55 protein-coding genes (1 of these 55 only partly in view) are annotated in these 57,671 nt (G+C 34.6%); 35 read left to right on the forward strand and 20 right to left on the reverse strand.

Annotated elements, in window-relative coordinates:
- Positions 1-20: 20 nt before the first annotated feature.
- On the reverse strand, positions 21-1,397 hold the full coding sequence (locus C4S35_RS02565) for a serine hydrolase domain-containing protein (RefSeq protein ID WP_103998653.1): 1,377 nt from the start codon (positions 1,395-1,397) through the stop codon (positions 21-23).
- Positions 1,398-1,632: 235 nt separating this feature from the next.
- On the opposite strand from C4S35_RS02565, the gene C4S35_RS02570 reads away from it, so the two are divergent.
- The 7 genes from C4S35_RS02570 (at position 1,633) to C4S35_RS02600 (ending at position 7,120) form a co-directional block, all read left to right on the forward strand.
- On the forward strand, positions 1,633-2,847 hold the full coding sequence (locus C4S35_RS02570; RefSeq protein WP_103998654.1) for an aminotransferase class V-fold PLP-dependent enzyme: 1,215 nt from the start codon (positions 1,633-1,635) through the stop codon (positions 2,845-2,847).
- A 12-nt stretch (positions 2,848-2,859) separates the two neighbouring features.
- Complete coding sequence (locus C4S35_RS02575; protein ID WP_103998655.1) at positions 2,860-3,294, forward strand: hypothetical protein; 435 nt, start codon at positions 2,860-2,862, stop codon at positions 3,292-3,294.
- A gap of 23 nt (positions 3,295-3,317) precedes the next feature.
- Positions 3,318-3,737: a SufE family protein gene (locus C4S35_RS02580; protein WP_103998656.1), complete on the forward strand. Its 420-nt coding sequence runs from the start codon at positions 3,318-3,320 to the stop codon at positions 3,735-3,737.
- 81 nt (positions 3,738-3,818) lie between these two features.
- Positions 3,819-4,232 (forward strand): GxxExxY protein, encoded by a 414-nt coding sequence (locus tag C4S35_RS02585; protein ID WP_103998657.1) that lies wholly within the window; start codon positions 3,819-3,821, stop codon positions 4,230-4,232.
- Positions 4,233-4,437: 205 nt separating this feature from the next.
- Entirely contained in the window at positions 4,438-4,761 is a 324-nt protein-coding gene (locus tag C4S35_RS02590) for an SUF system Fe-S cluster assembly protein (protein WP_103998658.1), read from the forward strand.
- A 1-nt stretch (position 4,762) separates the two neighbouring features.
- Positions 4,763-6,595, forward strand: coding sequence for an ABC transporter ATP-binding protein (locus C4S35_RS02595; protein WP_103998659.1), 1,833 nt, complete (start codon positions 4,763-4,765; stop codon positions 6,593-6,595).
- Between the two features lie 9 nt (positions 6,596-6,604).
- Positions 6,605-7,120, forward strand: a complete 516-nt coding sequence (locus tag C4S35_RS02600; protein WP_103998660.1) for a DUF2480 family protein — start codon at positions 6,605-6,607, stop codon at positions 7,118-7,120.
- 172 nt (positions 7,121-7,292) lie between these two features.
- On the opposite strand, the gene C4S35_RS02605 is transcribed toward C4S35_RS02600, so the two are convergent.
- The 4 genes from C4S35_RS02605 to C4S35_RS02620 form a co-directional block, all read right to left on the reverse strand.
- On the reverse strand, positions 7,293-7,442 hold the full coding sequence (locus C4S35_RS02605) for a transposase (RefSeq protein ID WP_103998661.1): 150 nt from the start codon (positions 7,440-7,442) through the stop codon (positions 7,293-7,295).
- Positions 7,443-7,734: 292 nt separating this feature from the next.
- Positions 7,735-8,874, reverse strand: coding sequence for an ATP-binding protein (locus C4S35_RS02610; RefSeq protein ID WP_103998662.1), 1,140 nt, complete (start codon positions 8,872-8,874; stop codon positions 7,735-7,737).
- Between the two features lie 85 nt (positions 8,875-8,959).
- Positions 8,960-9,715 carry an SDR family NAD(P)-dependent oxidoreductase gene (locus C4S35_RS02615; RefSeq protein ID WP_103998785.1) on the reverse strand — a complete coding sequence of 252 codons (756 nt, stop codon included), beginning with the start codon at positions 9,713-9,715 and terminating at the stop codon, positions 8,960-8,962.
- Positions 9,716-9,828: 113 nt separating this feature from the next.
- Positions 9,829-10,701, reverse strand: coding sequence for an aldo/keto reductase (locus C4S35_RS02620; RefSeq protein WP_103998663.1), 873 nt, complete (start codon positions 10,699-10,701; stop codon positions 9,829-9,831).
- Positions 10,702-10,913: 212 nt separating this feature from the next.
- On the opposite strand from C4S35_RS02620, the gene C4S35_RS02625 reads away from it, so the two are divergent.
- The 8 genes from C4S35_RS02625 (at position 10,914) to C4S35_RS02660 (ending at position 20,028) form a co-directional block, all read left to right on the forward strand.
- Positions 10,914-11,918: an AAA family ATPase gene (locus C4S35_RS02625; protein WP_103998664.1), complete on the forward strand. Its 1,005-nt coding sequence runs from the start codon at positions 10,914-10,916 to the stop codon at positions 11,916-11,918.
- A gap of 72 nt (positions 11,919-11,990) precedes the next feature.
- Positions 11,991-12,854: a DUF58 domain-containing protein gene (locus C4S35_RS02630; RefSeq protein ID WP_103998665.1), complete on the forward strand. Its 864-nt coding sequence runs from the start codon at positions 11,991-11,993 to the stop codon at positions 12,852-12,854.
- 55 nt (positions 12,855-12,909) lie between these two features.
- Positions 12,910-14,541, forward strand: a complete 1,632-nt coding sequence (locus C4S35_RS02635; protein WP_103998666.1) for a hypothetical protein — start codon at positions 12,910-12,912, stop codon at positions 14,539-14,541.
- Entirely contained in the window at positions 14,541-15,542 is a 1,002-nt protein-coding gene (locus tag C4S35_RS02640; protein ID WP_103998667.1) for a vWA domain-containing protein, read from the forward strand. The genes C4S35_RS02635 and C4S35_RS02640 overlap by 1 nt, the downstream gene beginning before the upstream one ends.
- Positions 15,543-15,582: 40 nt before the next feature.
- Positions 15,583-16,617 carry a vWA domain-containing protein gene (locus C4S35_RS02645; RefSeq protein ID WP_103998668.1) on the forward strand — a complete coding sequence of 345 codons (1,035 nt, stop codon included), beginning with the start codon at positions 15,583-15,585 and terminating at the stop codon, positions 16,615-16,617.
- Positions 16,618-16,694: 77 nt separating this feature from the next.
- The gene (locus C4S35_RS02650) at positions 16,695-17,438 is read left to right on the forward strand and encodes a tetratricopeptide repeat protein (RefSeq protein WP_103998669.1); all 744 of its coding nucleotides are present in this window, start codon (positions 16,695-16,697) and stop codon (positions 17,436-17,438) included.
- 21 nt (positions 17,439-17,459) lie between these two features.
- The gene (locus C4S35_RS02655; RefSeq protein ID WP_103998670.1) at positions 17,460-19,205 is read left to right on the forward strand and encodes a BatD family protein; all 1,746 of its coding nucleotides are present in this window, start codon (positions 17,460-17,462) and stop codon (positions 19,203-19,205) included.
- A 79-nt stretch (positions 19,206-19,284) separates the two neighbouring features.
- Positions 19,285-20,028: a tetratricopeptide repeat protein gene (locus C4S35_RS02660; protein ID WP_103998671.1), complete on the forward strand. Its 744-nt coding sequence runs from the start codon at positions 19,285-19,287 to the stop codon at positions 20,026-20,028.
- Positions 20,029-20,068: 40 nt separating this feature from the next.
- Here the strand turns inward: C4S35_RS02660 and C4S35_RS02665 are convergent, their stop codons facing one another.
- Positions 20,069-20,572, reverse strand: coding sequence for a CvpA family protein (locus C4S35_RS02665; RefSeq protein ID WP_103998672.1), 504 nt, complete (start codon positions 20,570-20,572; stop codon positions 20,069-20,071).
- Between the two features lie 151 nt (positions 20,573-20,723).
- Between C4S35_RS02665 and C4S35_RS02670 the strand changes: the two genes are divergently transcribed.
- The 3 genes from C4S35_RS02670 (at position 20,724) to C4S35_RS02680 (ending at position 22,964) form a co-directional block, all read left to right on the forward strand.
- Positions 20,724-21,080 (forward strand): hypothetical protein, encoded by a 357-nt coding sequence (locus C4S35_RS02670; RefSeq protein WP_103998673.1) that lies wholly within the window; start codon positions 20,724-20,726, stop codon positions 21,078-21,080.
- Between the two features lie 226 nt (positions 21,081-21,306).
- The gene (gene pheS, locus C4S35_RS02675) at positions 21,307-22,326 is read left to right on the forward strand and encodes a phenylalanine--tRNA ligase subunit alpha (RefSeq protein ID WP_103998674.1); all 1,020 of its coding nucleotides are present in this window, start codon (positions 21,307-21,309) and stop codon (positions 22,324-22,326) included.
- Between the two features lie 230 nt (positions 22,327-22,556).
- The gene (locus C4S35_RS02680) at positions 22,557-22,964 is read left to right on the forward strand and encodes a hypothetical protein (RefSeq protein ID WP_103998675.1); all 408 of its coding nucleotides are present in this window, start codon (positions 22,557-22,559) and stop codon (positions 22,962-22,964) included.
- Between the two features lie 112 nt (positions 22,965-23,076).
- Here the strand turns inward: C4S35_RS02680 and C4S35_RS02685 are convergent, their stop codons facing one another.
- From C4S35_RS02685 to C4S35_RS02695, 3 genes are all read right to left on the reverse strand, one after another.
- Positions 23,077-24,072, reverse strand: a complete 996-nt coding sequence (locus C4S35_RS02685; RefSeq protein WP_103998676.1) for an NAD(P)H-dependent glycerol-3-phosphate dehydrogenase — start codon at positions 24,070-24,072, stop codon at positions 23,077-23,079.
- A gap of 326 nt (positions 24,073-24,398) precedes the next feature.
- Complete coding sequence (locus tag C4S35_RS02690; protein ID WP_103998677.1) at positions 24,399-25,562, reverse strand: iron-containing alcohol dehydrogenase; 1,164 nt, start codon at positions 25,560-25,562, stop codon at positions 24,399-24,401.
- A 4-nt stretch (positions 25,563-25,566) separates the two neighbouring features.
- Entirely contained in the window at positions 25,567-26,337 is a 771-nt protein-coding gene (locus C4S35_RS02695) for a type 1 glutamine amidotransferase domain-containing protein (protein ID WP_167386502.1), read from the reverse strand.
- Positions 26,338-26,423: 86 nt separating this feature from the next.
- Here C4S35_RS02695 and C4S35_RS02700 point away from each other — a divergent pair, with 86 nt between their 5' ends.
- Positions 26,424-27,320, forward strand: a complete 897-nt coding sequence (locus C4S35_RS02700) for a LysR family transcriptional regulator (RefSeq protein ID WP_103998678.1) — start codon at positions 26,424-26,426, stop codon at positions 27,318-27,320.
- On the opposite strand, the gene nadD is transcribed toward C4S35_RS02700, so the two are convergent.
- From nadD to C4S35_RS02725, 5 genes are all read right to left on the reverse strand, one after another.
- Positions 27,321-27,902 carry a nicotinate (nicotinamide) nucleotide adenylyltransferase gene (gene nadD, locus C4S35_RS02705; RefSeq protein WP_103998679.1) on the reverse strand — a complete coding sequence of 194 codons (582 nt, stop codon included), beginning with the start codon at positions 27,900-27,902 and terminating at the stop codon, positions 27,321-27,323.
- A gap of 85 nt (positions 27,903-27,987) precedes the next feature.
- A complete protein-coding gene (gene gmk / locus C4S35_RS02710) occupies positions 27,988-28,563 on the reverse strand; it encodes a guanylate kinase (RefSeq protein ID WP_103998680.1) in 576 nt (191 codons plus the stop codon).
- A gap of 82 nt (positions 28,564-28,645) precedes the next feature.
- A complete protein-coding gene (locus C4S35_RS02715) occupies positions 28,646-29,506 on the reverse strand; it encodes a YicC/YloC family endoribonuclease (RefSeq protein ID WP_103998681.1) in 861 nt (286 codons plus the stop codon).
- 61 nt (positions 29,507-29,567) lie between these two features.
- Positions 29,568-30,464, reverse strand: coding sequence for a DMT family transporter (locus tag C4S35_RS02720; RefSeq protein ID WP_103998682.1), 897 nt, complete (start codon positions 30,462-30,464; stop codon positions 29,568-29,570).
- Entirely contained in the window at positions 30,457-30,813 is a 357-nt protein-coding gene (locus C4S35_RS02725) for an arsenate reductase family protein (RefSeq protein WP_103998683.1), read from the reverse strand. The genes C4S35_RS02720 and C4S35_RS02725 overlap by 8 nt, the downstream gene beginning before the upstream one ends.
- 77 nt (positions 30,814-30,890) lie before the next feature.
- On the opposite strand from C4S35_RS02725, the gene C4S35_RS02730 reads away from it, so the two are divergent.
- The gene (locus C4S35_RS02730) at positions 30,891-31,349 is read left to right on the forward strand and encodes a DinB family protein (RefSeq protein WP_103998787.1); all 459 of its coding nucleotides are present in this window, start codon (positions 30,891-30,893) and stop codon (positions 31,347-31,349) included.
- A gap of 164 nt (positions 31,350-31,513) precedes the next feature.
- Here the strand turns inward: C4S35_RS02730 and C4S35_RS02735 are convergent, their stop codons facing one another.
- Positions 31,514-32,257, reverse strand: coding sequence for a DUF3298 and DUF4163 domain-containing protein (locus tag C4S35_RS02735; RefSeq protein ID WP_103998684.1), 744 nt, complete (start codon positions 32,255-32,257; stop codon positions 31,514-31,516).
- A gap of 104 nt (positions 32,258-32,361) precedes the next feature.
- Here C4S35_RS02735 and C4S35_RS02740 point away from each other — a divergent pair, with 104 nt between their 5' ends.
- Positions 32,362-33,507, forward strand: coding sequence for a cystathionine gamma-synthase (locus tag C4S35_RS02740; protein ID WP_103998685.1), 1,146 nt, complete (start codon positions 32,362-32,364; stop codon positions 33,505-33,507).
- Between the two features lie 110 nt (positions 33,508-33,617).
- Here C4S35_RS02740 and C4S35_RS02745 read toward each other — a convergent pair whose 3' ends face one another.
- On the reverse strand, positions 33,618-34,418 hold the full coding sequence (locus C4S35_RS02745) for a THC0290_0291 family protein (RefSeq protein WP_103998686.1): 801 nt from the start codon (positions 34,416-34,418) through the stop codon (positions 33,618-33,620).
- 278 nt (positions 34,419-34,696) lie between these two features.
- On the opposite strand from C4S35_RS02745, the gene gdhA reads away from it, so the two are divergent.
- The 7 genes from gdhA (at position 34,697) to C4S35_RS02780 (ending at position 45,447) form a co-directional block, all read left to right on the forward strand.
- A complete protein-coding gene (gene gdhA / locus C4S35_RS02750; RefSeq protein WP_103998687.1) occupies positions 34,697-36,040 on the forward strand; it encodes an NADP-specific glutamate dehydrogenase in 1,344 nt (447 codons plus the stop codon).
- Between the two features lie 193 nt (positions 36,041-36,233).
- Positions 36,234-38,522, forward strand: coding sequence for a type IX secretion system anionic LPS delivery protein PorZ (gene porZ, locus C4S35_RS02755; RefSeq protein WP_103998688.1), 2,289 nt, complete (start codon positions 36,234-36,236; stop codon positions 38,520-38,522).
- Positions 38,523-38,594: 72 nt separating this feature from the next.
- Positions 38,595-39,308: a DNA repair protein RecO gene (recO, locus tag C4S35_RS02760; protein ID WP_103998689.1), complete on the forward strand. Its 714-nt coding sequence runs from the start codon at positions 38,595-38,597 to the stop codon at positions 39,306-39,308.
- Between the two features lie 334 nt (positions 39,309-39,642).
- Positions 39,643-40,680: an alpha/beta hydrolase gene (locus tag C4S35_RS02765; RefSeq protein WP_103998690.1), complete on the forward strand. Its 1,038-nt coding sequence runs from the start codon at positions 39,643-39,645 to the stop codon at positions 40,678-40,680.
- A 236-nt stretch (positions 40,681-40,916) separates the two neighbouring features.
- Positions 40,917-44,375 carry an isoleucine--tRNA ligase gene (ileS, locus tag C4S35_RS02770; protein WP_103998691.1) on the forward strand — a complete coding sequence of 1,153 codons (3,459 nt, stop codon included), beginning with the start codon at positions 40,917-40,919 and terminating at the stop codon, positions 44,373-44,375.
- A gap of 6 nt (positions 44,376-44,381) precedes the next feature.
- Positions 44,382-44,762, forward strand: coding sequence for a TraR/DksA family transcriptional regulator (locus C4S35_RS02775; RefSeq protein WP_103998692.1), 381 nt, complete (start codon positions 44,382-44,384; stop codon positions 44,760-44,762).
- A gap of 85 nt (positions 44,763-44,847) precedes the next feature.
- Entirely contained in the window at positions 44,848-45,447 is a 600-nt protein-coding gene (locus tag C4S35_RS02780) for a lipoprotein signal peptidase (RefSeq protein WP_103998693.1), read from the forward strand.
- Between the two features lie 64 nt (positions 45,448-45,511).
- Here the strand turns inward: C4S35_RS02780 and C4S35_RS02785 are convergent, their stop codons facing one another.
- The 4 genes from C4S35_RS02785 to C4S35_RS02800 all read right to left on the reverse strand — a co-directional run bounded on the left by C4S35_RS02785 (position 45,512) and on the right by C4S35_RS02800 (position 48,649).
- Positions 45,512-45,709 carry a hypothetical protein gene (locus C4S35_RS02785; RefSeq protein ID WP_103998694.1) on the reverse strand — a complete coding sequence of 66 codons (198 nt, stop codon included), beginning with the start codon at positions 45,707-45,709 and terminating at the stop codon, positions 45,512-45,514.
- Between the two features lie 43 nt (positions 45,710-45,752).
- The gene (locus C4S35_RS02790; protein WP_103998695.1) at positions 45,753-46,316 is read right to left on the reverse strand and encodes a 5-formyltetrahydrofolate cyclo-ligase; all 564 of its coding nucleotides are present in this window, start codon (positions 46,314-46,316) and stop codon (positions 45,753-45,755) included.
- Complete coding sequence (locus C4S35_RS02795) at positions 46,261-47,547, reverse strand: pyridoxal phosphate-dependent decarboxylase family protein (RefSeq protein WP_103998696.1); 1,287 nt, start codon at positions 47,545-47,547, stop codon at positions 46,261-46,263. Before C4S35_RS02795 ends, C4S35_RS02790 begins: the two co-directional genes overlap by 56 nt.
- 118 nt (positions 47,548-47,665) lie before the next feature.
- On the reverse strand, positions 47,666-48,649 hold the full coding sequence (locus tag C4S35_RS02800; protein ID WP_103998697.1) for a succinylglutamate desuccinylase/aspartoacylase family protein: 984 nt from the start codon (positions 48,647-48,649) through the stop codon (positions 47,666-47,668).
- A gap of 127 nt (positions 48,650-48,776) precedes the next feature.
- On the opposite strand from C4S35_RS02800, the gene uvrC reads away from it, so the two are divergent.
- The 7 genes from uvrC to C4S35_RS02835 form a co-directional block, all read left to right on the forward strand.
- Entirely contained in the window at positions 48,777-50,576 is a 1,800-nt protein-coding gene (uvrC, locus tag C4S35_RS02805) for an excinuclease ABC subunit UvrC (RefSeq protein WP_103998698.1), read from the forward strand.
- Between the two features lie 40 nt (positions 50,577-50,616).
- Complete coding sequence (locus C4S35_RS02810) at positions 50,617-52,818, forward strand: patatin-like phospholipase family protein (protein WP_103998699.1); 2,202 nt, start codon at positions 50,617-50,619, stop codon at positions 52,816-52,818.
- 218 nt (positions 52,819-53,036) lie between these two features.
- Entirely contained in the window at positions 53,037-54,194 is a 1,158-nt protein-coding gene (locus C4S35_RS02815; RefSeq protein WP_103998700.1) for a homogentisate 1,2-dioxygenase, read from the forward strand.
- Between the two features lie 189 nt (positions 54,195-54,383).
- Entirely contained in the window at positions 54,384-55,544 is a 1,161-nt protein-coding gene (gene hppD / locus C4S35_RS02820; protein ID WP_103998701.1) for a 4-hydroxyphenylpyruvate dioxygenase, read from the forward strand.
- Between the two features lie 293 nt (positions 55,545-55,837).
- Entirely contained in the window at positions 55,838-56,608 is a 771-nt protein-coding gene (locus C4S35_RS02825; protein ID WP_103998788.1) for a DUF3108 domain-containing protein, read from the forward strand.
- Positions 56,608-57,543, forward strand: a complete 936-nt coding sequence (locus C4S35_RS02830; RefSeq protein WP_103998702.1) for a tryptophan 2,3-dioxygenase family protein — start codon at positions 56,608-56,610, stop codon at positions 57,541-57,543. Before C4S35_RS02825 ends, C4S35_RS02830 begins: the two co-directional genes overlap by 1 nt.
- A gap of 13 nt (positions 57,544-57,556) precedes the next feature.
- Positions 57,557-57,671: the 5' end (the start) of a M23 family metallopeptidase gene (locus C4S35_RS02835; RefSeq protein ID WP_425269132.1), read on the forward strand. 1,118 nt of this gene lie beyond the right edge of the window; 115 of the gene's 1,233 nt are visible here — the first part of the coding sequence; the start codon lies at positions 57,557-57,559; its stop codon lies beyond the right edge, outside the window.

The raw sequence follows: 57,671 nt of genomic DNA on the forward strand, positions 1-57,671 counted from the left end.
GACAGGGTTTTTTAATACGATTACTTCTGTAAACTCCCAATAATCCCACTTAACATTCCATTAAAATCAAATTCAGGATCTTCTTTCAAGCCCATTCTTACAATCACTAAATCAAGTGACGGAATAATCGCCACCATTTGTCCTTGAAAACCGCTGCAATAATACATATCTCTTGGAACATCGGGGTAATGTCCGCTGGCGTTAAGCCAAAAGTGCGCACCGTATCTTCCGTTAGACGTATTCGTTGGGGTTGCGGTATATTTCACCCAACTTTCGTCTAAAATTTGTTCTCCGTTCCAGTTGCCTTTGTGCAAATACAACAACCCAAATTTTGACCAGTCTCTAGTCGTTGCCCAACCATAAGAGGAACCTACGTAATTCCCCGCCATATCCGTTTCGATTACCATAGAGTTCATTCCTATTTTATCAATTAAAGCCGAATACCAAAAATCCAAATATTCCTGATGCGTTTTGAATTGTTGTCGTAAAATCCCCGAAAGCAAATTCGTTGTTCCAGACGAATAATTCCAATGCTTATTCGGATTGAAAGCTGCTGGTTTTTCTAATTGAACGCGACACATATTTTCAGCCTGAAAAAGCATTTTGGTGGCATCACAAATTTTATCGTATTTCTCTTCCCATTCCAAACCGGAATTCATGTGAAGCAAATCATTTGTGGTGATCTTTTTACGTTCATCATTTTGCCATTCTGCAATCGGAGCGGGATGGTAGATGTCGTATTTACCTTGTTTTTGAAGAATTCCAAACATGGCGCTGGTAATACTTTTGGTCATAGACCAACCCAATATTTTACTATTTTTATCAAAACCGACATCGTACTTTTCGGCAATGATTTTGTCTTTATAAATTACCAAAAGGGAACGTGTTCTTTTTTGGATTTGCTTCGCTGGTTCGCCTTTTAGGCTCGAGTCACCGTTTTTATCAAAAGCATTGGCGACAGCCGCATTCAATTTAGTATAATCAACGTTACTAAAAATGGTGTCTTTGGGTTTCTTATTTCCATACGGAAAAGGTAAATTATTGTTCAATTTTGTTCTTTTGGGTACCTCATACGGTTTTGAAACATCAAAATCATCGCTGATTAAAGTGGCTCCCAAACCTTCGCGGTAAATCGCTTTTCGTTCTTTCAAACCATAAACCGAAGCAGCGGCAAATTTTCCCATGTCTTCAATTTTGTTTCTGGCCAAATCAATCATATTGATATCGTTGTCCCCTTTCTCTATCATTTCTTGGGAACGATTATCAATAAAATGCCCCGAAGCCATACTTTTGGCTGAAAAGCCAGAAATTAAATCCAGTTTTGGATAGGTGGTGAATCCAAAATAAAAGATTCCGATAAAAAAGGCAAAACCAACGAACTTAAAGAATTTTTTCATAGAGAATTAATTTGAAGCAATTTAATAAAAAAGAAGCACATTTTTTAAACCAATACACGATTGAGAAAATCAACTTTTATTAACAACTGTTTGCCAAAAATTAATTCCAATTTCACTACTTTTGTATTTAGAAAAATTCTAAATAATGAAAGGCTAATTTCAAATTAGTATATCTAAAAAAATGTTTAGTATTGGCGTTCTTTCGGACCAATAAAACATTAAAAAAAGCAGACACATGTTAGACATTAATAAAATTAGAGCCGACTTCCCAATTCTTTCACAGAAAGTAAACGGGAAACCACTGGTTTATTTCGACAACGGAGCTACTTCGCAAAAACCCCAAGTGGTGATTGATGCAATTTCAAAATATTATCAGGAGATTAATGCCAATATTCATCGCGGCGTTCATACTTTGAGTCAATTAGCAACTGATGCCTACGAAAATTCCCGAGGGAAAATTCAAAATCATATAAATGCCAAATTCGCTCACGAAGTGCTTTTTACTTCGGGCACAACGCATGGAATTAATTTAGTAACTAACGGATTTGCTTCGATTTTAAAACCAGGCGATGAAGTTTTAGTTTCGGCATTGGAACACCACAGTAATATTGTGCCTTGGCAAATGTTGTGTGAGAAAACAGGTGCGACTTTGCGCGTAATTCCAATGAATGAAGATGGCGAATTGATTATGTCCGAATATGACAAATTACTATCGGACAAAACTAAAATTGTAACCGTAAATCATATTTCGAATGCACTTGGAACAGTCAATCCTATAAAATACATGATTGACAAAGCACATGAAGTAGGAGCAGCTATTTTGATTGATGGAGCGCAGGCCGTTCCGCATTTGAAACCAGATGTACAAGAATTAGATTGTGATTTTTATGCATTTTCAGGACATAAAATTTGTGGCCCCACAGGAACTGGCATTTTATATGGGAAAGAAGCGTGGTTGAATAAATTACCGCCGTATCAAGGTGGAGGCGAAATGATCAAGGAAGTAACTTTCGAGAAAACAACTTATGCGGAACTGCCTCATAAATTTGAAGCGGGAACACCAAATATTGCGGGAGGAATTGTTCTGGGAACCGCCATTGATTATATGAATGAAGTTGGTTTTGACAACATTCAACAGCAAGAAAAGGAATTATTGGAATATGGAACCCAAAGATTACTGGAAATTGAAGGTTTGAAAATTTATGGCACAGCCAAAGAAAAAACTTCCGTAATTTCGTTTAATATTGAAGGAATTCATCCCTATGATATTGGTACAATAATTGACAAATTAGGAATAGCCGTAAGAACGGGTCACCATTGCGCCCAACCAATCATGAATTTCTTTCGTATTCCAGGAACAATAAGAGCATCATTTGCTTTTTACAATACCAAAGAAGAAATTGATGCGATGGTTGCAGCAGTGAAAAAAGCACAACTCATGTTATCTTAAAAAAATAAAATTATGAAAATACTTTCTTTATTATTCTTAACCATCTTTCTTGGAAAAGGATGCGATAGCGCCAAAGCTCAAGATATTCAATCTGCTGTTATTGAATATACCGCCAATACGAGAGGCTTTTATCAAAAAATAACCGTCAAAAATCAAATGGTGACTGTTTCAAAAGACAGAAATGGAACTGACAAACCGGTCGCTACAAAAATATCAAATGCCGATTGGAAAGAATTAGTAAGTTGTCTTAAAACAGTGGAATTAGATAGTTTGGCAAAATTAAAAGCACCGACTCAAAAACGTTTTTATGATGGTGCCGCCATTGCCAACGTGAAAATCACTTTTAAAGATAAAACATATGAATCTGCTAGTTTTGATAATGGCTTCCCACCAAAAGAAATTAAGAAATTTGTAAACAAAATAACAGCATTAGTAAAAAAAGAATAATACTGAACTAAATTCAGCACGCTATGAAAATTAAAGACATACAAGAAGAAATAGTTGATGAATTTTCGATGTTTGATGACTGGATGGAACGCTATGAATACATCATCGAACTAGGAAAAAAACTCCCTTTAATCAAAGAAGAATTTAAAACCGAAAACAACATTATCAAAGGTTGCCAATCGAAAGTTTGGCTGCAAGGGGAGAAAAAAGACGATACAATTGTTTTCACCGCCGATAGCGATGCCATTTTGACCAAAGGAATTATTGCGATATTAATTCGTACTTTTTCCAATCAAAAAGCGTCTGATATTCTGGAAGCCGATCTGAATTTTATTGACGAAATAGGTTTAAAAGAACACTTATCTCCAACACGCGCAAACGGATTGGTATCGATGATAAAAAATATAAAAATGTATGCTTTGGCATTCAGCACGCAGAATTAATTTTAAACATATAAGTCATATTAGTTTTTTTTAATTCAAATAAACATATACTTATTTTATCAATATTAAAAGCTGATTGCTATGAACATAACAAGGAGTTATCTCAAAGATTTAGTTTATCAGGTTAATGGCGCAGCAATTGAAGTTCATAAAAGTATAGGTCCGGGTCTATTGGAAAGTGTTTATCATCAATGCCTAAAAAAAGAATTAGAGTTACGAAAAATAAATTATTCTTGTGAATTATTGGTCCCTTTAAAATATAAGGGACATGAGTTAGAATCTAAATTAAGATGTGATTTATTTATAGAAAATGTTCTTGTTGTTGAATTAAAATCGGTAAATGAAATAAACCCAATTTATGAAGCACAATTGCTTACTTATATGAATTTATTAAATGCGCCAATTGGTTTGTTGATTAACTTCAATGTGAAAAATATTTTCTACGAAGGTCAAAAAACAATGGTAAATGAATTATATAGTCGACTTGAAGACTAAAAAAACAAATTGTTTTAAACAAATTAGCATACTAGATTAAAAAACATGAATAAATATTAAAAAGTCAACATATAAGTGATACCAGCAAATTAGATGAAGACACATATATTAAAAATTAAAACAGAATAAAAACTTACATATACTTACATTTTACTTTAAATAAAGAAACTTATATGACTTATATGTTTAAAAAACAGAAAAAATTATGACACAAGAAATAGACACAACTGAATTAGGAGAATCAATCGTAAAAATATTAAAAACTATTTACGATCCGGAGATTCCTGTCGATATTTACGAATTAGGATTGATTTATGACGTGATGGTTAATACGGATTTTGAAGTAAAAATCCTGATGACTCTTACATCGCCAAACTGCCCGGTTGCAGAAAGTTTACCACGAGAAGTGGAAGAAAAAGTAAAATCATTAGAGAATGTAAAAGACGCTGAAGTAGAAATTACTTTTGATCCGCCTTGGAGCAAAGATTTAATGAGTGAAGAAGCAAAATTAGAATTGGGAATGCTTTAAAATGGCGCGGACTCAACCCAAATCTTTAAACGATCAAAAAATTGGATTAAAATCTTCTTTGGATTCGCTTTTTTTTATACCCCGCTTTTTCAAAGAAATTTGGCGTACTAACAAAACGTTATTCTTGACATCAGCTTTTTGCAGAATCGTTGCGGCTTTGTTGCCCGTTGCAATTTTATGGGTTGGAAAACTCATTTTTGATGCCATCATCCAAATTACAACACATGGCCAAAAGGATTATTCTACGCTTTGGCATTATGTGGCAATAGAATTTATGCTTGTAGTTTCATCTGATTTGGTAGGTCGTGCAATCTCACTTACCGATGGAATTCTTGGAGATCAGTACAATATCAATAGTTCGATTAAAATCATCAAAAAGACTAATGAAATCGATATTAGTCTGCTTGAAAATTCTGAATTTTACGACAAGCTTGACCGAGCAAGAACGCAAACGGCAGGTCGTGTTGATTTAATGTCGAATGTTTTAGGTCAGGCGCAAACTACTATTTCTATCTTTTCGCTTGTGATAGGGTTGATTTATTTTGAACCTTATTTAATTGTCCTATTAATTTTAAGCATTTTTCCGTCTTTTATCAATGAAGTCCGTTTCAGCCAACAACAATATTCGTTGGCTAGAAGCTGGACTTCCGAAAGAAGGGAATTGGATTACCTTAGATTTATTGGCGCCAATGATAAAACGGCAAAGGAAATTAAGCTTTTTGGATTAACTAGCTTTCTGGTCGAAAGATTTGAAACCCTTGCAACGCGCTATTTTAAATTAAATAAATCGCTCGTTGTAAAACGTTCCAGTTATGGGTTTTTATTCAATGTTTTAGGATCAATAAGCTATTATGCAGCGTATGTCTTTATAATTTACAGAGTGCTTTCGGGCGGAATTACACTTGGTGAATTAACTTTTTTATCCGGGAGTTTCAATCGTTTAATGAGTAGTCTGCGAGATTTTTTTTCGAAATTTACTCGGATATCCGAAAGCTCTTTATATCTGAAAGATTATTTTGATTTTCTTGACATTCCATCCGAAAATAAAAATATAAAGGAGGTTCCGTTGCCAGAAAAAATCAAAATCGGATTTGAATTCAAAAACGTCTATTTTGCTTATCCGGAATCTGATAATCAAATATTAAAAGACATTAGTTTTGATATAAAAGCAGGAGAAAAAATAGCATTTGTTGGGCAGAATGGTGCCGGAAAAACAACACTTACTAAATTACTGCTTCGGTTTTATGAGCCAACATCGGGTGAAATTTTACTTGACGGCATCAATATAAACCGATATAATAAGGCCGATTATCAGGAATATTTCGGAGTCCTTTTTCAGGATTTTTTCAAGTATGAATTTTCAGTGAAAGAAAATATTGCCATCGGAAAAATTGATGAAATTAATGATTACGAACGAATACAAAAAGCGGCTGAATTGAGTTTGGCTAACGAAGTTGTTTCTGAATTAAAGTATGGCTACGATCAACAACTGGGAAAACGATTTGCCAAGGGTCAGGAACTATCTGGTGGACAATGGCAAAAAATCGCATTGGCACGGGCTTACATGAAAAACGCTGAGGTTATGATTTTAGACGAGCCCACATCGGCACTAGATGCCAAAGCCGAAAGCGAAGTTTTTGAACGGTTTATAGGATTAATAAAAGATAAAACCAGTGTAATAATTTCTCATAGATTTAGCACTGTGAGACAGGCAGACCGCATTTTAGTCTTACAAGAAGGTAAGATCTTAGAATCAGGAACGCATAATGAGTTAATGGAAAACAATAAATTATACGCCCAACTGTTCACACTGCAGGCTGAAGGCTATCAATAAAAAAATGGTATGGAAGATGAAATTATAAATAAAGTTGCCAATAGTATTTTGGTAGTTTTTGATCTTGAAGATTATTATCCACAAGGCATTCGTACGCAAATCGACATTTCACAATGGCTTTTAGAAGGATTTTTATTAAAAGAAAAAGACTTTAGAGCGGAATTAAAAAATCACGATTGGTCACAATACCAAGATCAATATGTGGCAATAAATTGCAGTACTGATGCTATTGTTCCGGCTTGGGCTTCTATTTTGGTTGCAATTCAATTAGCACCATTTGCCAAGAAAATCATCAATGGAACTTTAGAAGATCTGGACGCTACTCTTTATGAGGAATTGTTGCCGAAAATAGATTATTCCATTTACGAAAATAAGCCTGTTATTATAAAAGGATGTTCAAAAAAACCTGTTCCTATGCGGGCTTACTTAGTAGCTGCGCATTACTTACAGCCTTTTGCCAAAAGCATCATGTACGGAGAGGCTTGTTCTGCGGTTCCTTTGTACAAAGCGCCTAAAAAACATTAATTTACCTTTTTATTTATTACCTTTAATTAAGACTCTTGGAAAAAATGCCTATTGTTTTTTTTAATATATCACGCTCTGGTTCAGTATCTTTGAGTTTTTCTTCTAACTCACTTATCGTTTTTTGATCTGGGGTTTGCTTTAAAATTCCTTTGCCAGGAAAACTTCCAGCACCCTATTTTTCATAATCTTTGCGCCATTTGTAAAGCATTGTAACTCGAATACCTAACTCTCTTGCTAGTTCTGTAATGTTAGATCTTTTATCACTAAGTTCAACGGCTTTTTCTTTAAAAGCCGTATCGTAAATTTTACGGAGTGTTTTCATATGTTAAAATTAAGCTTTTCTCTTAACTTTATCTCCCAGCTAAATTAGTATATCCATTTTAAAATAGATACGAAAGGCGGTTATGCCATTATGGGATTTATACCAGTATTTGCTATATCATTTATCTTTATTGCCAATAAAAATAGAGATAAAGTTTTTAAGGAGCGAAATAAAGGAGAATAGAATTAATCAATAGTTGAAATTCTAAATGACGATTATTCTTCTAAAGTTAGATTTTTAAACAATGAAGAACCTATTATTACGTACTTACAGGTGGAATAGAAAGAGTTTTTCACTGCACATCATATTTCATTTTTCTCAAAATCCTTAATGCTTCTTTAAAGGACAAATAGACTTGGTTGAACGGCTTCAAAAGTGGTTTGGCATCAATTAGTTTTTGCCTGGCATCTTCAAAACCGTTGAGGTAACAAATCATAAATGTTGAAGGTAAGTTTTCTAAATCTTTTTGTTCCCGCTCAGATAATGAAAATCCTTTTTGAAGTTTTTTTAGCAAAGAAATATTAGAATTGTAAATATGGAATAACATTTTTTTGTTGAATTCTGGAGGCTGAAAAAGCATCTCTCGCTCAATTTTGTAATAACCATTATCTTGAAAATGAATGGTTTGTTTCTCTAAAGGGTAATAACTTGTTTTATCATTTAAACCTAAAGGGACATATTCTATAATCGTGAAAGTATCTTCGTCATAAATAATTTCGACCACGTCCTGAGCCGAATAAAACAGCTTGATTTGTTCGTTTATCAGTTCGATATCAACGCGGGATAAATACGTTTTGTCACGGGATTTTTTGGCAATTCCCGCCCAACAAATCACAAATAATTCCTTGAACACCTTGTATTTTGGCGACATGTCTTTATGCCGAAAATTCATAAAATCGATTACTCCATCGAGCGTATATTCGATGCTGTTCCTGGAATTATTTTCGATGCCGATAACGGTTTCCGTGTTTTGGTAATTCTTTTCAATCTCTCCTTCCACCGGCATTGTGTTACTGCCTCGTCGTATAAAAACGGAATGGGCAGGAATAGTATGAATTCCTTTTTTGAAGTAAGAGGTTTTACTTTTTGGTTTTATAGTTACTAGCCCTATGACTTTATCTTTCGACAAGTTTGGGAAAGGCACATTTTCGTATTGAATTGTGGGAGGATTTTCCAGAAATGCATTCACTAGATTCTGAATCCGACTATCGTCAAAAAAATCGTCGCCTACAATGGCATTGTCATGATCTTCTACCCCGACAACAATGTAGGAATTATTCGCTGGATTCGAATTTGACAAGGCACAAATATGTTTCAAAAACTTGGCTTTTCCTTCTCGAGTATGCAAATTCAACTGACGCTTTTTATCATAAAAACTGCTCTCATCATTGTGAGCGAGAAGATTTTTGATAAGAATACGTTTGTTGATCATTGCTATTAGATTTTTAGACTTCTTAGATTATTGGATTTTTAGATTATTTTGACAATCTAAAAATCCAATAATCTAAAAATCAATTTTAAATATCTCTTTTTAAAATAGTCGCCGATGCCTGTGCTGTGGGATATACAATCAAATCAGCAATATTTACATGATACGGTCGCGACACTACAAAGTGAATGATATCAGCGATATCTTCTGGTTGTAAAGCCTCGATCCCGTTGTAAACATTAGCAGCTCTCTCAATATCACCTTTAAAACGCACTTCGCTAAACTCCGTTTCAACCATTCCTGGATGAATAGCACCAACCCTGATTCCATACTGATTCAAGTCCATTCGCATGGCTTGGTTTAGGGCATCAACTGCATGTTTTGAAGCACAATATACGTTTCCGTTTGGATAGACTTCTTTTCCGGCAATGGAACCAATGTTAACAATATGACCGGATTTTTGTTCAATCATTTTTGGAATTATTGCTTTCGAAACATATAAAAGTCCTTTTACATTGATATCAATCATCGCATCCCAATCGTCTAAATCTCCATTTTGTATCGAGTCTAAACCATGAGCATTTCCGGCATTATTAATCAAAACATCAATTTTAGAAAATGCTTCAGGCAAAGAACTGATACTTTCAAAAACGGCCTTTTTATCCCGAACATCAAAGGACAAAGTACAAACTTCCGTAAATTCAGATAGTTCTTTTTTTAGTTCTGCCAATCGGTCTTCCCGACGCCCGCAAAGAATAATTTGATAATTATTTTTGGCTAATATTCTTGCTGTTGCTTGACCAATTCCGCTGGTTGCACCAGTTATTAAGGCTGTTTTATTCATGGGTATAATTTCTATTTTGAAATCGTAAAATTTTCGTTTTTTTTTGGGAATATGTTTCAATAAACCCTTTTCTCTATTGTTGAATTTACAATCGCTGAACTGAATACTAATTTTTAAGGCACATTTTTACCCATACTTTCGGTCCAAATGGCAAACCAGTCTTCTTTTTCCAGTTCTAATTCGACTGCTTTCATCAACGACTGTATTCTTGCGACATTTACGGTTCCAGCGATAGGGATAACTTTTGCAGGATGCATTAAAACCCAAGAAAGTAAAATCGTATCAGAACCTAAATGGTATTTTGAGACCAATGTCGCCAATAATTTTTTTAATCGGTGAGTTTGCGGAATATCTTCTCTAAAAACGCATCCTAACGGATTCCAACTCATCGGACGAATATTATGTAATTGCATATAATCAAAACTTCCGTTAAGCATAGGTTCAAAATTGGTCGCCGAAAACTGCACCTGATTGTAGCTTATTTCTGTTTTTTGGCGAATTAATTCTGTTTGGGAAGTAGTGAAATTAGAAAGGCCAAAATCAATAATTTTGCCGTCCGATTTTAGTTTTAATACGGCTTCAGCAATTTCGTCTGCTTGCATTAAAGGACTTGGTCTGTGCAATAAAAACACATCCAAATAATCAGTCTGTAAATTCTTTAGGGAGTTTTCAACGGACCAGATAATGTAATCTTTGGAATACTCGTAATGTTTTATGGTGTTTTTACGGTTTCCCTTCACCATTTGAATCCCGCATTTAGAAATTAGCTGCATTTTTTCTCTGGCTATTTTGCTGGAAGCAAACGCTTTTCCAAAATCAGATTCGGTGGTATAATCACCATATATGTCGGCATGATCGAAAGTAGTGATTTTGTTTTCTAAACAGACATTAATCATATTTTCCATTTCTTTGGTCTGGAGATTTTTATCCCAAATTCCCCAATTCATAACGCCGGCCATAATAGGTGATAATTTTGTTTTGCTCATTGTTTTTATTTTTTATTGAAATTCTTAAATCTTCGATTTCAAAGTATATTTTTCAAAGTTCTTAAAAATAGGTAAATTCTATCACAATTCATCCTTAAAATTAGGGTATTGATCGAAGTTTTAACCATTTTTTAACATCTTACTTCTAAAAAAAAATTCAATTTGCACCATCAAAATGGAGGCATTAAATTCAAGGTTTTAAAAACAATAAAATGGAAGAAAATACAGCGACTTTAGACATTAGAGCAATCAATGAAAAAATTGAAAGAGAAAGTGCTTTTATAGACCTTCTCACCATGGAAATGAATAAAGTTATTGTGGGTCAAAAGCACATGGTAGAACGTTTATTAATCGGACTTTTGGGTCAAGGACATATTTTGTTAGAAGGAGTTCCCGGATTAGCAAAAACATTGGCGATAAATACGCTTTCGCAAGCTGTTCATGGATCTTTCAGTAGAATACAGTTTACGCCTGATTTATTGCCTGCCGATGTTGTGGGAACCATGATTTACAACATTAAACAAAATGAATTTTCGATTAAAAAAGGACCTATTTTTGCCAATTTCGTTTTGGCGGATGAGATTAATCGTGCGCCAGCCAAGGTGCAATCAGCACTTTTAGAAGCGATGCAGGAAAAGCAAGTTACTATTGGTGACACAACTTTCAAACTAGACCGACCATTTTTAGTTTTGGCAACCCAAAATCCAATTGAGCAAGAAGGAACCTACCAATTGCCTGAAGCACAAGTCGATCGTTTTATGTTGAAAACGGTTATTGACTATCCAAAAATGGAAGATGAACGTCTGGTAATTCGTCAAAATCTAAAAGGAAGCTATGAAAAAGTAAATCCAGTAGTTTCAGTTGAACAGATTTTGCGAGCGCAAGAAGCAGTTCGTGAAGTTTACATGGATGAAAAAATAGAGAAATATATTCTGGATATTATTTTTGCGACACGTTACCCGGAGAAATATAAATTAGCCGACTTGAAACCGTTAATCAGTTTTGGAGCTTCACCACGTGGAAGTATCAATTTAGCGAATGCCGCAAAATGTTACGCCTTTATCAAACGTCGTGGTTATGTAATTCCGGAAGATGTTCGTGCCGTGGTTCATGATGTATTGCGTCACAGAATTGGAATTACGTATGAAGCGGAAGCAGAAAACATTACTTCAGTTGATATTATAAACAAAATCGTAAACGAGATCGAAGTACCTTAAAACAGTTTGCAGTAATCAGAATTCAGTTTGCAGTAACTGAACACTGAACACTAAACACTGAACACTGAACTTATGGATACAAAAGAGCTTTTAAAAAAAGTACGAAAAATAGAAATTAAAACCCGAAGATTGAGCGATCATATCTTTTCAGGGGAATATCATACCTCTTTCAAAGGACGCGGAATGACATTTAGCGAAGTGCGTCAATATCAGTACGGTGATGATATTCGTGCTATTGACTGGAATGTGACCGCAAGATATAATGAAGCCCATGTAAAAGTTTTTGAAGAAGAGCGTGAATTGACCATGATGTTGATGGTGGATATTTCAGGATCTGAAAGTTTTGGTTCTAAAAACCAATTCAAGAAAAACATAGTTACGGAGATCGCAGCCACAATGGCATTTTCAGCCACGCAAAATAACGATAAAATAGGGTTGATTTTATTTTCGGATGAAATCGAATTGTATATTCCACCTAAAAAAGGAAGATCACATGTATTACGTATCATTCGGGAATTAATTGAATTTCAGCCAAAAAGCCAAAAAACAGATGTTGCTCAAGCCTTAAAGTTTTTATCGGGAACCCAAAAAAAGAAAGCTATCGTATTTATTATTTCTGATTTCATGTCAGAAGAGTACGAACAAACTTTAAAAATTGCTTCTAAGAAACACGATATAACGGGTATTCGCGTATATGACATTCGAGAAGAAAAAATGCCAAATTTAGGGATGGTTTCGATGCTCGATGCCGAAACCGGTGAGATACAAGTGGTGAACACAGGTTCTAAATCAGTGCGAATGAATTATGAAAAATTGTATCAGGAAAAAGTGAACTATTTTAAGGAAACATTCAGTAAATCAGGTTCGGGTGTTGTAAATACTAGAGTTGATGAAAGTTATGTCACTAAATTATTAAGCTATTTTAAATCGAGATAATATCATTTACAACCTTTTCAGAGTTCAAAACTCTGAAAGGGTTCAATAATAAAAGATGAAAAAACAATTATACCTATTTTTTTTACTGGTTACAACGTTTGTTTTTGCACAGCAAAAACAAGTGGTTACAAGTATTGACACGATTAAAAATAAAATTGGTGCCGAATTTAAGCTATCCATAAAAACGACTGTTGACAGTTCGTCTAAAGTGATTTTTCCAAAATTAAAAAACTTTGGAGCCCTGGAAGTAATTCAGTCGTATCCTATTGATACTGTCAAAACGGACGGCCGTTATGAATTAATAAAAAAATATGGTTTAACCCAATTTGATTCCGGTAGGTATGTTATTCCGAGCATAAAGATTTTTATCGACAGTAAACCGTTTATGACGGATTCACTTTTGGTTGAAGTTGCGAATGTTAAAGTCGATACTTTAAAACAAAAAATGTTCGATATCAAGGACATTGCTCCTGCGGACAATTCAATAGGAAATTGGTGGAAATACCTGCTGATTTTAGCATTAATTATTGGTATTGGAGCATTGATTTATTGGTATATAAAAAAACACCAAAAGAAAAAAATAGAGGAAGAAATTTTCAAAACACCAATTGAGAAAGCGACCAGTTTGCTGAATAATCTGGAAAAGAAAGAACTTTGGCAAAAAGGAGAAGTCAAAGCCTATTACAGCGAATTGACGGATATTGCCAGAAATTATATCGAGGAAGCAATTGAAATTCCCGCAATGGAAAGTACGACTTCTGAATTGATTCAGGGACTTAAAGCGGCTTCTGTCAAAAAGAAAATGACGGTTTCGCAGGAAACAATCGAAAATCTGGAACGGGTGTTGAAACAGGCCGATTTAGTAAAATTTGCTAAATCAAAACCGTTGGATTTTGAAATCACCGAAGATCGAAATAAGATTCAAAAAGCAATTTTAACGTTAGACAGTTCTATTCCAGTTGAAGTTCCGGTAGAAGAAGATACATTGTTAAATGAAGCACAAAGGCAAAAGCAGATACAAATTCAATTGCGAAAAAAGAAAAAGAAACGTATCGTCCTTACGGTTTCATCGGTTGCTTTTATAGTAGTAGCGACAACCACTTTTTTTATCGTTCTCAAGGGGTTTGATTATGTAAAAGACAATATCATTGGAAATCCTACAAAAGAATTACTGGAAGGGGAGTGGATAAAAAGTGAGTACGGAAATCCGGGAATTATTATAGAAACGCCTAAAGTGCTTAAGAGAGTAGATTTGATCAAGACATTGCCTAAAGACGGAATGGCTTTGATTAAAGAAATGCAATCTTTTGCTTATGGAGATATTCATGACAATTTCTACATTATGATTTCTACCTTAAAATACAAAAAAGAAGGTGAAATTGATTTGGCAAAATCGATGGATGGTGCTTTGCAATCGTTAGAATCTCAAGGAGCTCAAAACATGATTGTCAAGCAAGAAGATTTTGAAACAAAAGAAGGAATTAAAGGACTCAAAGCGTACGGAACATTTTCGAAAATAAACAGTGTTACTCAAAGCAGTGCAAAGTTATATTATGAAGCGTTGTTGTTTAGCCAAGACGGAGGATTACAGCAAATTATATTTTTCCATGAAGAAGGCGATGATTATGCGAATCAAATATCAGAACGAGTTTTGAGCTCAGTTGAATTAAAACAATTAAGTAAATAATGGATAAGATAACTTTTTTAAACCCAGAATTTTTTTGGTTGTTTCTTCTGATTCCAGTTGCTGTTGTTTGGTTATTTTGGAAAAAAAACCAAACAACAGCAACTTTAAAGATTAGTTCTATTCAAGGATTTAAGAATTCCAAATCTTTATTAGTAAAGTTGAAACCAATTTTGAATGTGTTTCGAGTATTGGCTTTATCTTCCTTAATTGTAGCCATGGCAAGGCCAAGAACGGTTGATGTGAGCAATAGAACAAAAACCACGAAAGGAATTGACATTGTTATGGCAGTCGATGTTTCCGGAAGTATGCTTGCCAAAGATTTGAAACCAAATAGAATGGAAGCACTAAAGAGAGTAGCGGCTGATTTTGTTGAAGAAAGACCAAACGATAGGATTGGACTTGTGGTTTATGCTTCCGAAGCCTATACAAAAACTCCGGTAACGAGTGATAAGGCGGTTATTTTAGATGCAATTAATGGGATTAAATATGATAATGTTCTGCAAGACGGAACGGGAATTGGAATGGGATTGGCTACTGCTGTAAACCGACTAAAAGACAGTAAAGCTAAAAGTAAAATAGTTATCCTTTTGACAGATGGTGTAAATAACGCAGGTTTTATTGAACCAGAAACAGCATCAGGTATTGCGAAACAATACGGGATTAAAGTTTACACCATAGGAATTGGTTCAAACGGAATGGCCATGTTTCCTTATGCGGTTGCACCAAATGGGCAGTTTTTATTCCAAATGATGAAAGTGGAAATTGATGAACAATTATTGAAAAGTATCGCCAGAAAAACAGATGGTAAATATTTTAGAGCAACCAGTAATAGTAAATTGGCCGAGATTTATGCTTCAATCAATAAACTGGAAACTACAGAAATTGAAGAATTAAAATTCTATGATTATGATGAAAAATTCAGGCCGTTTGTGTGGTTTGCGGGTTTTTTATTGTTGCTTGAAATAGGATTGCGAAAAACAGTTTTTAAGAGCTTTATATAATGAAAGTTGCAAACTAAAAACTGTGACTAAAAGATAAAAAATGGAATTAGACGAAAAAAAATATTTATACTTACTTTTTATACTACCCATTGTGGTGTTGGTTTTTCTAATTAATTTATATTGGAAAAGAAGAAAACAACGCGAATTTGGAGATTTGGAATTGGTTAAAAAATTAAGCCCTGAAAGTTCTGTTTTTAAACCTGTTTTGAAGTTGGTATTGCTGCTTCTGGCGTTAGTTGGAATTATTTTTGGATTAGTGAATCCAAAAATAGGAACTAAAATGGAAACCGTAAAACGAGAAGGAATTGATATCGTTTTTGCTATGGATGTCTCCAAAAGTATGTTGGCCGAGGACGTTGCGCCTAACAGATTGGAAAAAAGCAAGCAGATCGTTTCCCAGATAATTAACCAATTAGGAAGTGATAGAATAGGAATTGTGGCTTATGCCGGAAGTGCTTTTCCCGTATTGCCCATCACAACAGATTACAGTGTTGCCAAAATGTTTTTGCAAAGTATGAATACCGAAATGGTTTCTTCGCAAGGAACATCGCTCGATGAGGCTATAAAATTATCTTCGACTTATTTTGACGATAAAAGCAAAACGAGCAAGTTGCTGATTTTAATTTCGGACGGGGAAGATCATTCCGAGGGAGCTGAATCAGCAGCGGAAGAGGCAAATAAGTTGGGAATGAAAATCATTACAATAGGTATTGGAACTGAAAAAGGAGGTACAATTCCATTGAAAAGAAATGGGATTGTAGAAAGTTTTCAAAGGGACAACAATAATCAAGTTGTGATAACTAAATTGAATCAGGCTGGTTTGATCGCCATCGCAAAAGCAACAAAAGGAGGGTACATAAATGGTAATAGTACCAAGGAAGTACTGGAATATATCAAGAATACTTTGGATAAAATTCAAAAAACAGAATTTGAAGCCACAGAAATGGCTGATTTTCAATCACAATTTCAATGGTTTTTGGGGTTTGCTTTTATTTTGTTATTCGTGGATATTTTCCTTTTGGAAAGAAAAACAAGTTGGGTGAACAAATTGAATTTATTTAACGAGAATAAATAAAATATAAAGAGTAAAGTATTGGAACACCTTCCATTATTAGAATGAAAAATACTTGACTCTTACATTTAAAAAATAAAATGAAGAACTTAATCTTACATCTTTTATTGCTTCTTACTTTTGTTGCAAACGCACAACAAAAGGATAAAATATTGCCCAAAGCAAACGAGGAATATGCCGAAAATAATTTTGTTGATGCAGAAGCGGATTATAGAATTTCTAATTCGAAATTCCCGAATAGAACTGTTGCAACCTATAATTTAGGAAATGCTATTTATAAGCAAAACCAGGTATCAGAAGCAAAATTTGCTTACGCCAAAGCATTGAAAAGTGCCAAATCAAGACCAGAAAAACACCAAGTATTCCATAATTTAGGAAATGTTTTCATGAAAGAAAAGGATTATACCCAAGCAGTGGAAGCCTATAAAAATGCATTGCGAAACAATCCTTCGGATGAAGAAACACGTTACAATTATGCGTTAGCCAAAAAAATGCTAAAAGAAAATCCTCCAAAGGATGATAAGAAAGACGACAAGAAAGATAAGAAAGACGATAAAAAGGACGACAAGAAAGATAAAGACAAGAAGGACGATAAAAAAGATAAGGATAAAGAGAAGAAAGACGATAAAGGAGACAAGGATAAAGACAAAAAAGATCCAAAACCGAATGAAAAAGGAGAGCCAAAACCCATGCCTGGAGGAATGTCTAAAGAACGTTTAGAAAATCTTTTGGACGCAGTAAATAAGGAAGAGAGGAAAGTCCAGGATAAAGTAAACGCTAACAAAGTAAAAGGAAAACCAGTAAAAACCGAGAAGGATTGGTAATTCAATTAAGATAATTTGACAATGAAAAGATTTTTAGCAGCGATTGTTTTTATGGTATGCAGCTCACTTAGCGCTCAAGTTCAATTTGAAACGAGGGTAAGTAAAACCACGCTAGGTCTAAACGAAAGACTTCGGATCGATTTTATGATGAATGTGGATGGGGATAATTTTAGCCAACCTTCTTTTGATGGTTTTAGAATTATTGCCGGACCAAGCCAGCAAGTGAGTCAATCATGGGTAAACGGAAGGAGTTCCTTTGAGAAAGTGTATTCTTATTTTCTTCTGCCAAATAGAAAAGGAGCTTTAACGATCAAGCAGGCAGCCATTGAATACAATGGGCAAATTTATAAAACTTCGCCTGTTAAAATAAACGTTACTGCGGCAACAGAGCAACCAAGAGATCCGAACGATACTCAGATTTCTGCGGATGATAACCTCTATCTCGTAGCCGATGTTTCTAAAACAAATCCGTACATTAACGAACCCATTACGGTAGTTTATAAATTGTATTTTAGTTATAACATTGGGATTACCAATTGGAGAGAATTAAACAAACCTAAATACAATGATTTCTGGAGTCAAAATATTGATATAAAACAATTGGTTGCGCAGGAAGGCATGTTCAAGGGAGAAAAATACCGTTTTGTGGTATTGAGAAAAACGGTATTGTATCCTCAAAAATCGGGGAAGTTAGCAATTGAACCTTTGTCGTTAGACATTGATGTGCAGTTGCCTACTAATCAAAGAAATATGTATGGTCAGGTTGTAGTAAAAGAAGGCAGTAAAAGAGTTTCCGCAGGATCAAAAATAATTACTGTCAAAGCACTTCCCGAATTGGGAAAACCAGAAGATTTCTCTGGCGCTGTTGGAAATTTTGATTTTAAAGTAACGCCCACAAAAACGGATTTAAAAAATGGCGAAAGCCTTAATTTGGTCGTCAGCGTGACTGGAAAAGGTAACATGAAATTATTCAGTTTACCAAAACCAATTGTGCCCAATGCACTGGAATTGTATGATGCCGTTCACAACGAAAAAGTAGACACCCCACTATCAGGAATGGTTGGAAAGGTGTCAGACAGTTATACTATTATTCCCCAGTATAAAGGAAATTATCCTATAAAGCCACTGCGTTTTTCTTATTTTGATTTGGGTTCAGGAAAATATAAAACGCTAAGTTCCCCTGAAATAATGATTAATGTTCTAGACGGTCCTACGGTTGCCGTAGCATCTAATTCTTCCGATAAAAATAGAATATCGAACGTAGAGCAATTCAAATACATTAAATTCAAAACAAAGCTTTTGACCATAGACAAGGAAGATTTCTTTGGGTCTAATTTATATTTAGGGTTGATGCTTTTGCCGTTTTTAATACTTCCAGTGATTGTACTGGTTAAAAAGAAGAAAGAAGCAATTGATGGAGATGTTACCGGAAACCGAATAAGAATGAATAATAAGTTGGCCAAAAAATATTTATCTGAAGCCAAAAAACAAATCAATAATAAAGAATTGTTTTACATCGCGCTTGAAAAAGCGATGCATAATTTCCTGAAAGCCAAATTACATATCGAAACTTCTGAAATGAGTAAAGATAATATTCAGGAACTTTTGTTGTCTAAAAATGCCAATCCGGAAGCAGTGAATGATTTTATTGCGCTAACTGAAAACTGTGAAGTGGCAAGATATGCGCCATCGTCAAGTGTTGCTATACAACAGGATTTTGATAAAGCCGTTTTGATTATTTCAGACTTAGAAAAACAGATCGTTTAACTACCGATGTCATTGTGAGGAACGAAGCGATCTCACGTAGATTTGCGAGAATGGCTAATCGACAACTTATAAAATTAAAATGAAAAATATACTGTATATATTATTGTTGACAACCCAAGTTTTCTTTGCCCAAAGTGGTTTTGAAAAGGGGAATGAATTGTATAAAAATGGGAAATACGAACAGGCGGCGGAAGCGTATGAAAATATATTGAAAGATAATAAGCAATCAGCAGAATTGTATTTTAATCTGGGAAATAGCTATTATAAATTGAATAAAGTTGCGCCATCGATTTATAACTATGAAAAAGCGTTAGTGCTTAATCCAAACGATAGCGAAAGCGCAAACAACTTAAAATTTGCTCAAAAAAGAACTATCGATGAAATCAAAGTAGTACCAAAAGTAGGTTTTGGAAAGTTACTCCGCGATTTCACAGGAATCTACCATTATAACACTTGGGGATGGATTTCAGTACTATTGGCTACTTCTTTTCTATTGTTTTTTATAGGCTATTATTTTTCAGAAAGTACGGTGTCAAAAAGAATTTTCTTTTTAGGAATGTTTGTTCTTGTTTTTCTAATTCTTATTAGTGTTTCATCAGGTATTTTTGAAAAGAGCCATTTTGATAATGAAAAGCCAGCCATTGTTTTTGCTGAAATGACCGACGTAAGAGCCGAGCCACAAAGGGCGAGTGCTGCGGTTATTGTGCTGCATGAAGGGACAAAAGTCTATGTGCAGGAAAAAGTAGACAATTGGAAAAAAGTACAATTAACAGACGGTACTGAAGGCTGGATTGAAAGTAGCGCTATTCATGAAGTGAAGTAGTTCAGGTATCTGAAAACTGCCTACTGTGATTAAATAATGCTTAATTCTTCTTCCATTCGTGATACCAATTCTTAATTGACGGAAAAATGTAACCGGCTGTTTTTTGAATCGGATTATAAAACAAGGAATTATCTAAGGTTTCTTTCTTGGCTAAAAAATTATGGTAGTTTATTTTTTCGAAAACAGTAAAAACGATACTCACTATCAAAACTGTTTTCAGTACTCGAAACAATCCACCTCCCAATTTGTTGAGCCATCCTAGGAAAGCCAAATCATTTACTTGTGTAAGGATTTTTGCAAATATCGATATTCCAATCACGACTAACATAAAAGTAAGGACAAAAGCAACAACCTGAATCGTATTGGGATTCCAATGAACAAATCCGGAGAGCACGCCCTTCATAAATGAAGAGAATTTTATTGCAACGTAAATGCCAACGATTAGTGAAATCAATGATGCTAATTCGATGAAAAGTCCGTTTTTAATTCCTTTATAGAAAGCAAATGCCAATATAACACCCAAAATAATATCCAAAAGTCCCATAATAATTCAATATTAATAAAAAGAACAAATATAAAAGAATTGTTGATTAGCAATTGCCAATTTTCAAGTTCTTATCTTTACAAAAAAATAATTCGATTACAATTTTCGAAAATCTACAATTAAAATCCTTAATCTACTATTAGCAATCAATATGTCAAGAGACACACAACTTAAAGAACGCTGGGAACAGCTTGTAACCATACTTTCCGATCAATTTTCTCAAGGAGAAGATTTAGATTTAGACGCCATTATTTACTTAATCGGCGTGCAAGAACTCGGGAAAGTGCACAAAGAATTTAAAAAAGACGAGAAACTTAACCTGATGCACATCGCAATTTGCAGATTATTGGAGCCTTATGGATTCTATGAATTCGAATTTTTTGACGAGGAAGGTTGGCCACACTATAAAGTGAAAGAAGAATTGCCGCCACTAAAAGCTGGTGAGCAATCAGTTTTAATGAAAGAAGCAATTGTTAATTATTTCCTTGAAAGAGAAGTAATAGATTAAACAAGATGAGAAATATAAGAAAACTGAAATTCTTATAATAGAACGGTTAATTATATAAGTTCGCTGAAATGCAGTTATATTTCTTATCTGATTAAAAAAAAGGATATTTTAGTTTTAGTTGTTCTTTTAAGGAAGAAATCTAACAATTTAAAATGGAAACTTTAAACTTTAAACCCAAAACCTGAAACAAATTTTGTAATTTTGCACTCTTAATTATGGAATGAAAATGATAGATAAGATAAAAGAATATATCGGCGAAGCACAGGCTTTTTCAACGCAAAACAAAGCAGAATTAGAGGTATTTAGAATTAAATTCTTAGGAAGTAAAGGACTTCTGAAAGAGCTTTTTGCGGAGTTCAAAAATGTTCCCAACGACCAGAAAAAAGAATTTGGACAGGTAATTAATCTGCTGAAAACTTCCGCCGAAGAAAAAGTGAAAACCATACAGGAATCTTTAGAAAGTAAAGAAGAAAGTAAAGGGTTTTACGGCGATTTAACGCGTTCTTCTCAACCGATTACTATTGGTTCCCGTCATCCTATTTCATTGGTAAAAAACCAAATTATAGATATCTTTTCAAACATTGGTTTTAATGTTTCTGAAGGACCGGAAATCGAAGATGACTGGCATAATTTTACTGCGTTGAACCTTCCGGAATATCACCCGGCACGTGATATGCAAGACACGTTTTTTATACAAACCAATCCTGATATTTTGTTGCGTACACACACGTCATCGGTGCAGGTGCGTTACATGGAAAACAATAAACCGCCAATTAGAACAATTTCTCCGGGAAGAGTATTCCGTAATGAGGCTGTTTCGTCCCGTTCTCACTGTATTTTCCACCAAGTGGAAGGATTATACATCGATAAAGACGTTTCTTTTGCTGATTTAAAGCAAACGCTTTTATATTTCACCAAAGAAATGTTCGGAAAATCAAAAATCCGTTTGCGTCCGTCCTATTTCCCGTTTACCGAGCCAAGTGCTGAGGTCGATATTTATTGGGGTCTGAAAACAGAAACCGATTACAGAATTACCAAAGGAACCGGTTGGTTAGAAATCATGGGTTGCGGAATGGTGGATCCAAATGTTTTGAAAAACTGCGGTATCAATCCGGATGAATACAACGGTTTTGCATTCGGGATGGGAATCGAAAGAATAGCGATGTTGCTATATCAAATTGGTGATATCCGTATGTTCTACGAAAATGACGTTCGTTTTCTAGAGCAATTCAAAACAAGCATATAGTCATCGCAAGGAACGAAGGAATCTCAAAACGGTATTTTGTATTGAAAGATTTTTGCATTTTTAGGAGCTAATTCCAGCTGTACCCTATATCTTTTCCTGGCTAAAGAAGCCAGAAAAAGGATGCCGTTTCCATCCGGGCTAGTACGTCCGTTTTTTAAGAAAATTAAGTTGGGAATACTAATATAATAATTAATAGTGAATGAAGAGATTGCTTCATTCTTCGCAATGCCATGAAAAAAGATATCATCATCCCCAAAGTAGAAAACGTTTTCCTCGCCGCAATTCAAGAATGGAGCGATGATTTTATGGAAAAAGTGTGGTATGCCTATTTGGTAAATGACAGTGATTTTCTAATAGAAAGTGTTATGGTAGTTTCCAAAGCTTTTGGTACTATCGATGGTGAAATGAAAAAAACGTCACTTTTACGTCACGCTTTTGTATCAGTACCTCCCGTTTCCGTAATGAAAATCGAAATGATAGAAAAAAGCGTCTTGGCACTAAACAATGAATTCATGTTAACTTTTTTCATTGACGACAAATTATACGATAAAAAATTCATCTTTAAATCACATTCCATCAGCGAGGACTTCGTAGAAGAAGTGCCTATTTTATTTGTTGACGGCGTTATCGTGAGGTAAATTAATTTTGGTTTCAAACCAAAATTATTAGAAATAATTATATTAAAAAGGCACTATCTTTATATTGATTAGTGCCTTTTTTTATTGTGGGATTTTAAATGATTTACTTATGCTAGTCCAATTTGTCCGTTAGTTTTTTGAACACCGCTTTAGCATCCTGTCCGTCGTAAAGAATGTTGTAAACGGCGTCTATAATGGGCGTTTTGGCACCATAACCCTGATTTAGTTTATAAGCACTTTTTACGGCGTAATATCCTTCGGCAACCATACTCATTTCCATCATCGCTGCTTTCACAGTATATCCTTTGCCAATCATATTTCCAAACATTCTATTTCTCGAAAATACAGAGTAACCAGTTACTAATAAATCGCCTAAATAAGCAGAATCATTAATGTTACGTTTCATTTTATGGACTTTCTTGATAAATTTTTTCATCTCCCGAATCCCATTACTCATCAAAACCGACTGAAAGTTATCACCGTAACCCAATCCATGCGCCATTCCTGCTGCAATAGCATAAATGTTTTTTAGCATGGCGGCATATTCAGTTCCTATAATGTCATCGGTGATCTTAGTTTTGATGTATTTCCCAGATAGATTTTTTGCTACAACTTTTGCTTTTTCTTCATCACCACAAGCAATAGTAAGATAAGACAGCCGTTCCATTGCTACTTCTTCTGCGTGGCAAGGTCCCGTAATCACACCAATATTATAATAAGGAATATCGTATTTTACATGAAAATGTTCGCCCACGATCAAACTCGTTTCAGGAACAATTCCTTTAATTGCTGAAAAAATGATTTTGTCCTGCAGGGAAACAGTCAGTTTTTCTAATTCAGCATCTAGGAACGCAGATGGAATTGCAAAAATAATATAATCAGCGTACGCTACAGCCTCATTTATATCATTGGTAAGTTTAAGTTTTTTAGTGTCAAATTCAACCGAACTTAAGTAATTCGGATTGTGTTTGTAGGTTTTAATGTGCTCAATAGCAGCGTCATTACGCATGTACCAAGAAATCTCAGAAAGATTTACACATAACATTTTTGCAATAGCTGTCGCCCAACTTCCACCACCAATCACTGCGAATTTTATACTTTCGGCCATTTTTTTTATTTAATTTAATCAAAAGTACTTAAAAAACCACTAATTAAACAAATAAAATCGAACCAAGAAACTGCTATTTTCGGCAGTTTTAATAAAAGAAAATTATTTAATTTTATAATTCATCTATTTATTTCTATTTTTTAACACAATATGTATGTTTTATTTGCGTTATAAGTGATTATAAATCGATTATTTAACGAATATAATGAGAATTGAATTAGTTAGTTTTGTTTTAGTATTCTAAAAGGCGCTCCCATAACATGTATGAGAACGCCTTTTTATTTTTTGGATTCGGGCTACTAAATCAGCCTTTTTATTCAAGTGATTTAGTAACTCATTTCTACAATTTCTTTTACTTTTTCTAAAGTAATATTCTGTTTTTCACCTAGCGCTTTCCAGTTTCTTTCTTCAAAACGTTTTACAATAAAATCAGCCGTTTTTTCAAAATCTTTAGTGTAATCTGATAATTTAGTGTCCATTCCCATGGTGTGGAAGAATTCAACTGTCTTGTTGATGGCCTCATTTGCAATTTCGTCATCGGTTCCAGTCAAATTAAAAATACGTTTTCCGTATTGTAATAATTTTCCTTTTTTGGTTTCAAACAGCACTTTGTACAAATTTGGACCAACAACTGCCAAAGTTCTGGCGTGATCAATTCCGTATAATGCAGTCAATTCATGACCAATCATGTGTGTTGCCCAATCAGAAGGAACCCCTTTTTGGATTAATCCGTTTAAAGCCATGGTACAACTCCACATAAAATTAGAAGCCAAGGCATAATTTTGTGGATTTTCTACTACTTGAGGACCTACTTGTATTAAAGTTTGCAAGATACTTTCTGCAATTCGATCTTGAAGGTATCCGTCATGCGGATAGGTTAAATACTGTTCTAAAACGTGAACGTAAGCATCAACAACACCATTTTGTAATTGTCTAGTTGGTAAGGATGCAATTACCGTTGGATCGCAAATAGAGAATTTTGGAAACATCGCGGACCCGCCAAAGTCTAATTTTTCCTGAGTCGCTTCAATTGTAATTACAGCACCAGAATTCATTTCGGTTCCAGTTGCAGGTAAAGTTAAAACGGTACCAAAAGGAACTACTTTCGAAAGTTCTGTAAACATGATTCTCTTTTTAAGTATGTCAACTGGATTTCCTTCAAAATTAGATGCTGCCGAAATAAATTTTACACCATCTATTACAGATCCACCACCAACAGCAAGAATAAAATCAATGTTTTGTTCTTTTACAATCGCAACAGCTTTCATTAATGTTTCAAAACGAGGATTAGCCTCGATTCCGCTGAATTCCACGATTTCAAAACCTTTTAAATTATTGATTACTTGTTCGTAAATCCCATTTTTAAAAATACTTCCGCCACCATATGCCAAAAGTATTTTTGCTCCTTGTGGCACTAATGTTGATAATTTTTCAATCTGCCCTTCCCCAAAAATTAGATTGGTAGGATTGTATAATTCGAAATTTAACATGTTTTTATTTTTTTGAATTCAATTGATTTAATAATTTTTCAGCAACTAGTTTAGAGGAAGCGGGGTTTTGACCTGTAATTAACAAACCATCTTCAACCGCATAAGGCTGCCAGTCGCCTACTTTTGAATAAGTTGCTCCATTTATTTGTAATGCATCTTCCAATAAAAATGGAACTACTTTAGTTAAACCTACAGCTTCCTCTTCTGTATTGGAGAATCCGGTTACTTTTTTGCCTTTCACTAAGTATTCACCATTTACTTTTACGTTTTTCAAAGCACCTGGGGAATGACATACAAAAGCAACTGGTTTTTTATTGGAATAAAAAGCTTCAATCAACGCGATTGAGTTTTTATCTTCGGCTAGATCCCAAAGCGGTCCGTGACCTCCTGGATAAAAAACTGCATCATAATCAGCTTGATTAACGTCAGCTAATTTTTTTGTGTTTCTTAGTTTTTCCAAAAGAACGTCATCTTTATCAAATCTTTTAGTATCGTCGGTCGCTGCCGATGGATCTTCACTTTTTGGATCAATAGGCGGTTGACCTCCTAGTGGAGTTGCTACATCAATTTGAACACCTTTATCGGATAATTCATAATAAGGCGCAGCAAATTCTTCTGTCCAAAATCCTGTTTTTTCTCCTGTGTTACCTAGTTTATCATGACTTGTAACAACAAATAATACTTTTTTCATACCTTTTTTATTTTGTTTCTGTGCAGTTGCTGTTATGCAACTTACGGTTAATGCTATAATGGTAAATAGTGCGATTTTCTTCATTTCTAATTTCCTTTGTACAAATTTACGGCTTATATGCTATTACTAAAAATAATTTAAATTATGTTTGCGATAAATATATTTATATCATGGTCAATCTGGAATGGTATCGGACGTTTAAAAGTGTTTATAAAAATGGAAATTTTTCTTTGGCTGCCAAAGAACTATTTATCAGTCAACCAGCTGTAAGCCAGCAGATATCAATGTTGGAGGCGCATGTAGGATATAAACTTTTTAATCGAAAGTCTAAAGGCGTTGAGCCAACGGAATATGCTAAGTTACTCAATAATTTAATCATTGAAGCTTTAGATCGATTAGAAAATGTGGAAAATGGTTTTCGTGCCAAAGCGTTCAATGCCAATCGATTAATTCCGATAGGAATTTCCAAACATTTAATGAGCAGTTTGGGAGGTGCGCTACTTTCAAAATTCGAATTTATCGATTTTAGCTTTCATGAAAATGATGCGCTTTTTGAATTGGTCGATTCTAAAAAATTGGATTTTGCCATAGTTACCAAACAATACGACACGTTTGACACGATTCAGAAAAAGCTTGGCGAAATAAAACAAATTATCGTAGGCTCCACAAACATTGACACTTCCGAATTAAAATTAAAAATCAAAAGTAAAGATTTCGACGCAATTGAACATTGGTTAAACGAACAAAAATGGTTCAGCCATGATAGTGGGATTCCGCACATCAAGTTATTTTGGCTGTATGTTTTCAATAAAAAAAGACCTTCGATGATTCCCAATTATATTATTCCATCCGAATATGAAATGCTGGAAATAATTTCGAAAAATAATGGAATCGCGGTTGTTTGGAATTGCAATGCGAAAAGGTTAATGGAAGAAAATAAAATCCAATTGTTGTGGAACAGCAATCAAATGCCGAGCACAGAAGTATTTTTATTATCAGGTAAAAATGAAAATTTAAACGTAATTTTTAATAATATTGAACTTGAATTGAAGAGAGTTTTGGCATAACTACTTCTTGTAAAAGTTATTATGGTCAATATATTCCCAAACTTTTGCAGGTAACAAAGGCTGCACATTTTTTCCTTTCTTAATGTTTTCCCGAATAAATGTCGATGATATTTCTACAACAGGAGCATCAATTGTATGAATTTTTGGATGGTTCTTGAAAGTTGCATTTTCTGCTTCCGAAGAAATTCGCGGGTAAACGTAAATTTCATGATTTTCAAGAATCGCTTCGTAGTTTTTCCATTTGTGTAAAGACTTGAGATTGTCTTCGCCCATAATCAAGGAAAATTCGTAATTTGGATATTTTTCTTGTAGATGAACCAAAGTGTTCACCGTATAATTGGGCTGGGACAACTTAAATTCAATATCTGAAGGTTTGATTTTTGGAAAATCTTCAGTGGCAAGATGCACCATTTGTAATCGATGGTAATCATCAAGCAAAGTGTTTTTTTTCTTCAAAGGATTGTGAGGTGTAACCACCATCCATACTTGGTCTAAATCCGCATGCTCCGCCATGTGATTCGCGATGATGAGATGCCCAACATGCATGGGATTAAACGTTCCGAAATACAGACCTATTTTCATTAATTTAATTTAAAGATTTAAAAATTAAATGATTTAAAGGTTGGAAATTACTTTGAATTTTTCAATTCTTTAATTTTTCAATCTTTTAATCCTTAATAAAATTCTTTACCAATTGATGGGCTTCTTCCAAAGCAATATCTAAATCATAATTTTTTATAACAACATCAAATTGTGGAGCAGTAGCGAGTTCTACAGAAGCTTTTGCAATACGCATATTGATTTTGTCGTCACTTTCGGTAGAGCGTTTTTTCAAACGAATTTTCAATTCATCAATACTTGGTGGTTTAACAAAAACTGCTAACGTCTCTTCAGGGAATTTATGTTTAATTCGCAATCCGCCAGCGACATCAATATCAAAAATTACATTTTTTCCTTTGGCCCAGATGCGTTCTACTTCACTTTTTAAGGTTCCGTAAAAATTATCACGATACACTTCTTCCCATTCCAGAAAGTCTTCGTTCTTGATGTGTTTTTTAAATTCTTCGGTAGACATGAAATAATAATCTTTTCCGTTTACTTCTTCGCCTCTTGGCTCACGAGAAGCTGCCGAAATCGAAAATTCCAGATTCAGATCTTCTTTTCCTAATAAATGTCTAACGATGGTCGTCTTTCCAGATCCCGAAGGTGCCGAAAACACTATTAATTTTCCTCCTGTGCTCATTGTTGTTATTTTTATAGAGGTGCAATCACTTCTAATTTTTATGCAAAAAGACGCGATGAATCGCGTCTCTACTTACTATTTTTTACAATACGTTTAAAACCTGTTCTTTGATTTTTTCCAATTCGTCTTTCATTTGCACGACTAATTTCTGCATTTGTGCATGATTGGATTTAGAACCCATCGTGTTTATTTCACGTCCCATTTCCTGGGTAATGAAGCCTAATTTTCTACCGTTGGCTTCGGTTCCGTTGATGGTTTCCAAGAAATAATCCAAGTGATTTGTCAGCCGTACTTTTTCTTCGGTAATGTCTAATTTCTCTAAATAATAAATCAGTTCCTGTTCAAAACGATTTTCATCAACATTTACTTTTAGTTCAGCAATTGCAGTTTGCAAACGGTCTTTTATTGCCTGAACGCGTTCTGGATCAAGTGCCAAAGCTTCGGTCATGTATTGACGAATATTGCCAATTCGCAATTGAAATTCTTTTTCCAGAGACATTCCTTCGTCTCTTCTAAAGGTCAAGATGTTTTGTAACGCTTCTTCGATAACAGTCTGGATTTGAATCCAATCATTTTCATCAATCTCATCACGTTCTATTTTCATGGTATCTGGCATACGAATTGCCATTTTCATCAATTCGGTTTCATCAGCATCAGCATAGACTTCTCTCAACTGATTAATGTAACCTTTTACAATTGGCACATTCACTTTTGTAGAAGTTTGTTCCGCAGTACTTTCGATAAAAATAGAAAAATCTATTTTTCCTCTTTCCAGTTTAAGTGCAATTTGGTTGCGTAAACCCAATTCCATTTCGCGGTACAGAGAAGGCATTCTCACATTCAAATCCAAACCTTTACTGTTTAGGGATTTTACTTCTACCGTGATTTTTTTGGTTGGTAATTGCAAAGTGGCTTTACCAAAACCCGTCATTGATTGTATCATATAGTTGTATAAAAGAGGTCAAAGATAAGAAAAAGCTCTCTAACGCCCAAAGGGGGAATTATTAAAGGCGTTTATTCTGAGGGGCTTTCTGCGTCACCAAATAAACGCCCACAAATATCAAAATGGCCGAAACTATTTTAACCAGAGTTAATTCGTCTTTTCCTAAACCAATTGCAAAAATGGTAGCGAATAAGGGTTGCAAATAAATAAAAACGGCAACAGTTGTTGGTTTTAATTCTTTCATCGAAAGTAAATTCAACAAATAGGTCAAGAATGTAGAAATAACGACTACGAATGCTATTTTCCAGCCAATATCTGTTGGAACTAATGCCCAATCGACGGCATCAAATTGGCTCCAGCCAAAAGGTAAAACCATAATAAATCCGAATAAATAAATCCATTTTACAAACGTAAACGCATTGTATTTGTCCATTAACTTCTTGACGATAATCAGATAAAATCCGTAGGAAATCGCGTTGACCAAAACCAGGAAATTTCCCAAACCGGCATTCGTGGCACTGCCAATAGATTTTCCGTAAAGAATAAGAAAAGCAGTTCCTATTAAGCCAAGAACAATTCCCAAAATCATACGATTTTTCATGCGCTCTTTCATGATGATGGCCGAAAGTGCCAAAACAATCATGGGTGTTGAAACCATAATTACCGCTGCGCTAATAGGAGAAGTCAAACTTAGTCCCTTGAAAAAAGTAAGCATATTGAAAGCCACACCAAAGAATGCGGCAGCAATAATTCTAGGGAAATCATTGAGCGCGATTTTTTCTTTTGGCATAAAAAGCCAAGCCAGCCAAAACAAAATCATTGATCCGCCGGCGCGCAACAAGATAAAGCCATACGCATCAATATATAATGGCATGACATCTTTGGCAATAGTAAAAGTAATGCCGTAAATTAAGGAAACTACTGTGGCACCAAAAAGCGCGAGATTTCTTTTAGACATTTGCGAAAGCAAGCATCACCTGATGCATATTTTGTTGTGTGTTGCCAATGTAGATTTTATCATTGATAATAAAAACGGGACGACTCAAGAACGTATAATGTTCCAGAATATATTTCTTGTAATCATCTTCGGTCAAAGATTTATTTTTTAAATCCATCGATTTATAGAGCACTGCTTTTTTGCTGAACAAAGCCTCATAACTTCCCGAAAGTTCTCGCATTTGCTCCAGTTCTTCCACAGTAATTGGATCTTGTTTGATGTCGTGAAACTCTAAATTATGATCTTTCGGCAATGATTTTATAATTTTTCGACAGGTGTCGCAGGAAGCGAGATAATATATTTTATTCATAATAAGTTGTAATTTCTTTGTGCAAAGAAAATTCATTTAAGACGGAAAATGATTATTTTTATCAAAAAAATAAAAACATGAATCAATTATTCGACGTCAGCACTACAAGCAGAAATATGGTTTCAAAATTTCTATCGGGACACACTCTTGAACAACTCAACACGATTCCGGAAGGATTCAGTAATAATTTGATTTGGAACATCGGTCATATTATCGTGGCACAACAAATGTTAGTGTATAAGCTTTCTGGTTTGCCTATGATGATTTCTGATGATTTAGTCGAGAAATACAAAAAGGGAACCAAGCCGGAACTTATCGCTACACAAGCCGAAGTGGATGAAATTAAATCGTTATTGTTTGAAACCATCAATCAAACCAAAGTTGATTATGACAGTAAAGTTTTCAAAAATTATATGGAATATACTACTTCAACCGGCGATCATGTTTTAAGAAATGCCGAGGATGCAATGGCTTTCAGTAATTTCCACGAAGGGCTTCACATTGGTATTATGATGAATATTAGAAAATTTATTTAGGATTTATGCTGATGAACATTGGTAACTAATTACTTTGTCAGTTCGCTTTGCTTTTGTCTTTATCTTATAAAAAAAGAAATGGGCTTCTACTGGTGCTAGACAATGCCTAAAAATACAATAGATGGTCTTTAAAAAAAGGTTTGATTTTTTTAAAGACCATTTTTCTATTTAATGGCCAAATATTCGTTCACTTCTTTATATGACAACAATAATTCCTTAGGTCCATCAGAATAAGAAGCGGATTCATAAGGATTGTAATGTAAAAGCAGGCCTTTGTCCGTGTAAAAAATATTTTGGGGAAGTTCGAATTTTTCGTTTTCAAATTGATATCCTGTTACGTTTATGGGCTGGTTTTCAGGGATTTTATATTTGACTCTGAATTTTTTTTCGGCAAAAGCCTTGAAAGCATTTCTGTCTTTAAATAATTTATTGTTTGTAATTGATTTTCCGGTTTCCGGATCAAAAATTACGGAACGTAAACCTTGATATCCGTGAGCGCCTCCAGTATAAGTATAATGCTTGATTTCTATATTCAATATACTATCCGATTGATATTTTACGCTGCCTTCAATTTCAGCTTCCCAGCCAAAAACGTCTTTTGGATATTCTTTCTGCAGTTTTTCGTAAGAACCAATAAATGAGGATAATAAACCATTGTAATTGGTGGATGTATATGGTTTTTCGCCAAAATAAATAATCTCTTTCAAAACAGAAAACACTTTTTTATTGATGCTGTCAGCTACAACCGGGACGTCTTTCGCAATAGGAATTCGTAAACTGATATGAGGACAATCTTTTTTGCATGGCAATGTCGTTTTTTTCTGAAAGGATTGGTCTTCAAAAACTAATTCTTTAGAGCAACGGTTCATTGAAAAAAGCAATACGGCAAAAATTATAATGTGTTTCATCTCAAAATTGTTAATTAAATACAAAGGTATCAACTTGTGGCTTGGATAGAATAAATTAAAGGGTAAATTTGTGAAACAATTTCGCACTTTAAAATTAAAAACATATGAAATTCAATACAAAAGCCATTCACGGCGGTCAACACCATGATCCTAGTACTGGAGCCGTTATGCCTCCAGTGTATCAGACTTCAACATTTGTACAAACAAGTCCCGGTAAACCAGTAAATCCAGATTATGAATATAGCAGGGCTGCAAACCCTACTAGAACGGCACTTGAAAACGCATTAGCAAGTATTGAAAACGGAACGCGAGCTTTAGCTTTTTCGTCTGGATTAGCGGCCACGGATTGTGTTTTGCGTTCTTTTAAATCCGGTGATGAAATCATTGCTATGGATGATTTATATGGTGGTACTTACAGAATGTTTACCCGTATTTATAAAGATTCGGGAATCAAATTTCATTTTGTTGATATGAATGATTTGGAAAAATTCCAGTCATTAATTAATGAAAACACAAAATTAGTTTGGGTTGAAACACCTACAAACCCGTTAATGAAATTAGCAGATATTCAAGAAATTGCTAAAATAACTAAAGTAAAGAAAATCCTTTTTGCTGTAGATAATACTTTTGCGACTCCCTATTTGCAAAAACCATTAGACTTAGGAGCTGATATTGTGATGCATTCTGCGACTAAATATCTTGGAGGACATTCTGATGTTATTGCAGGGGCTTTGATTGTAAAAGACGAAGCGCTTGGAGAGCAATTGCATTTTCAACAATTTGCGACAGGTGCCACTCTAGGGCCTATGGATAGTTTCTTAGTGCTGCGAGGAATAAAAACATTGCATTTGCGCGTGCAAAGACATTGCGAAAATGGGGAAAAAGTGGTTGAGTTTTTAGACAATCATCCAAAAATAAAAAGGGTATATTATCCAGGATTGCCAAGTCATCCCTATCATGAAATTGCAAAAAAGCAAATGAGTGGTTTTGGAGGAATGGTTTCCTTTACTTTTGTTTCAGGCAAAAAAGAGGACGCCATTAAATTTTTAGAGAATCTTAAAGTATTCACTTTGGCAGAATCTCTTGGCGGAGTGGAATCTTTAGCAAATCATCCTGCTTTGATGACACATGCATCGATTCCGGAAGACAAAAGGAAAAAAATTGGAATTACAGATGACCTCGTTCGATTGAGCGTAGGTATAGAAGATGCGGAAGATTTAATTGAAGATTTAAAACAAGCTTTGGCGTAAATTGTAATGTATTTTTCTCTCCGTTAGAAATATTTTGTAAAGAATAAAAAACAAAACCCAATTCTAAAGTTTAGAATTGGGTTTTGTTTTTTATGATAATTGTATTTCTACTATTGTAAATAATAAATATATCCCACATTAAACCAAACTAACCAGTCATTTGCTTTGTTCTCTTTGTAAATAGCTGGATTAGGATTTAGACCATCAACCCAATTTGAGAAAAAATATTGAAATCTTAGATCGACCATTAAATCTCTTAAAGGGCTTAATTTATAACGGGTTCCTACACTTGAAACCACTGACCAAACAGCACCTCCTTCGGTAGAAAAACCATAAGGGCGACCGTCAGTCGGGGTTAAATATTTAGGAAAAGTAGTCAATGGCGTTCCTAAAGGACCAATGGTTGAGGATGCTTTGGAATTATAATAACTGAATTGCCCGCCAAGACTTATAAATGGGCCGAAACTTCCACTTGTTGCCGTAAAACGACGAATGCTTAATGGGAAATATTCTAATTGCATTCCTATATTGCTAATAGCAGTGCTTCCTCTCATTGCTTTCAATTGCTCTTTTCCTAGCGAAGGTTTTCCTTCAACATATTTTCCAAAATGCTGTAATTCGGTTTTGTTATAGGATAGTTCCGTTCTTAATTTGAAATGATCATTGAAATAAGTTTCAGGAGTATAACAATTACAATCTGCTCTGTAAGAAAAATTTAAATAATGGATAATACCAATTCCCATTCCGGTATTTCCTGAATTGGTTTTTAAGTCATGACGTTCCCCATAGTCAGATTGAAAGGCTATAGGCCCAGCGATAACACCTATTTCATGGGAAAATCCAAATTGTGCATTTGAATTATAAGAAAAACCCAATAGAATAAATAAGAGTAGTGTTAAGTGTCTGATCATTACTATTTAAATTTTCAAATCTTCACAAATATATAAAAACATCACTCATTAATTAAAAAAATATAAATTTAAAAATAAGTAAATAAATTCTTATTTAATTACGAAAAACATAACGATTTCGACGTAAATAATACTTTCGAAGCGGATTTCTTGGTGTTTGCTTAATAAAAAGATAATTCTATTGATAAAACGAAAAAAAAGAGGGCGATATTCCTAGAAGATGTATATTTGTACTTACTAACGAAAACGTTTTCTTAAACGTTAATAATCTATTAATCATGTCACAAAGTATTACTACTTTTATCGAATCGGTTGCTAAAAAGAATCCGAACGAGCCGGAATTTATGCAGGCAGTTTTAGAAGTTGCTGAAACAGTAATTCCTTTTATAGAAGAAAATAAAAAATACCAAAACAAAATGCTTTTGGAAAGAATGGTCGAGTCAGATCGCATCATTATGTTCCGTGTAACTTGGATTGATGATAAAGGTGAAACTCAAGTAAACAGAGGATATCGTATTCAGATGAATTCAGCTATTGGACCATATAAAGGAGGGCTTCGTTTTCACCCTTCTGTAAATTTAAGTATTTTGAAGTTTTTAGCTTTTGAACAGACGTTTAAAAATAGCTTAACTACATTGCCAATGGGTGGTGGAAAAGGTGGAGCTGATTTTGATCCAAAAGGGAAATCGGATAATGAAGTGATGCGTTTTTGTCAAAGTTTCATGACAGAATTGTGTAAACATATCGGTGCTGATACGGATGTTCCTGCTGGAGATATTGGTGTTGGAGGAAGAGAAGTAGGTTACATGTTTGGTCAATACAAAAGAATCAGAAATGAATTTACTGGTGTTTTAACAGGTAAAGGAATTTCTTTCGGGGGTTCATTAATCAGACCAGAAGCTACAGGTTACGGAACAGTGTATTTTGCTCAAAGCATGTTGGCTACAAAAGGAGATAGTTTTACAGGAAAAACAGTTGCAGTTTCCGGTTCAGGAAATGTGGCGCAATATGCTACTGAAAAAGCAACTCAATTAGGTGGAAAAGTAGTTACCATGTCAGATTCTGCAGGATATATTTATGATGCAGATGGAATTGATGCGGAAAAACTAGCTCATGTAATGGTAATCAAAAATGAGTTAAGAGGTAGAATAAGTGATTATGTAACTAAATATCCAAACGCAAAATACGTTGCAGGAAAACGTCCTTGGGATGTGAAATGTGATATTGCATTACCATGTGCTACTCAGAACGAATTGAATGAAGATGAGGCAAAAGCTTTAGTAGCTCATGGATGTATCTGTGTTGCTGAAGGAGCAAACATGCCAACTGTGCCTGATGCAGTGATTGTTTTTCAAAAAGCAAAATTATTATTCGCTCCAGGAAAAGCATCAAATGCTGGTGGAGTTGCAACTTCAGGTTTAGAAATGTCTCAAAATTCCTTAAGATTGAGTTGGAGTTCTGAAGAAGTAGACGAAAGATTGAAAGGAATTATGTTGAATATTCACGCTTCTTGCGTGAAATATGGTTCTGATGCAACTGGCTATGTTGATTATGTAAAAGGAGCAAATATTGCAGGATTTGTAAAAGTAGCTGATGCTATGCTAGCTCAAGGAGTAGTGTAATTTTAAATTGTTGATTAACGATTTATGATTTCTAAAATCTAAAATCATTTCAAAACCTTCTTCCGTTTATTTGGGAGAAGGTTTTTTAGGTTTAATTAAATTTTCTTGTAAAATGAAATCTGTAGTCTAAAATCATTAATCTGCAATCTAAAATCCTTTGTGTTATATTTGCATACCACTATTGATTCGAATAATGAAAAATAGGCTTTTACATTTTATAGTATTAATTACAGTACAGTTGGGTTTTGCCCAAAACAATTTCTTGTGGCAAGGCTATTTTTCTTATAATGAAATCATGGATCTTTCTGAATCATCCACCACAATTTATGCGGCTTCTGAAAATGCATTATTTTTTAAAAATATTATAACAAGCCAAATTAAAACCACCAATACTGTTGACGGGCTTTCCGGGCAAACAATTTCATCATTACATTATAGTGCGGTATTCAATAAAACATTGGTTGGTTATGAAAATGGGTTGATGATAGTCATAAATGAAATCGATGGAAGTATGCTGAATGTAGTTGATATCATTAACAAACAACTTCCTCCAAACACAAAAAAAATCAATCATTTCATGGAATTTGAAGGCATTGTTTACGTCTCTTGTGATTTTGGAATTGTTCAGTTCAACTTGGCCACTTTGCAGTTTGGTGACACTTATTTTATTGGTGATAATGGTGCAGAAATAAGCATATCACAAACCACAATATACAATGGATCTATTTATGCCGCTTCAAATACCGGCATACGTAAAGCAGCTATTTCTAATAAGAACTTGGTAGATTATAAGCAATGGGAGGTGATTGCCGCAGGAAGATGGTCGGGGATAGCAACTTTTGGCACCGATTTATTTGCTGTTAATGCTGCGGGATACCTTTACAAATACGATTCTAACGCCAATGCCTTTTTACAATATGCAACTCTTGCGCAACCGTCATTAGATATGAGAGCCACAGCCAATTATTTGGTGGTAACCACTTCGAATACCATTTATGTTTATGACAAACAAATGGCGCTCGTTCGCCAGATAAACACAAACCAAATTACCGAAAGTAATCCGAGTTTCACTTGCGCAACAATTATAGGGGAAACCATTTTCATTGGAACAAAAGAAGACGGGATGATATCAACTACAATTTCTGTTGCATCGGTTTTTGAAAACACAATGCCTTCAGGACCCACCCGAAATAATATCTTTGCACTCCAAGCTACATCAAATTCACTTTGGGCTGTTTATGGAGATTATTCAGAAATTTATAATCCATATCCATTAGATAGTTATGGAATAAGTAAGTTTAGTGCGAAAGGATGGTTGAATATTCCTTATGAGAAAGTACTTGGAGCAAAATCATTAGTAAGAATTATCGTGAATCCTACTAATGAGAATGAAGTTTATATTGGTTCCTCTTATTCTGGTTTGTTAAAAATAGAAAATGATATGCCATCCGTTTTATTTAACCAAAAAAATAGTGGACTAGAGCAGATTTCATTTATACCAAATTATTTTAATGATGTGAGAATAAATGGAGCTGTATTTGACAAATCGGGAAATTTATGGGTCAATAATAGTTTGGTTAATAACGGTATAAAAGTTTTAAAGGTAGATGGAGTTTGGCAAAGTTTCTCGACAAAACCAATATTAATTGATCCTGAAAAATGCAGTTATGGGAGAATGACAGTCGATAAAAATGGGACTAAATGGCTAACCACAAATAGAGATGGTGTTATAGGATTTAACGAAAATAACAATAAATTCAAAAAAATCACATCAGGTCCCGATGCCGGTAATCTGCCTATTGCTGATGCAAGAGTAGTTGCTGTAGATGCCAAAAACCAACTTTGGATAGGAACCACAAAAGGATTGCGGGTTTTATCTAATGTAGGGAATTTTTTGTCTGATGATCAATTAACTGCCAATCCTATAATTATTTTAGAAGATAACTTGGCACAAGAGTTACTTTACGAGCAATTTATCACTGATATTGTTGTTGATGGAGCCAATAATAAATGGATTGGTACCGCGGATTCGGGTGTGTTTTTAGTCTCTCCAAACGGTCAGGAAACCAAATATCATTTTACGACCAGCAATTCGCCTTTGCCTAGTAATGTTATAAATGACATTGATATAAATAGTGTAACAGGCGAAGTTTTTATTGCAACGGCAAAAGGTTTAGTTTCTTTCAAAGGAGTTTCGACAGCTGCAAATGATGATTTAAGCAATGCGTATGTATATCCAAATCCTGTGCGGCCGGAGTATCAAGGAACCGTTAAAATTTCGGGATTACTAGATAAAGCCAATATTAAAATCACTGATATTGAAGGAAATCTTGTTTACGAAACAATTTCTGAAGGAGGAACAATAGAATGGGATACCACTGCTTTTGGAAAATACAAAGTCGCTTCTGGAGTGTATATGATTTTTATTTCGGCGCAAGACGGGGTGGAAACCAAAGTTAAAAAAGTAATGATAATCAGATAGGTCTCAGGTGCAGGGAATTGGGCTTTAGAAAATTCAAAACCAACACCTAAAACCTAAAACCTAGTATCTAAAATGTTAGTAAAAACCAAAGCAATCGTCCTTTCGTCTTTAAAATTTCAGGAAAAAAGCCTTATTGTCAAATGCTTTACGCTGTCGCATGGTTTGAAATCGTATTTCGTTCGGGATGCTTTTTCGAGCCGGAAAGCGAACCAGAAAATCGCTTATTTTCAGCCCTTGACTATTCTTGAAATTGAAGCGGTTCATAAAAACAAAGGCACTTTAGAAAATTTCAAAGAGATTAAAATAGCTTCGCCTTTTCATTCCATTCATTCGGATATTTACAAAAGCACGATCGTGATGTTCATTTCTGAAATTTTGCACCATTCAATTCACGAAGAAGAAAAAAACGAACACTTATTTATCTTTCTGGAAACGGCTTTGCATTGGTTGGATAATCATGACGAAATCACAAATTTTCATTTGATTTTAATGTTGGAAACTACAAAGTATTTAGGTTTTTATCCTGATATTTCTGATATCGACATGCCTTTTTTCGAAATGACCGAAGGTATTTTTACGCCTTTTCACGCCATCAGTTCGCTTACGGAGCATGAAACTAATTTGTTTAAAAAACTGATTGATTTAAAATTTGATAACAATCAAAAAACATTTCACATCATTGAAAGACAAATCGTTTTGAGAATATTGATTGATTACTACAGTTTTCATTTGGACGGATTTAAAAAACCAAAATCTTTAGATGTTTTAAGAGAAGTTTTTTCTTGATTTATCTCGGTTAGGTCTTTTAATAATTAATAATTTATCCAATATTTTGATTTAAGTTCCAATCAAAAACATTGTTAAAAAGAACCAATAAATTTTAAAATTCTCAAATAATTATTTAGTATATTTGATATAATTATTTATTTTTATGTTTCAACCTACTGATAATCATAAATTTGACTATTGTGTGACTTATTTTGACTAACCTTTAGTGAAGTAGTAGCCAAAATTTAAAACATCAAATTTCACAGTATAATTTAGTACAACAAAAGCCCTGATTTTTTATAGAATTTATTTTCGGAATACAGTTTTCTTATTAAATTTAAAAACTCATAAAATGAAATCAAAACTAAAAAAAGTTGGAACATTGTTGTTAGCGATTGCTTTTTCTGGAGAAGTAGCTGCACAAACAAAAGACGCCTCAAAAGATCCCAACATTGATAGCAATGTCAGAGAATTTTTGAAAGTCCTTAATTCTGCACCAGGCAAGCCAGCAGAACAATTGCCGCCAAAAGAAGGCCGTGCAGCGCTGAACGCCTTGCAGTCGTCAGTAAAAGTTGACATCTCTGGAATAGTTGTTACAGACAAAACGATTGTTGTGGATGGACAAAACATTACGCTTAACATCGTTAAACCCGCAAATGCAAAAGGAACATTACCTGTTTTTATGTTCTTTCACGGAGGAGGATGGGTGCTTGGAGATTTTCCCACTCACCAACGTATGATTAGAGATTTAGTGGTAGAATCTGGCGCGGCAGCGGTTTTTGTTAATTATACGCCATCTCCAGAAGCTCATTATCCAATTGCAATCAATCAGGCTTATAATGCTACGAAATGGGTGGCTGAAAATGGAAAAGAAATTGGAGTGGATGGTAAAAGACTTGCAGTTTCGGGAAACAGCGCTGGCGGAAACATGGCGGCGGTTGTTGCGTTAATGGCTAAAGATAAAAAAGGACCGACTATTAAATTACAGGTTTTATTTTGGCCAATTACGGATGCTAATTTTGAAACAGAATCCTATAACTTATTTGCGAAAGATCGATTCCTGACTAAAAATGCAATGATATGGATGTGGGATAATTATACAACTGATCCAAAACAACGCAAGGAAATTTATGCCTCACCTTTGCAAGCAATAACTAGTCAACTGAAAGGATTGCCGCCAGCATTGGTGCAAACCGCACAAAATGATATTTTAAGAGATGAAGGAGAAGCGTATGCGCGCAAGTTAGACGAAGCAGGAGTAAAAGTAACTGCAACACGTTATAATGGCATGATTCACGACTGGGGATTGTTAAATCCAATAAGCACCGTTCCCGGAACTAAATCAGCTTTATTGCAAGCAGCTTCAGAAATAAAAAAAGCATTGAAATAAAGCTTGATTTTGTATGTATTAGTCAATATAATTTTAAAAAAAAGCATCCGTGATCTATCAATCTGGATGCTTTTTTATTTTTTTCTAAGAACTAGACAAAACTGACATATAAATTTTATACCGTTTGTACTGCATAAAAGCATCCCAACGTCCTCGATAATGCAAAAACTCTTCACTCTTTACTTATAACTCATAACTATTTATTACTTTCGCACTTTGATATAGAAAAGGATAAAATGACCACAAAATTTACTGAATACAAAGGACTTGACTTACCGACTGTAGCGTCAGAAGTTCTGGATTTTTGGAAGAAAGAAAACATATTCGAGAAAAGTGTAACCACTCGTGAAGGAAACCCGCCATTTGTGTTTTTTGAAGGTCCGCCTTCGGCAAATGGATTGCCTGGAATTCACCACGTAATGGCGCGTGCTATTAAAGATATTTTTTGCAGATATAAAACTCAAAAAGGGTTTCAAGTAAAGCGCAAAGCCGGCTGGGATACCCATGGTTTGCCCGTGGAACTGGGTACTGAAAAAGAATTAGGAATCACTAAAGAAGATATTGGGAAAACCATTTCCATCGAAGAATACAACGAAGCGTGTAAAAAAACCGTAATGCGTTACACGGATGTATGGAATGATTTGACCGAAAAAATGGGCTATTGGGTAGATATGGAAGACCCATATGTTACCTACAAATCCAAATATATGGAAACGGTTTGGTGGATTTTGAAACAAATCTACAACAAGGATTTGATGTACAAAGGCTACACCATTCAGCCGTATTCTCCAAAAGCAGGAACAGGATTGTCATCGCATGAAGTGAACCAACCGGGAAGTTACCGTGATGTTACGGATACGACAGTTGTGGCACAATTCAAAGTAATTGACGCGCACAAAGAATTGTTATTCTCTAAGTTTTACGATTATATCAGTTCTAATAATTTGCTGCATTATAAGTTAGAAGTTTTGGATTTAGACGAAATCTTTATTCTAGCTTGGACGACAACTCCTTGGACATTGCCAAGTAATACCGCTTTGACTGTAGGTCCAAAAATCGAATATGCTTTAGTAAAAACATTCAATCAATATACGTTTCGTCCGGCTACATTGATTTTGGCCAAGAATTTAGTGGCAAAACAATTCGGAAAAGGCTTCTTTGAAAGTGCTGATCTTGCTGATTTTGAAAACTTCAAGGAAGGCGACAAGAAAATTCCGTATCAAGTTCTGGCTGAATGTAAAGGAGCTGATTTAGTTGACATTCGGTATGAACAATTAATGCCATTAGTGCTTCCGTATCAAAATGCTGAAAATGCATTTAGAGTAATTTCAGGGGATTTTGTAACTACCGAAGATGGGACGGGAATAGTGCATACCTCTCCAACTTTTGGTGCTGATGATGCCAAAGTAGCTAAAGAAGCTACGCCAGAAATCCCGCCAATGTTAGTTCTGGACGAAAATGGAACTCCGGTTCCGTTAGTAGATTTACAAGGAAAATTTACTTCACATGTGGGTGAATATGCCGGTAAATATGTGAAAAACGAATACTATAACGAAGGTGAAGCGCCAGAGCGTTCCGTAGATGTTGAAATCGCCATTCGATTGAAAGAAGAAAACAGAGCGTTTAAAGTAGAAAAATATGTTCACAGTTACCCGCATTGTTGGAGAACAGACAAGCCTATTTTGTATTATCCTTTGGATTCTTGGTTTATAAAAATATCTGAAGTTAAAGACAGAATGTTTGACTTGAACGAAACCATTAACTGGAAGCCAAAAGCTACCGGAGAAGGACGTTTTGGAAATTGGTTGAAAAATGCCAATGATTGGAATCTGTCACGCTCCAGATTCTGGGGAATTCCATTGCCAATTTGGAGAACTGAAGACAAACAAGAGGAAATCTTAATTGGTTCTGTTGAAGAATTATACAACGAAATTGAAAAATCTATCGCTGCAGGTTTCCAAAAAGAAAATCCTTTCAAAGGTTTTGAAATTGGAAATATGGAGGAATCCAATTATGATTTAGTTGATTTGCATAAAAATGTAGTAGATGAAATCACCTTGATTTCTGCTTCTGGGAAACCAATGACGCGTGAAGCGGACTTGATTGATGTTTGGTTTGATTCGGGTTCTATGCCTTATGCGCAATGGCATTATCCTTTTGAAAACAAAGATAAAATTGACGAAAATAAAGATTTTCCTGCTGATTTCATTGCAGAAGGAGTTGATCAAACCCGTGGTTGGTTTTATACTTTACATGCGATTGGAACATTAGTTTTTGACAAAATAGCGTACAAAAATGTAGTTTCAAACGGATTGGTTTTGGACAAAAACGGGCAAAAAATGTCCAAGCGTTTAGGGAATGCCGCAGATCCTTTCGAAACATTAAAAGAATATGGTCCAGATGCGACGCGTTGGTATATGATTTCGAATGCGAATCCTTGGGACAACCTGAAATTCGATTTAGAAGGAATCGCTGAGGTTCGCCGTAAATTCTTTGGAACTTTATACAACACGTATTCGTTCTTTAGTTTGTATGCCAATATTGATGGTTTCAAATTTGAAGAAGCGGAAATTCCGGTAAACGAAAGACCGGAAATTGACCAGTGGATCATTTCGGAATTGAACACTTTGGTCAAAGAAGTAGACGGTTTTTATGCAGATTATGAACCAACGAAAGCAGCTCGTGCAATCTCAGAATTTGTGCAGGAAAACTTGAGTAATTGGTACGTTCGTTTGTGCAGAAGACGCTTCTGGAAAGGAGAGTATGCACAAGACAAAATCGCTGCTTATCAAACCTTATATACCTGTTTGTTAACCATAAGTAAACTGGGTGCGCCAATTGCTCCATTCTTTATGGACAAACTTTATAGAGACTTAACGTTAGCAACACAGTCGGAAAAATATGACAGCGTACATTTGGCGGAGTTCCCAATTTCGGTTGACAACTATGTTAATAAAATGTTAGAGAGCAAAATGCAGAAAGCACAAACCATTTCATCATTGGTTTTATCACTCCGAAAAAAGGAAATGATAAAGGTTCGCCAACCGTTGCAAAAGGTAATGATTCCAGTACTTGACGAAAATCAAAGGGCTGAAATAGAGGCCGTTTCTGACCTAATAAAAGCAGAGGTAAACGTGAAAGAAATCGTACTTTTGGATGATGCTTCTGGTGTTTTGGTTAAACAAATTAAGGCTAATTTTAAGGCGCTCGGACCACGTTTTGGAAAAGATATGGGCTTGATTTCTAAGGAAATACAAGGGTTTTCAAAAGAGCAAATCAGCCAATTGGATAAGGAAGGAAGTTTGAATATTGTTATTGCAGGAAATAACGTAATTTTAACTTTAGAAGATGTAGAAATAACATCACAAGATATTGAAGGTTGGCTGGTTGCCAATGCTAACGGAATAACGGTTGCGCTTGATATTACAATTTCTGAGGAGTTGAAACAAGAAGGAATTGCTAGAGAATTAGTAAACAGAATTCAGAATATTCGTAAAGATTCTGGATTTGAAGTTACTGATAAAATTAAAGTTCAACTAAAAAGAAATGGACTTTTGGAACAAGCAATTCTTAAAAATGTAGACTATATTAAATCGGAAACATTAACTAATGATTTGGTTTTTGTAGATGAAATTGAAAACGGTACAGAAATTGAATTTGACGAAATAAAAACAATGATATTAATTTCAAAATAATACAAAATGGTAGATGAAGCTACAAGATACTCTGACGCGGATTTAGCAGAGTTTAAAGAGATAATACTTAACAAAATACAAAAAGCACAAGCAGATTTAGATTTGATAAAAAGTGCTTACATGAATGATTTGAATAATGGTACTGACGATACGTCTCCAACATTCAAAGCATTTGAGGAAGGAAGTGAAAGTATGTCTAAGGAAGCAAACTCACAGCTGGCGATTCGTCAGGAAAAGTTTATTCGTGATTTGAAGAACGCGCTGTTCCGCGTAGAAAATAAAACATACGGTGTATGCAAAGTCACAGGCAAATTAATTGGGAAAGAAAGATTGAAAATCGTTCCTCACGCAACGATGAGTATCGAGGCAAAAAATTCGCAACGATAAATCATTTGTTGTATAATATTTAACGCTCCTGAAGGAGCGTTTTTTTTGATTAAATTATTACTTTTACGCCATTAAAATTTATAAAATGTCATTACGAAAAGCGTATCTACTTATTTTTATTATCTTACTTGTTGATCAGGTTTCAAAAATATATATTAAAACTAATTTTATTCTAGGCGAAGAAGACGAAGTATTTAAATGGTTTAAAATTCTTTTCATCGAAAATGAAGGAATGGCTTGGGGTACCGTAATTCCAGGAGCCTACGGAAAATTAATTTTGACTCTTTTTAGATTAGTAGCCGTTGGAGGAATTGGGTATTGGTTGTGGGATTCTGTGGAAAGAAAACACAGTTCTAATTACTTAGTTGTAGCGATTGCATTAATTCTTGCAGGGGCTTTTGGAAATATAATTGATTCTGTTTTTTACGGGGTTATATTTAATGACAGTCACCAGCAATTGGCCACATTGTTTGCAGACAGACCTTACGGAACATGGTTTCACGGCAAGGTAGTTGATATGTTTTATTTTCCTTTTTGGCACGGAAATCTACCAAGTTGGTTGCCTATTTGGGGCGGAAAGGAATTTACTTTTTTCAATGCTATTTTCAATGTTGCCGATATGGCTATTTCTACAGGAGTTGGAATCTTGATTTTTTTCAACAAAAAAGCATTTCATCACAACTAGATTCAAAGTTATCCAAAATATAAAAAAAGACCTGTTCAAATTATGAACAGGTCTTTTCGTTTTATTAATTTTTATTATGTCCGGGCGCGTAACGTTTAGCGCTTTTCCCTCCATATATTTTTTTTGCTTGTCCTGGTGGAAGTTTTTTAGCATTGTAGGAAGATCTGCTGGTTCCGGTTTGAATGCTGCAGTTTGAAAATGAAACTGCAAATAGAATAACCATAACACTTACGGCAAATCTTGAATTTTTGAATGTTCTCATAACTTAATTAAATTTTATCTGTTGCGAAAGTACGGATTAAAAATTAAAACGTGTGAATTGAATCTGGTGTCACGCAATAATCCAGTTTTATATCGCCTTCAAAAACATCAGTAATCAATTCTTCGGGTTCAAAGAAAGAAAGACCAATTTTGATCACATCCGGTTTGCATTCCGACAAGAATTTATCGTAAAATCCCTTACCGTAACCCACACGATGTCCTTTTTTGTCGAATGCTAAAAGCGGAACGAAAACTACATCAATCTTAATTGAGGGGACTTCAATACCATCTATAGGTTCGGGAATGTTATGTACGTTTTTCTTGATTTTAGTGTTGTCAGTCAATAGGAAATGAGTCAACTTGAGAGTTGCAAAATTAGCCTTTGAAACAATAATCTCTTTATCTTTTCCAGATAATAAATGAAGAATAAATTCAGTATTAACCTCTTTTTGTTCCGTTATGGGAAGGAAAATATGGAAATAAATTTTCTCCCAAATAGGAAGTATCAGTATTTTATTGGCAACAGCCAAACTTTTTTCCTCCAACTCATTTTCAGAGAGTTGATTCCGTAATGCTTTGTATTTTTGTCGTAATTCTTTTTTTAGCATGAATGGTAGCTTTTAAATCGGTTATAAAAGTACTCAAATGATCCACTTCAACGTGGTCCATAATCACAATTTTATACCATTGATTGCCAGTACCGTGTTTTTGAGGAACCAAATCGTATTTTTCTTCCAATGCTTTAGTGATGTGTTCTGATGGAATGGTTACGATGTTCATATACGGTTCCCTGAAATAAGTCAGATTCAATTCATTCAACTGTTCGCATAACCACTCGGTTCGCATTTGTAAAACGCGTATTTTTTCACACCATCCAAAAGGACCGTAAGTGAACAAAATCATCCAGACTGCTATGGCATTTGCCCCCGAGCGACTTCCGCAAAGCGTTAAATCCATTCCTTCTACATATTCGGCTTCTTTAGTCAGTACGTTTTCTATCAAACCTTTTCGGCAAATAAACACGCCATTTCCGTACGGAGCCTGAAGCATTTTGTGCGCGTCGATCGTTATAGAACTGATTTTTGGATTCTCAAAATTGATGTCGCAGTTTTTATTGCTAAATGGATAAACAAATCCGCCATAAGCTCCATCAATATGCAATTTGTATGTTAATTGGTGTTTTTCCAGTATCTGGATATAATCGTCCGGATTGTCTATAGCTCCAAACATGGTTGTTCCCATATTTGAAATTATAATGAAATATTTTTTCCCTCGTTTTTTTGCATTGATAATGGTATTTTCAAGAGAAAAAGCATCGATGACTCGAGTTTTAAAATCAACAGGAATTTTTAACCAATCAAGCATCAATAAATTGGCCGCTTTCGGGATGGAATAATGCGTATCTTCTGAAGCAATGATGGCTATTTCTGAAGGGTTGGCGTTTAGTTTGTACAGGAAATAATTGCGGTACATCCAAATGGCTTGAATATTTGCTTCCGTTCCGCCGGGAGCGATGTAGCCGTCAAAAGAATCGGGCTGCGCTTTGAAAATATCCACAGCAAGAACATTTAAGACTTCACGTTCCATTTCCTGTGTTCCTTTGAATGCTTTTTCGGAAGTGCCAAGGGTGTGGCATCCAATATGATTGGGATTGGCAATATAGGTTTGAAGAGTAGGAGCATCTTTCAGAAAAGGCGCATCACTATTGAATACTTTTCCGTCTAATTTAGATGCAGGATAACCCAAAGACGCATCATGGGCAAAATTTACGTTTTCGTTCAACGCTTTTTGAATGCGTTCTTGTCTTTCATTTTGGGATAATTTTTTCCAGAATTGCATACGAATAGTTTTATTCAAAACTATTGGTTTAAAATGATAAAAAACATGATAATTGTTAGGTTTTGGTTTCCCTGAAATGGTGTTGATTTTTTAAACAATTTTTCACCGAAAAGAGATTTTATTCCTCTCCATTTTCAGCAGTATTCGACATGTGATAAATAGCATCGCCTTCATATACAATAGGCGAAAGATTAGCATTTATTACGTAACCATCATTTGGGGCTTTTACTTTTCGTTCAAATTTCCCGTAGGGATCTGTTATGGTTGCAAGGATGGATCCTTTTTTCAAAAAAGTACCTATAGTGTTGTAATCATGCAGTAGTCCTGAGCATTTTGCTCTAACCCAGCCACTTTTTTCAATGTAGATGGTTGGTGTTTTCTGTTGTATTACATTGTGTTTTGGATCTAACATATCAAGGTGTGAAAGCAATCGTTTCACTCCATTTACCCCTTCACCAGCGATATTATTATTAATATCAAGGGATTTTCCACCTTCAAAAAGGAGCATCTTTACATTTAATTTTTCGCTGGCACTCCTGAAAGAACCAGCAATATTTTTAGAAAACAAAGTAAATGGAGCATTGAAAACGTCAGCTAATATTTTTAATTCTTCATTATGTTGTGCGAGGCGAATTTGTGGCGCATTGAATCGGCTTGCTCCGCCGGCATGAAAATCTACTGCGTAATTTACAACTGGCATGATTTCCGTCAAAATATGAAAAGCAAATCTGCTGGCTAAAGAACCAGTTTTACTTCCTGGAAACACTCTGTTTAAATCTCGACCATCAGGAAATTCTCTTGACTTATTGACGAATCCATATACGTTTATAATAGGAATACAGATAATAGTTCCTTTTTTTGGTCTGTTTATTTTTTTACTGATAAGTTGCCGAACTATTTCTACACCATTAATCTCGTCACCATGAATTCCTGCTGAAAAAAGTACAACAGGGCCATCAATTTTAGAACGACGAACAATAACTGGAATATTTAATTTGGTTGTGGTATGCAATCGGGCGATTTCCACATTGATGGTTTTGCTTTCACCTGGAATAATGCTTTCGCCAAAAATTATTATTGGTGCGGAATTATTTTTTATCATAAGTTCTTGAAACCATAAAAATAAGGATAATAACGAATTAGAAACTAAAATTCTGGTAAAACTATCAACAGAAAGATTTCAAGAGTATTGATTTGTATTTCGGGATTTTTGAGATTAACTTTGTTACATGAATTTAGCAACTTTAACCCTTCAAATCCAAACCTTGCCTGATAGTCCTGGTGTTTATCAATATTACGACAAGGAAGGGAAAATTTTGTATGTTGGCAAAGCCAAAAATTTAAAAAAAAGGGTGTCTTCTTATTTTAATAAAATTCATGATACAGCCAAAACTAATGTGCTAGTAAAGAAGATTGTAACCATAAAACACATTGTTGTTCCTACAGAAACGGATGCACTTTTATTAGAAAATAACCTTATAAAAACCTTGCAGCCACGATACAATGTGTTGTTGCGCGATGATAAAAGCTACCCTTGGTTGTGTATTAAGAAAGAACCTTTTTCGCGAATTTTTGCCACCAGACGGATGGTCAAAGACGGGTCGGAATATTTTGGTCCTTACACGAGTTTCAAGACTGTAAATACTATTTTGGAACTAATCAAAGAATTGTATCCGCTTAGAACCTGCAATTATGATTTGAGTAAAAGCAATATCGAAAGCGGGAAATTTAAGGTTTGTCTCGAATATCATATTGGCAATTGTATGGGACCTTGTGAAGGTTACGAAACGTTAGAAAACTACCAAAAGCAGGTTGATGCAATTCGCGAAATTTTGAAAGGGAATTTCAAAGAAAGCATGAAGGATTTCAAGCGTGTCATGACCAACCTGGCCGCAGATATGCATTTTGAAGAAGCACAAAAGATAAAAGAGAAAATTGAAGTTCTGGAAAACTACCAATCGCGTTCCACAATTGTAAATCCAAAAATCACCAATATCGATGTCTTTTCGATAGTTTCAGATGAAAGTGCGGCATATGTGAATTTTTTACAAATTTCGCACGGTTCGATTATTCGTTCGCACACGATGGAAATCAAAAAGAAACTCGACGAAACCGATGAAGAATTATTAGAATTGGCGATTGTCGAATTGAGAGAGCGTTTTCATTTGTTGTCCAGGGAAGTAATTGTTCCGTTTCACGTTGATTTGGGGGAGAATATAAAAATTACCGTTCCGCAATTGGGAGATAAAAAGCAAATTCTGGATTTATCGATTCGAAATGCTAAGTTTTACCGAATTGAACAATTGAAACAACTTCAAATTGTAGATCCGGATCGCCATACGAAAAGGATTATGGCTCAAATGCAAAAAGACTTGCGATTGCCAGTGGAGCCACGACACATCGAATGTTTTGATAACTCGAATATTCAAGGAACTAATCCTGTGGCGGCTTGTGTGGTTTTCAAGGATGGGAAACCAAGCAAAAAAGATTACCGCCATTTTAATATAAAAACAGTTGAAGGCCCGGACGATTTTGCTTCGATGACCGAAGTGGTGTATCGTCGTTATAAAAGATTATTAGATGAAAATGAGCCTTTACCACAATTAATCATTATTGACGGAGGAAAAGGACAATTATCCTCGGCATTAAAAAGTATCGATGAATTGGGTTTGCGAGGGAAAATTACAATAATTGGTATTGCCAAAAGGCTGGAAGAATTATTTTATCCAGGTGATTCCATTCCTTTGTATCTGGATAAAAGATCAGAAACATTGAAAATAATTCAGCACTTAAGGAATGAGGCGCATCGTTTTGGGATTACACATCATAGAGATAAAAGGAGTAAAGCGGCACTAAATTCTTCGATAGAAAGTATTCCCGGCATTGGAGAAAAAACAATGTTGACTTTGATTCAACATTTTAAAAGTGTTAAAAGATTGAAATTAGCGACAGAAAAAGAAATTTCTGACGTTATAGGTGTGTCAAAAGCCAAAAAAATTGTCGAATTTTACAAGGCTACAGATGAATAATTAATACCACTCAATTCTATTACATACCAAATTGCTGCTTATGAAGAAGATTGCTCTATTATTCATTATTTTTTGTATGAGTTTCACTTTGTTTTCACAAGAGCAAAAAAGACCTAAAGTAGGTTTGGTTTTAAGCGGTGGTGGTGCCAAAGGATTTGCGCACATTGGAGTTCTGAAAGTACTTGAAGAAGCCGGAATCAAAATTGATTATATAGGAGGAACCAGCATGGGAGCGGTTGTGGGAGGATTGTATGCTTCGGGTTACACTGCAAGCCAGATTGATTCTATTTTTCAGTCAACAAATTTTGATGAATTAATAAATGACTTCATTCCAAGGACATCAAAAAATTTCTACGAGAAGCGAAACGATGAATTATACGCATTAGTATTGCCTTTTAATAAGCTAAAAATTGGAATACCTGAAGCATTATCCAAGGGAATGTACAATTATAATTTATTGACCAGACTTACGAAGCATGTAAGGCATGTTAGGGATTTTAACCAGCTTACAATTCCTTTTTTGTGTATAGCAACTAATATAGAAACAGGAGGTGAAGTTTTATTGGATAAAGGTAATTTGGCCCAAGCAATGATGGCCAGTTCCGCATTTCCGTCTTTATTTTCTCCGGTAGAAATTGATGGGAAATTACTAGTTGATGGTGGTGTTTCTAATAATTATCCAATTGAGCAGGTAAGGAAGTTAGGAGCTGATATTATAATTGGAGTAGATGTTCAGGATGATTTGTTGGATAGAACAAAGCTTAAAAATGCTACACGAATTTTAGTCCAAATTACAAACCTTCATTCAATAGAACGAATGAAGCAAAATATAAAAGAAACTGACATTTACATAAAACCAGACATTAAAGGATTTGGAGTAATCTCCTTTGACAAAGGGAAGGATATTATTAGAACAGGGGAAGACGCAACATTTTCTGTATATGAAAAGATAAAAATTCTTGTGGATGAGTCTAATCCATATAAAAAACCAAAATTAAAAATTGAATCGGACAGCTTGCAAATTTGCGACATAAATTGTAATGATTTAGACAATTATACAAAAGCCTACGTCATTGGAAAATTAAGATTTAAGCCAGGAGCGAAAACCAATTACAATGGTTTGTTAATGGGAATTAATAACATTAATGCAACTCAAAATTTCAGTACAATATCGTATTCATTGGATTCTAATAAAAATGGGGACGACTTAAATATTAGTTTAAAAGAAAATACCACAAAATCCTATTTGAAATTTGGATTGCATTATGATGGTTTATTTAAAAGCGCTGTATTAGTTAATTTGAGTCGTAAAAAAACGTTGTTCAAGAATGACATTGCGTCATTGGATGTGGTTTTGGGAGATAATTTCAGGTATAATTTTGATTATTACATTGAAAATGGATTTAATTTAAGTTTTGGTTTTAAATCACAATTCAATCAGTTCAATAGAAATGTAACGAGTGATATAAGTACCGTAGATTTGGCCTCTTTGGGAATTAATTCCATTAATGTGGACTTCTCAGATGTTACGAATCAAGCTTATTTTCAATCTTTGTTTGTACAGAAATTTTTAATAGGAGGTGGAGTTGAATACAAATTTTTGAAAATCAATTCGGAAACTTTATCAAATTTAAATCCTATAATTGACAAGAGTACGTACACCAGTATTTTTGGATACATGAAGTACGATTCTTTTGACAACAAATATTTTCCTAAAAAGGGGTGGTGTTTTTCTGGGGACATCCAGTCCTATTTATTTTCGTCAAATTATACCGGGAATTTTAAACCTTTTTCTATTGCAAAAGGTGATTTTGGAATAGCAGCAACCCTCTTCAAAAACACCACAGTTAAATTTCAAACGGAAGCCGGTTTTTCTATAGGTCCTGAAAGTATTGCTTTTTTTGATTTTATTTTAGGAGGATATGGTTACAATATGATAAATAATTTTAGACATTTTTATGGATATGATTTCTTAAGTATTGCGGGAAATAGCTATATTAAATCCACGGGAACGATAGATTATGAATTTTACAAAAATAATCATTTTAATTTTTCGGCAAATTTCGCTAACATTGGTAACGGGCTTTTTCAGAATGTAGATTGGATTTCGATACCCAAATACACAGGGTACGCAGTAGGATATGGTTTAGAAACGATAATTGGACCTGTAGAAATTAAACATTCCTGGTCGCCTGAAACGGGAAAAGGATATACATGGTTTAGTGTTGGGTTTATGTTTTAATTATAATTTATTTCAATAATAATTCCGATATTTGTTATTATGAAAACAATTTGGACCGGTTTATTAGGATATCTGCAATTTCTTATCAAGAGAAATCCTGAATGAGAAATCAATCAGATAACAGAAATTTAAGTTAGAGATTCTCTCGAATCAATCTAATTCTATCATTATTTAAATACTTTATTATTTCATTGTATAATTATCTAATTTAAAAAATCATGCCTTTATACCATAAATTGGGAAATTTTCCCCAAAAAAGACATACACAATTCGAAAAACCAAATGGAGGTTTGTATTACGAGCAACTATTTGGAACAGAGGGTTTTAATGGTCATTCCTCTTTGCTTTACCATGTTCATAGACCAACTCAAATAAAAGAAATTACAAAGTCGTATTCGGTTGAACCAAAAATCGCCATTGGAAAAAATATAAAATCGTTATTATTAAAAGGTTTTGAGTTAAAACCCGAAGATGATTTTCTAGACAGTCGCAAAGCAATGCTTGTTAACAAAGACTGTACTGTAGGATTAGCTGCGCCAAGACAGTCTTTGTGTAATTATTTTTATAAAAATGCGGATGCTGATGAAATGATTTTCATCCACAAAGGAAAAGGAAAATTGCGCACCATGATGGGAAATATTCCTTTTGAATATGGGGATTACCTTATTATTCCTCGTGGAATAATTTATCAAATTGATTTTGAAACATCAGAAAACAGACTTTTCTACGTTGAATCTTTCGCTCCATTTTATACGCCAAAACGATATAAAAATGATTCAGGTCAACATTTAGAACATTCCCCATTTTGCGAACGTGATTTTATTTTGCCAACAGAGTTAGAAACGCATGACGAAAAAGGCGATTTCCTTATCAAACTTAAAAAGGAGGGAATGATGCACGAAATAATCTATGCCACGCATCCTTTTGACGTTGTGGGTTGGGACGGCTACAATTTTCCTTATGGATTTAGCATTCACAATTTCGAACCTATAACAGGCCGCGTTCATCAGCCGCCACCAGTACATCAAACTTTCGAAACTTCGACTTTTGTGGTTTGTTCTTTCGTTCCAAGGCTGTACGATTACCATCCAAAAGCTATTCCTGCACCTTATAATCACAGTAATATAGACAGTGATGAGGTTTTGTATTATGTAGATGGCGATTTCATGTCGCGTAATAATATTGAGCAAGGTCATATCACGTTGCATCCCAAAGGAATTCCCCACGGACCGGCGCCAGGCGCTATGGAACGTAGTATTGGTCATACTGAAACACATGAATTAGCGGTAATGGTAGATACATTTCGTCCATTAATGGTGACTGAAGAAGCTATGGGATTGGACGATGGACAATATTATAAATCCTGGGTAGAGTAATAAGGAGCTATTTCCTGCTATTCGTTGCAATCTTTTTTTCGGTTAAAAAACCTCAAAAAAGGATTTTTACTATTATCAGGGCTAAGGCTTTAGTATAAACAACAACATATTTTTAAATTAATAAAATCTTTGTAAATCCGTTTTATCCGCGTTCCAAAATCAGATTTACCGAGTAAAAAAATAAATACCATGTCAAAAGAAGTAAAATCAGTAGAATACGGACTAGAAAAAATATTTGAAGGAGCACAAGATTTCCTTCCTTTATTAGGAACCGATTATGTAGAATTCTACGTAGGAAATGCAAAACAATCCGCACATTATTATAAAACTGCTTTTGGTTATCAATCATTGGCTTATGCAGGATTAGAAACCGGACTAAGAGACAGAACGTCTTATGTGCTAAAACAAGATAAGATCAGAATCGTATTAACCACGCCATTAACACAAGATTCTCCTATACACGAACATTTAAGAAAGCATGGAGACGGAGTGAAAGTAGCTGCATTATGGGTAGAAGATGCTACTAGTGCTTACGAAGAAACAATGAAACGCGGCGCCCGCTCTTTTATGGAGCCAACAGTCGAGAAAGATGAATTTGGAGAAGTAGTTCGTTCCGGAATTTATACCTACGGAGAAACAGTTCATATTTTTGTAGAACGCAAAAATTACAATGGTGTTTTCTTGCCTGGATTTAAGGAATGGAAATCAGATTACAATCCGGAACCAACAGGATTAAAATACATTGACCACATGGTGGGTAATGTAGGCTGGAACGAAATGAACACTTGGGTTAAGTTCTATGAAGAGGTAATGGGATTTGTGAATTTCCTTTCTTTCGATGACAAACAAATTAATACCGAATATTCGGCCTTGATGAGTAAAGTAATGTCGAATGGAAACGGAAGAATAAAATTTCCGATCAACGAACCTGCTGAAGGGAAGAAAAAATCGCAAATAGAAGAATATTTAGATTTTTATGGTGGACCAGGAATTCAGCATATCGCCATTGCAACGGATGATATTATTAAAACAGTATCACAATTGAAAGCAAGAGGAATCGAATTCTTATCCGCTCCGCCACATACCTATTACCAGGCTATTCCGGAACGATTGGGAGAGCATATGAAAATGATGAAAGAAGATTTGAATGAAATAGAGAAACTTGCGATAATGGTCGACGCCGATGAAGAAGGCTATCTATTACAAATTTTTACAAAACCCGTACAAGATCGACCAACGTTATTTTTCGAAATTATTCAGCGCATGGGAGCCAAAGGTTTTGGTGCGGGTAATTTTAAAGCGCTTTTTGAATCAATTGAAAGAGAACAGGCATTACGAGGAACACTATAGAAACGCATTTTTTTTATATAATGTGAAATTTTAACCGACGAACTACCTGTATTTTTGAGTAATTTGTGTTAAAGTTAATTTTTTAATAAGAAATACTGGGTTTGTTAATTACCTTTGCCCTCGCAAAACAGGAAGGGGTGGTTTCCTTCCGAAATTGATATAAATTTCATAATTTATAGTTTTTTGGTTAGTTAATAGCATAAAAACTCAGTCATTATTTGACTGAGTTTTTTTGTTTTAATATATTTGGAACAAAATTTGCAGTTACGGTCAATAATCTGACAAAAAAAGCAATGAAAAAAATACTATTACTCCTGATATTAGTTACAACTGTAAGTTTCGATTCTAAGAAGGAAGACGCATACGATGTGGGTGAATGGTTTAAATTCAGAATCCATTACGGTATAGTAAATGCGGGTTACGCAACTTTAGAAGTTAAAGACGCAACTGTAAACAGCAAAAAATCATTTCATGTAATCGGGAAAGGATATACTACAGGAATGTCTAGATTTTTTTTCAAAGTAGATGATTTATATGAAAGCTACATTGATAAAGAGACAGGAAACCCGCATCAATTTGTGAGAAAGATAAACGAAGGAGGCTATACTAAAAATCAAGAAGGATTTTTCAATCAAATTACAAACAGAGTTCTTGTTAAGGATTATAAGCACAAAGAGGAAAAAACGCTTATGATTCCAAAAAACACGCAGGATATATTGTCGGCTTTTTATTATTTAAGAAATTACTCAAGTATTGATAAATTAAAGGTAGGGGAGTCAATAGCTATTGATATGTTTTTTGATGATGAAACTACAAAGTTTAAGTTAAAATTTATTGGACGTGAGGATATTACAACTAAATTTGGCGATGTTTCCGCTATGATTTTTAGACCTTTGGTTCAGTCAGGGCGCGTTTTTAAGGAGCAGGAAAGTCTAACCGTTTGGGTCTCAGACGACGATAATAAATTACCATTGCGAATTAAAGCAAGTCTGGCTGTAGGGTCGATCAAGGCAGATTTAGATGGTTTCAAAGGATTGAAGAGTCCGTTTAAAATAAAAAAATAATGACTAGTAACAGTAATACGGAAGAAATTTTAAAAGAAATTGAACTTAAATACCAAGCAATAAACCAAAAAACGGAGACGCAACTAGAAGGATTACTTTGGTCCAAACCAATCACTTATTGGGATTATATTCAAACAGATGCATTATTAAATCTTCAAACTCAAAGAACAACTCTTCCGGACGAAATGGTTTTCATCATGTATCATCAGGTAAACGAACTGATATTTAAAATGATACTTTGGGAAATGAACCAAATTTCATACGCACAAAACATTGAAACCGATTTTTTTACCGAAAGGTTAATGAGAATTAGTCGATATTTTGATATGCTGACTACATCTTTCAGTATTATGGGGGACGGAATGGATGTCGAGCAATATATGAAATTTAGAAATACTCTTACACCTGCAAGTGGTTTTCAAAGTGCACAATATCGTTTAATAGAATTTTCTTCGACAGATCTAATAAATCTGATAGATCACCGTTTTAGAGACACAATTGACAGAAACACTCCTTTTGAATTTGCATTTGAACATTTGTATTGGCAGGCTGCCGGTAAAGATTACCAAACTGGCAAAAAATCATTTTTGTTGGAGGAGTTTGAAAAAAAATACAAAAAAATGTTCTTAGGCCATATGCAAGAATACAACACCATAAATATTTGGCAAAAATTCAAGCAACTTCCGGCTATAGATCAAAGAAACCCAGAATTAATTAAAGCGATGCGTCATTATGATCACACAGTAAATATTACTTGGGTGATGCAACACCTTAATACGGCAAAGAAATATATTGATCAAAGTGGGAAAGGAAGCGGAGAAGCAACTGGTGGAAGCGACTGGAAAAAATACATGCATCCAAAATACCAACGAAGAATATTTTTCCCGGAATTATGGTCAGCTGTTGAGTTGGCGAATTGGGGAGAAGAAAAATAATTTAAATTACAAAATGAATTACAGTTTGAAGAAAGTATTAATTAGTATCATAGTTTTATTTTCATTAATATCGTGCAAGAAATCCGAGATTAGATTTGAGGATGAAATTATTAGACCAGTGTCCAAAA

Source organism: Flavobacterium urumqiense, from assembly GCF_900108015.1.
Lineage (GTDB): Bacteria > Bacteroidota > Bacteroidia > Flavobacteriales > Flavobacteriaceae > Flavobacterium > Flavobacterium urumqiense.

Excerpts from the sequence above, each read along its gene's own strand:
- C4S35_RS02815 (WP_103998700.1), top strand. The coding sequence starts at position 53,037 with ATGCCTTTATACCATAAATTGGGAAATTTTCCCCAAAAAAGACATACA.
- C4S35_RS02630 (WP_103998665.1), top strand. The coding sequence starts at position 11,991 with ATGGATACAAAAGAGCTTTTAAAAAAAGTACGAAAAATAGAAATTAAA.
- C4S35_RS02720 (WP_103998682.1), bottom strand. The coding sequence starts at position 30,464 with ATGTCTAAAAGAAATCTCGCGCTTTTTGGTGCCACAGTAGTTTCCTTA.
- C4S35_RS02565 (WP_103998653.1), bottom strand. The coding sequence starts at position 1,397 with ATGAAAAAATTCTTTAAGTTCGTTGGTTTTGCCTTTTTTATCGGAATC.
- C4S35_RS02810 (WP_103998699.1), top strand. The coding sequence starts at position 50,617 with ATGAAGAAGATTGCTCTATTATTCATTATTTTTTGTATGAGTTTCACT.
- porZ (WP_103998688.1), top strand. The coding sequence starts at position 36,234 with ATGAAAAATAGGCTTTTACATTTTATAGTATTAATTACAGTACAGTTG.
- C4S35_RS02735 (WP_103998684.1), bottom strand. The coding sequence starts at position 32,257 with ATGAAACACATTATAATTTTTGCCGTATTGCTTTTTTCAATGAACCGT.
- C4S35_RS02700 (WP_103998678.1), top strand. The coding sequence starts at position 26,424 with ATGGTCAATCTGGAATGGTATCGGACGTTTAAAAGTGTTTATAAAAAT.
- C4S35_RS02670 (WP_103998673.1), top strand. The coding sequence starts at position 20,724 with ATGTCAAGAGACACACAACTTAAAGAACGCTGGGAACAGCTTGTAACC.
- recO (WP_103998689.1), top strand. The coding sequence starts at position 38,595 with ATGTTAGTAAAAACCAAAGCAATCGTCCTTTCGTCTTTAAAATTTCAG.
- C4S35_RS02825 (WP_103998788.1), top strand. The coding sequence starts at position 55,838 with ATGAAAAAAATACTATTACTCCTGATATTAGTTACAACTGTAAGTTTC.
- C4S35_RS02665 (WP_103998672.1), bottom strand. The coding sequence starts at position 20,572 with ATGGGACTTTTGGATATTATTTTGGGTGTTATATTGGCATTTGCTTTC.
- C4S35_RS02570 (WP_103998654.1), top strand. The coding sequence starts at position 1,633 with ATGTTAGACATTAATAAAATTAGAGCCGACTTCCCAATTCTTTCACAG.
- C4S35_RS02800 (WP_103998697.1), bottom strand. The coding sequence starts at position 48,649 with ATGATAAAAAATAATTCCGCACCAATAATAATTTTTGGCGAAAGCATT.
- ileS (WP_103998691.1), top strand. The coding sequence starts at position 40,917 with ATGACCACAAAATTTACTGAATACAAAGGACTTGACTTACCGACTGTA.
- C4S35_RS02600 (WP_103998660.1), top strand. The coding sequence starts at position 6,605 with ATGGAAGATGAAATTATAAATAAAGTTGCCAATAGTATTTTGGTAGTT.
- C4S35_RS02620 (WP_103998663.1), bottom strand. The coding sequence starts at position 10,701 with ATGAGCAAAACAAAATTATCACCTATTATGGCCGGCGTTATGAATTGG.
- C4S35_RS02790 (WP_103998695.1), bottom strand. The coding sequence starts at position 46,316 with ATGCTAAAAAAAGAATTACGACAAAAATACAAAGCATTACGGAATCAA.
- C4S35_RS02690 (WP_103998677.1), bottom strand. The coding sequence starts at position 25,562 with ATGTTAAATTTCGAATTATACAATCCTACCAATCTAATTTTTGGGGAA.
- C4S35_RS02725 (WP_103998683.1), bottom strand. The coding sequence starts at position 30,813 with ATGAATAAAATATATTATCTCGCTTCCTGCGACACCTGTCGAAAAATT.
- hppD (WP_103998701.1), top strand. The coding sequence starts at position 54,384 with ATGTCAAAAGAAGTAAAATCAGTAGAATACGGACTAGAAAAAATATTT.
- C4S35_RS02590 (WP_103998658.1), top strand. The coding sequence starts at position 4,438 with ATGACACAAGAAATAGACACAACTGAATTAGGAGAATCAATCGTAAAA.
- C4S35_RS02795 (WP_103998696.1), bottom strand. The coding sequence starts at position 47,547 with ATGCAATTCTGGAAAAAATTATCCCAAAATGAAAGACAAGAACGCATT.
- C4S35_RS02775 (WP_103998692.1), top strand. The coding sequence starts at position 44,382 with ATGGTAGATGAAGCTACAAGATACTCTGACGCGGATTTAGCAGAGTTT.
- C4S35_RS02635 (WP_103998666.1), top strand. The coding sequence starts at position 12,910 with ATGAAAAAACAATTATACCTATTTTTTTTACTGGTTACAACGTTTGTT.
- C4S35_RS02650 (WP_103998669.1), top strand. The coding sequence starts at position 16,695 with ATGAAGAACTTAATCTTACATCTTTTATTGCTTCTTACTTTTGTTGCA.
- C4S35_RS02765 (WP_103998690.1), top strand. The coding sequence starts at position 39,643 with ATGAAATCAAAACTAAAAAAAGTTGGAACATTGTTGTTAGCGATTGCT.
- C4S35_RS02660 (WP_103998671.1), top strand. The coding sequence starts at position 19,285 with ATGAAAAATATACTGTATATATTATTGTTGACAACCCAAGTTTTCTTT.
- C4S35_RS02730 (WP_103998787.1), top strand. The coding sequence starts at position 30,891 with ATGAATCAATTATTCGACGTCAGCACTACAAGCAGAAATATGGTTTCA.
- C4S35_RS02625 (WP_103998664.1), top strand. The coding sequence starts at position 10,914 with ATGGAAGAAAATACAGCGACTTTAGACATTAGAGCAATCAATGAAAAA.
- C4S35_RS02575 (WP_103998655.1), top strand. The coding sequence starts at position 2,860 with ATGAAAATACTTTCTTTATTATTCTTAACCATCTTTCTTGGAAAAGGA.
- C4S35_RS02830 (WP_103998702.1), top strand. The coding sequence starts at position 56,608 with ATGACTAGTAACAGTAATACGGAAGAAATTTTAAAAGAAATTGAACTT.
- uvrC (WP_103998698.1), top strand. The coding sequence starts at position 48,777 with ATGAATTTAGCAACTTTAACCCTTCAAATCCAAACCTTGCCTGATAGT.
- C4S35_RS02645 (WP_103998668.1), top strand. The coding sequence starts at position 15,583 with ATGGAATTAGACGAAAAAAAATATTTATACTTACTTTTTATACTACCC.
- C4S35_RS02585 (WP_103998657.1), top strand. The coding sequence starts at position 3,819 with ATGAACATAACAAGGAGTTATCTCAAAGATTTAGTTTATCAGGTTAAT.
- C4S35_RS02640 (WP_103998667.1), top strand. The coding sequence starts at position 14,541 with ATGGATAAGATAACTTTTTTAAACCCAGAATTTTTTTGGTTGTTTCTT.
- C4S35_RS02580 (WP_103998656.1), top strand. The coding sequence starts at position 3,318 with ATGAAAATTAAAGACATACAAGAAGAAATAGTTGATGAATTTTCGATG.
- pheS (WP_103998674.1), top strand. The coding sequence starts at position 21,307 with ATGATAGATAAGATAAAAGAATATATCGGCGAAGCACAGGCTTTTTCA.
- C4S35_RS02780 (WP_103998693.1), top strand. The coding sequence starts at position 44,848 with ATGTCATTACGAAAAGCGTATCTACTTATTTTTATTATCTTACTTGTT.
- C4S35_RS02615 (WP_103998785.1), bottom strand. The coding sequence starts at position 9,715 with ATGAATAAAACAGCCTTAATAACTGGTGCAACCAGCGGAATTGGTCAA.
- C4S35_RS02605 (WP_103998661.1), bottom strand. The coding sequence starts at position 7,442 with ATGAAAACACTCCGTAAAATTTACGATACGGCTTTTAAAGAAAAAGCC.
- C4S35_RS02740 (WP_103998685.1), top strand. The coding sequence starts at position 32,362 with ATGAAATTCAATACAAAAGCCATTCACGGCGGTCAACACCATGATCCT.
- nadD (WP_103998679.1), bottom strand. The coding sequence starts at position 27,902 with ATGAAAATAGGTCTGTATTTCGGAACGTTTAATCCCATGCATGTTGGG.
- C4S35_RS02715 (WP_103998681.1), bottom strand. The coding sequence starts at position 29,506 with ATGATACAATCAATGACGGGTTTTGGTAAAGCCACTTTGCAATTACCA.
- C4S35_RS02785 (WP_103998694.1), bottom strand. The coding sequence starts at position 45,709 with ATGAGAACATTCAAAAATTCAAGATTTGCCGTAAGTGTTATGGTTATT.
- C4S35_RS02610 (WP_103998662.1), bottom strand. The coding sequence starts at position 8,874 with ATGATCAACAAACGTATTCTTATCAAAAATCTTCTCGCTCACAATGAT.
- C4S35_RS02680 (WP_103998675.1), top strand. The coding sequence starts at position 22,557 with ATGAAAAAAGATATCATCATCCCCAAAGTAGAAAACGTTTTCCTCGCC.
- C4S35_RS02595 (WP_103998659.1), top strand. The coding sequence starts at position 4,763 with ATGGCGCGGACTCAACCCAAATCTTTAAACGATCAAAAAATTGGATTA.
- C4S35_RS02685 (WP_103998676.1), bottom strand. The coding sequence starts at position 24,072 with ATGGCCGAAAGTATAAAATTCGCAGTGATTGGTGGTGGAAGTTGGGCG.
- C4S35_RS02745 (WP_103998686.1), bottom strand. The coding sequence starts at position 34,418 with ATGATCAGACACTTAACACTACTCTTATTTATTCTATTGGGTTTTTCT.
- gdhA (WP_103998687.1), top strand. The coding sequence starts at position 34,697 with ATGTCACAAAGTATTACTACTTTTATCGAATCGGTTGCTAAAAAGAAT.
- gmk (WP_103998680.1), bottom strand. The coding sequence starts at position 28,563 with ATGAGCACAGGAGGAAAATTAATAGTGTTTTCGGCACCTTCGGGATCT.
- C4S35_RS02695 (WP_167386502.1), bottom strand. The coding sequence starts at position 26,337 with ATGAAGAAAATCGCACTATTTACCATTATAGCATTAACCGTAAGTTGC.
- C4S35_RS02655 (WP_103998670.1), top strand. The coding sequence starts at position 17,460 with ATGAAAAGATTTTTAGCAGCGATTGTTTTTATGGTATGCAGCTCACTT.